Source organism: Streptomyces sp. NPDC003016 (assembly GCF_053591455.1).
This window is the reverse complement of the sequence record NZ_JBSFTV010000014.1, coordinates 1-57,671: the sequence shown is the minus strand read 5'-3', so window position 1 is coordinate 57,671 and position 57,671 is coordinate 1. Positions and strand designations below refer to the sequence as shown.

General features: G+C 70.9%; 46 protein-coding genes and 1 pseudogene (1 of these 47 running past the window's edge). 28 read left to right on the top strand and 19 right to left on the bottom strand.

The window, feature by feature from the left end; all coding sequences use genetic code 11:
* A protein-coding gene (locus tag ACWDZ4_RS14475; RefSeq protein ID WP_451508718.1) for an ABC transporter substrate-binding protein crosses the window boundary here: on the bottom strand, positions 1 to 1,113 show its 5' portion. The gene continues 432 nt to the left of window position 1, outside the view; 1,113 of the gene's 1,545 nt are visible here — the first part of the coding sequence; the start codon lies at positions 1,111 to 1,113; its stop codon lies beyond the left edge, outside the window.
* A 227-nt stretch (positions 1,114 to 1,340) separates the two neighbouring features.
* On the opposite strand from ACWDZ4_RS14475, the gene ACWDZ4_RS14470 reads away from it, so the two are divergent.
* The 6 genes from ACWDZ4_RS14470 to ACWDZ4_RS14445 are packed head-to-tail and all read left to right on the top strand — an operon-like array spanning position 1,341 to position 8,111.
* Entirely contained in the window at positions 1,341 to 2,336 is a 996-nt protein-coding gene (locus tag ACWDZ4_RS14470; protein ID WP_451508717.1) for a TauD/TfdA family dioxygenase, read from the top strand.
* A gap of 30 nt (positions 2,337 to 2,366) precedes the next feature.
* Entirely contained in the window at positions 2,367 to 3,371 is a 1,005-nt protein-coding gene (locus ACWDZ4_RS14465) for an ornithine cyclodeaminase family protein (RefSeq protein WP_451508716.1), read from the top strand.
* Positions 3,362 to 4,732, top strand: coding sequence for a Y4yA family PLP-dependent enzyme (locus ACWDZ4_RS14460; RefSeq protein WP_451508715.1), 1,371 nt, complete (start codon positions 3,362 to 3,364; stop codon positions 4,730 to 4,732). Before ACWDZ4_RS14465 ends, ACWDZ4_RS14460 begins: the two co-directional genes overlap by 10 nt.
* 14 nt (positions 4,733 to 4,746) lie before the next feature.
* Positions 4,747 to 5,775: a cysteine synthase family protein gene (locus ACWDZ4_RS14455; RefSeq protein ID WP_451508714.1), complete on the top strand. Its 1,029-nt coding sequence runs from the start codon at positions 4,747 to 4,749 to the stop codon at positions 5,773 to 5,775.
* Between the two features lie 5 nt (positions 5,776 to 5,780).
* Positions 5,781 to 7,202, top strand: a complete 1,422-nt coding sequence (locus ACWDZ4_RS14450) for an MATE family efflux transporter (protein ID WP_451508713.1) — start codon at positions 5,781 to 5,783, stop codon at positions 7,200 to 7,202.
* A gap of 60 nt (positions 7,203 to 7,262) precedes the next feature.
* Entirely contained in the window at positions 7,263 to 8,111 is an 849-nt protein-coding gene (locus tag ACWDZ4_RS14445; RefSeq protein WP_451508712.1) for a polysaccharide deacetylase family protein, read from the top strand.
* Here ACWDZ4_RS14445 and ACWDZ4_RS14440 read toward each other — a convergent pair.
* The 3 genes from ACWDZ4_RS14440 to ACWDZ4_RS14430 all read right to left on the bottom strand — a co-directional run bounded on the left by ACWDZ4_RS14440 (position 8,098) and on the right by ACWDZ4_RS14430 (position 9,611).
* Positions 8,098 to 8,658, bottom strand: a complete 561-nt coding sequence (locus ACWDZ4_RS14440) for a GNAT family N-acetyltransferase (RefSeq protein WP_451508711.1) — start codon at positions 8,656 to 8,658, stop codon at positions 8,098 to 8,100. The genes ACWDZ4_RS14445 and ACWDZ4_RS14440 overlap by 14 nt on opposite strands.
* 43 nt (positions 8,659 to 8,701) lie before the next feature.
* A complete protein-coding gene (locus ACWDZ4_RS14435; RefSeq protein WP_451508710.1) occupies positions 8,702 to 8,839 on the bottom strand; it encodes a hypothetical protein in 138 nt (45 codons plus the stop codon).
* 94 nt (positions 8,840 to 8,933) lie between these two features.
* Positions 8,934 to 9,611, bottom strand: coding sequence for an AIM24 family protein (locus tag ACWDZ4_RS14430; protein WP_451508709.1), 678 nt, complete (start codon positions 9,609 to 9,611; stop codon positions 8,934 to 8,936).
* Positions 9,612 to 9,697: 86 nt separating this feature from the next.
* On the opposite strand from ACWDZ4_RS14430, the gene ACWDZ4_RS14425 reads away from it, so the two are divergent.
* The 5 genes from ACWDZ4_RS14425 to ACWDZ4_RS14405 all read left to right on the top strand — a co-directional run bounded on the left by ACWDZ4_RS14425 (position 9,698) and on the right by ACWDZ4_RS14405 (position 15,683).
* Entirely contained in the window at positions 9,698 to 10,486 is a 789-nt protein-coding gene (locus ACWDZ4_RS14425) for a peptidyl-tRNA hydrolase (RefSeq protein WP_451508708.1), read from the top strand.
* A 145-nt stretch (positions 10,487 to 10,631) separates the two neighbouring features.
* Positions 10,632 to 11,417: a DUF4142 domain-containing protein gene (locus tag ACWDZ4_RS14420; RefSeq protein WP_451508812.1), complete on the top strand. Its 786-nt coding sequence runs from the start codon at positions 10,632 to 10,634 to the stop codon at positions 11,415 to 11,417.
* 90 nt (positions 11,418 to 11,507) lie between these two features.
* Positions 11,508 to 12,881: a DUF692 domain-containing protein gene (locus tag ACWDZ4_RS14415; RefSeq protein WP_451508707.1), complete on the top strand. Its 1,374-nt coding sequence runs from the start codon at positions 11,508 to 11,510 to the stop codon at positions 12,879 to 12,881.
* 7 nt (positions 12,882 to 12,888) lie between these two features.
* The gene (locus ACWDZ4_RS14410) at positions 12,889 to 13,920 is read left to right on the top strand and encodes a TIGR04222 domain-containing membrane protein (protein ID WP_451508706.1); all 1,032 of its coding nucleotides are present in this window, start codon (positions 12,889 to 12,891) and stop codon (positions 13,918 to 13,920) included.
* Between the two features lie 158 nt (positions 13,921 to 14,078).
* Positions 14,079 to 15,683, top strand: coding sequence for an alpha/beta hydrolase (locus ACWDZ4_RS14405; protein WP_451508705.1), 1,605 nt, complete (start codon positions 14,079 to 14,081; stop codon positions 15,681 to 15,683).
* A gap of 30 nt (positions 15,684 to 15,713) precedes the next feature.
* Here the strand turns inward: ACWDZ4_RS14405 and hemQ are convergent, their stop codons facing one another.
* Together hemQ and hemG are read right to left on the bottom strand one after the other, a co-directional pair.
* Positions 15,714 to 16,445, bottom strand: a complete 732-nt coding sequence (gene hemQ, locus ACWDZ4_RS14400; protein ID WP_451508704.1) for a hydrogen peroxide-dependent heme synthase — start codon at positions 16,443 to 16,445, stop codon at positions 15,714 to 15,716.
* Positions 16,446 to 16,449: 4 nt separating this feature from the next.
* Positions 16,450 to 17,880, bottom strand: a complete 1,431-nt coding sequence (gene hemG, locus ACWDZ4_RS14395; protein WP_451508703.1) for a protoporphyrinogen oxidase — start codon at positions 17,878 to 17,880, stop codon at positions 16,450 to 16,452.
* Between the two features lie 129 nt (positions 17,881 to 18,009).
* Between hemG and ACWDZ4_RS14390 the strand changes: the two genes are divergently transcribed.
* Together ACWDZ4_RS14390 and ACWDZ4_RS14385 are read left to right on the top strand one after the other, a co-directional pair.
* Positions 18,010 to 19,047: a DUF4349 domain-containing protein gene (locus ACWDZ4_RS14390; RefSeq protein WP_451508702.1), complete on the top strand. Its 1,038-nt coding sequence runs from the start codon at positions 18,010 to 18,012 to the stop codon at positions 19,045 to 19,047.
* Between the two features lie 56 nt (positions 19,048 to 19,103).
* Entirely contained in the window at positions 19,104 to 20,486 is a 1,383-nt protein-coding gene (locus ACWDZ4_RS14385) for an FAD-dependent oxidoreductase (RefSeq protein WP_451508701.1), read from the top strand.
* 208 nt (positions 20,487 to 20,694) lie between these two features.
* On the opposite strand, the gene hemE is transcribed toward ACWDZ4_RS14385, so the two are convergent.
* Positions 20,695 to 21,768, bottom strand: a complete 1,074-nt coding sequence (gene hemE / locus ACWDZ4_RS14380) for a uroporphyrinogen decarboxylase (RefSeq protein WP_451508700.1) — start codon at positions 21,766 to 21,768, stop codon at positions 20,695 to 20,697.
* A 90-nt stretch (positions 21,769 to 21,858) separates the two neighbouring features.
* Here hemE and ACWDZ4_RS14375 point away from each other — a divergent pair, with 90 nt between their 5' ends.
* The 5 genes from ACWDZ4_RS14375 (at position 21,859) to ACWDZ4_RS14355 (ending at position 28,454) form a co-directional block, all read left to right on the top strand.
* On the top strand, positions 21,859 to 22,530 hold the full coding sequence (locus tag ACWDZ4_RS14375; RefSeq protein ID WP_451508699.1) for a DUF3000 domain-containing protein: 672 nt from the start codon (positions 21,859 to 21,861) through the stop codon (positions 22,528 to 22,530).
* 230 nt (positions 22,531 to 22,760) lie between these two features.
* A complete protein-coding gene (locus tag ACWDZ4_RS14370) occupies positions 22,761 to 23,423 on the top strand; it encodes a LuxR C-terminal-related transcriptional regulator (protein WP_450259832.1) in 663 nt (220 codons plus the stop codon).
* A 191-nt stretch (positions 23,424 to 23,614) separates the two neighbouring features.
* Positions 23,615 to 24,895: an HRDC domain-containing protein gene (locus ACWDZ4_RS14365; RefSeq protein WP_451508698.1), complete on the top strand. Its 1,281-nt coding sequence runs from the start codon at positions 23,615 to 23,617 to the stop codon at positions 24,893 to 24,895.
* 197 nt (positions 24,896 to 25,092) lie between these two features.
* Positions 25,093 to 26,319: a thiolase family protein gene (locus ACWDZ4_RS14360; RefSeq protein ID WP_451508697.1), complete on the top strand. Its 1,227-nt coding sequence runs from the start codon at positions 25,093 to 25,095 to the stop codon at positions 26,317 to 26,319.
* Positions 26,316 to 28,454, top strand: a complete 2,139-nt coding sequence (locus ACWDZ4_RS14355; protein WP_451508696.1) for a 3-hydroxyacyl-CoA dehydrogenase NAD-binding domain-containing protein — start codon at positions 26,316 to 26,318, stop codon at positions 28,452 to 28,454. Before ACWDZ4_RS14360 ends, ACWDZ4_RS14355 begins: the two co-directional genes overlap by 4 nt.
* Positions 28,455 to 28,529: 75 nt before the next feature.
* Here the strand turns inward: ACWDZ4_RS14355 and ACWDZ4_RS14350 are convergent, their stop codons facing one another.
* The gene (locus ACWDZ4_RS14350; RefSeq protein ID WP_451508695.1) at positions 28,530 to 29,621 is read right to left on the bottom strand and encodes a hypothetical protein; all 1,092 of its coding nucleotides are present in this window, start codon (positions 29,619 to 29,621) and stop codon (positions 28,530 to 28,532) included.
* Positions 29,622 to 29,736: 115 nt separating this feature from the next.
* Between ACWDZ4_RS14350 and ACWDZ4_RS14345 the strand changes: the two genes are divergently transcribed.
* On the top strand, positions 29,737 to 30,135 hold the full coding sequence (locus tag ACWDZ4_RS14345) for an NTP pyrophosphohydrolase (protein WP_451508694.1): 399 nt from the start codon (positions 29,737 to 29,739) through the stop codon (positions 30,133 to 30,135).
* A 204-nt stretch (positions 30,136 to 30,339) separates the two neighbouring features.
* Here the strand turns inward: ACWDZ4_RS14345 and ACWDZ4_RS14340 are convergent, their stop codons facing one another.
* The 6 genes from ACWDZ4_RS14340 to ACWDZ4_RS14315 all read right to left on the bottom strand — a co-directional run bounded on the left by ACWDZ4_RS14340 (position 30,340) and on the right by ACWDZ4_RS14315 (position 38,900).
* Positions 30,340 to 31,818: an amino acid permease gene (locus ACWDZ4_RS14340; RefSeq protein WP_451508811.1), complete on the bottom strand. Its 1,479-nt coding sequence runs from the start codon at positions 31,816 to 31,818 to the stop codon at positions 30,340 to 30,342.
* 282 nt (positions 31,819 to 32,100) lie between these two features.
* Positions 32,101 to 34,014 (bottom strand): 1-deoxy-D-xylulose-5-phosphate synthase, encoded by a 1,914-nt coding sequence (dxs, locus tag ACWDZ4_RS14335; protein ID WP_451508693.1) that lies wholly within the window; start codon positions 34,012 to 34,014, stop codon positions 32,101 to 32,103.
* Positions 34,015 to 34,200: 186 nt separating this feature from the next.
* Positions 34,201 to 35,496 carry a sugar ABC transporter permease gene (locus tag ACWDZ4_RS14330; RefSeq protein ID WP_451508692.1) on the bottom strand — a complete coding sequence of 432 codons (1,296 nt, stop codon included), beginning with the start codon at positions 35,494 to 35,496 and terminating at the stop codon, positions 34,201 to 34,203.
* Complete coding sequence (locus tag ACWDZ4_RS14325; protein WP_451508691.1) at positions 35,493 to 36,281, bottom strand: ATP-binding cassette domain-containing protein; 789 nt, start codon at positions 36,279 to 36,281, stop codon at positions 35,493 to 35,495. Before ACWDZ4_RS14325 ends, ACWDZ4_RS14330 begins: the two co-directional genes overlap by 4 nt.
* A gap of 176 nt (positions 36,282 to 36,457) precedes the next feature.
* Positions 36,458 to 37,579 (bottom strand): sugar ABC transporter substrate-binding protein, encoded by a 1,122-nt coding sequence (locus ACWDZ4_RS14320; RefSeq protein ID WP_451508690.1) that lies wholly within the window; start codon positions 37,577 to 37,579, stop codon positions 36,458 to 36,460.
* A 121-nt stretch (positions 37,580 to 37,700) separates the two neighbouring features.
* Complete coding sequence (locus ACWDZ4_RS14315; RefSeq protein ID WP_451508689.1) at positions 37,701 to 38,900, bottom strand: ROK family transcriptional regulator; 1,200 nt, start codon at positions 38,898 to 38,900, stop codon at positions 37,701 to 37,703.
* A 449-nt stretch (positions 38,901 to 39,349) separates the two neighbouring features.
* Here ACWDZ4_RS14315 and ACWDZ4_RS14310 point away from each other — a divergent pair, with 449 nt between their 5' ends.
* The gene (locus tag ACWDZ4_RS14310) at positions 39,350 to 39,652 is read left to right on the top strand and encodes a hypothetical protein (protein ID WP_451508688.1); all 303 of its coding nucleotides are present in this window, start codon (positions 39,350 to 39,352) and stop codon (positions 39,650 to 39,652) included.
* Positions 39,653 to 39,738: 86 nt separating this feature from the next.
* On the opposite strand, the gene ACWDZ4_RS14305 is transcribed toward ACWDZ4_RS14310, so the two are convergent.
* Genes ACWDZ4_RS14305 through ngcE form a run of 3 tightly spaced genes read right to left on the bottom strand, consistent with a single transcriptional unit; the run spans position 39,739 to position 43,079 of the window.
* A complete protein-coding gene (locus tag ACWDZ4_RS14305) occupies positions 39,739 to 40,665 on the bottom strand; it encodes a carbohydrate ABC transporter permease (protein ID WP_451508687.1) in 927 nt (308 codons plus the stop codon).
* Positions 40,665 to 41,585 carry a carbohydrate ABC transporter permease gene (locus ACWDZ4_RS14300; RefSeq protein ID WP_451508686.1) on the bottom strand — a complete coding sequence of 307 codons (921 nt, stop codon included), beginning with the start codon at positions 41,583 to 41,585 and terminating at the stop codon, positions 40,665 to 40,667. The genes ACWDZ4_RS14305 and ACWDZ4_RS14300 overlap by 1 nt, the downstream gene beginning before the upstream one ends.
* 48 nt (positions 41,586 to 41,633) lie before the next feature.
* Positions 41,634 to 43,079: an N-acetylglucosamine/diacetylchitobiose ABC transporter substrate-binding protein gene (gene ngcE / locus ACWDZ4_RS14295; protein WP_451508685.1), complete on the bottom strand. Its 1,446-nt coding sequence runs from the start codon at positions 43,077 to 43,079 to the stop codon at positions 41,634 to 41,636.
* 465 nt (positions 43,080 to 43,544) lie between these two features.
* Here ngcE and ACWDZ4_RS14290 point away from each other — a divergent pair, with 465 nt between their 5' ends.
* From ACWDZ4_RS14290 to ACWDZ4_RS14275, 4 genes and pseudogenes are all read left to right on the top strand, one after another.
* Positions 43,545 to 47,381 carry a GH92 family glycosyl hydrolase gene (locus ACWDZ4_RS14290; RefSeq protein WP_451508684.1) on the top strand — a complete coding sequence of 1,279 codons (3,837 nt, stop codon included), beginning with the start codon at positions 43,545 to 43,547 and terminating at the stop codon, positions 47,379 to 47,381.
* Positions 47,382 to 47,513: 132 nt separating this feature from the next.
* Positions 47,514 to 47,627: pseudogene (locus ACWDZ4_RS14285) on the top strand (helix-turn-helix domain-containing protein); the annotation flags it as partial.
* 71 nt (positions 47,628 to 47,698) lie between these two features.
* Positions 47,699 to 48,355: a DUF5753 domain-containing protein gene (locus ACWDZ4_RS14280; RefSeq protein WP_451508683.1), complete on the top strand. Its 657-nt coding sequence runs from the start codon at positions 47,699 to 47,701 to the stop codon at positions 48,353 to 48,355.
* Entirely contained in the window at positions 48,339 to 48,551 is a 213-nt protein-coding gene (locus ACWDZ4_RS14275; protein WP_451508682.1) for a DUF397 domain-containing protein, read from the top strand. The genes ACWDZ4_RS14280 and ACWDZ4_RS14275 overlap by 17 nt, the downstream gene beginning before the upstream one ends.
* A gap of 70 nt (positions 48,552 to 48,621) precedes the next feature.
* Here ACWDZ4_RS14275 and ACWDZ4_RS14270 read toward each other — a convergent pair whose 3' ends face one another.
* Positions 48,622 to 51,468: an aconitate hydratase gene (locus ACWDZ4_RS14270; protein ID WP_451508681.1), complete on the bottom strand. Its 2,847-nt coding sequence runs from the start codon at positions 51,466 to 51,468 to the stop codon at positions 48,622 to 48,624.
* Positions 51,469 to 52,498: 1,030 nt separating this feature from the next.
* On the opposite strand from ACWDZ4_RS14270, the gene ACWDZ4_RS14265 reads away from it, so the two are divergent.
* The 3 genes from ACWDZ4_RS14265 to ACWDZ4_RS14255 all read left to right on the top strand — a co-directional run bounded on the left by ACWDZ4_RS14265 (position 52,499) and on the right by ACWDZ4_RS14255 (position 55,491).
* The gene (locus ACWDZ4_RS14265) at positions 52,499 to 53,224 is read left to right on the top strand and encodes an FAD-binding oxidoreductase (protein ID WP_451508680.1); all 726 of its coding nucleotides are present in this window, start codon (positions 52,499 to 52,501) and stop codon (positions 53,222 to 53,224) included.
* Positions 53,225 to 53,593: 369 nt separating this feature from the next.
* Positions 53,594 to 53,947: a hypothetical protein gene (locus ACWDZ4_RS14260; protein ID WP_451508679.1), complete on the top strand. Its 354-nt coding sequence runs from the start codon at positions 53,594 to 53,596 to the stop codon at positions 53,945 to 53,947.
* Between the two features lie 14 nt (positions 53,948 to 53,961).
* A complete protein-coding gene (locus ACWDZ4_RS14255) occupies positions 53,962 to 55,491 on the top strand; it encodes a helix-turn-helix domain-containing protein (RefSeq protein WP_451508678.1) in 1,530 nt (509 codons plus the stop codon).
* Positions 55,492 to 56,073: 582 nt separating this feature from the next.
* Here ACWDZ4_RS14255 and ACWDZ4_RS14250 read toward each other — a convergent pair.
* Positions 56,074 to 56,265 (bottom strand): hypothetical protein, encoded by a 192-nt coding sequence (locus ACWDZ4_RS14250; protein ID WP_451508677.1) that lies wholly within the window; start codon positions 56,263 to 56,265, stop codon positions 56,074 to 56,076.
* Between the two features lie 190 nt (positions 56,266 to 56,455).
* On the opposite strand from ACWDZ4_RS14250, the gene ACWDZ4_RS14245 reads away from it, so the two are divergent.
* Positions 56,456 to 57,583, top strand: a complete 1,128-nt coding sequence (locus tag ACWDZ4_RS14245; protein ID WP_451508676.1) for a hypothetical protein — start codon at positions 56,456 to 56,458, stop codon at positions 57,581 to 57,583.
* Positions 57,584 to 57,671 lie beyond the last annotated feature (88 nt).

Below are 57,671 nucleotides of genomic sequence, written 5' to 3'. Positions count from 1 at the left end.
GAGCCCGGAGATGTCCTCGGTGGTCAGCAGTTCGTACGTCCTGGAGGTGTCGAAGCCGGCCTCCTTCAGCAGCTTCCTGGCCCTGGCCAGGTCGCGCCCGCGCTGCGGGATGTCCTTGGCGTAGGCGGGGTCGCCGGTGCCGAGGATGTCGTTGCCGGCCTTGCCGTAGCCGGACAGCACCTGCTTGACCATCGCGTCGCGGTCCACGGCCAGCTTCAGCGCCTCGCGCACCCTGGGGTCGGCGAAGGGGCCGGACTTCGTGCGCATGACGACGGGCATCGCCATGTCGTCGGGGCGGCGGACGACCTGGATGTCCTCGCGCTTCTCGGCCGTACGGGCGGCGACCGCGCCGACGTTGGAGGCGACGTCGATCTGTCCGGCGAGCAGGGCGTTGGACATGGCCTGCGGGGACTCGAAGATCTTGACCTCGACGGCGTCGAGGAGGACTTCGCCGCCGTGCCAGTCGTCGTTGCGTACGAGCCGGGCGTTGCCGGAGCGGAACCACTCCAGCTTGAACGGGCCGGTGCCCGGGGCCTTCCCGATGTCCTTGTCCTTCGTGCCCTTCGGGAGGACGAAGGTGGTCAGGCGCATGAGCAGGGGCAGTTCGGCGTTGGCGTAGTCCGAGACCAGCACGACGGTGCGGTCGCCCTCGGCCCTGATGCTCGCGGCCTCGATGCCGGGCAGCCGGGAGGCGCCGGAGGGGGTGGCGCGCAGCCGGCGCAGCGACCAGACGACGTCCTCGGCGGTGACCGGGGTGCCGTCGTGGAACGTGGCGCCCTCGGCGAGGGTGAAGCGCCAGGTCTTCAGGTCGTCCGACGCCTTCCAGCCGGTGGCCAGGCGCGGGGCGGTGTTGCTCTTGGCACCGGGGGCGGTCAGCGTGTCGTGGACGAGTGCGATGACGAGGTAGTCGCTCTCGTTGGCCTGGGTTCCGTGCGGATCACGCGTGATGGCGCCGGCCCGGCCGAGGGCGCCGATTCTGAGCGTGCCGCCCTTCCTGGGCTTGGCGTCCGCACCGGCGGATTCGGCCGAAGTACCGCCGTTCCCGGAGCAGGCGGCGAGGAACGCCGTCGTCACTGCCGCTCCGCCGGCCCACAGCACTTGACGCCTGTTCATTTCCACGTACGTCCTCGATCCGCTGAGCCCTGGACAATCTTTTAGGTTTGCCTACCCTAATTACTTATGTCGCCGCAACCCCACTCGGCCCCCGAACTGCCTTGCTTATTACTGGACTTGATCGACGGACGCCTTTCGGTCGTGACTTGAAAGAAAGGTATGCCTTACCTAAGTTGGCTGGTACGTTCGACCCGCCCCTGCCACCCCATGGAACGGATGCCCTTGTCATGAGCACGGCAGCCGCACCTGTCCGTCAGCTCGATGCCCACACGGTGGGCGACCTCCGTCGGGCCGCGGAGAAGACCCTCGCCGCATTCGGCACCTCCGCCGCCTCCCGGCCCCTGCTGGAGCGAGTGGCCCAGCAGGCCGACGAGTTCAGCGACACCCTGCGCCACCACTGCCGCCCCGTCGACACCGCCGACGGGCTGTTCGTCCTGCGCGGTCTCGAAGTCGACGACGAGGCCATCGGCCCCACGCCCGCCGACTGGGCGGGCGCCGGGCGGAGCGGAGCCGTGCACGACATCGAACTGCTGCTGCTCGCCGCCGTCATGGGCCGCCCGATCGCCTGGGAGGGCCAGCAGGAGGGCAGGTTCGTCCACAACATCGTGCCCTCCACCGGCCACGAGACCGAACAGACCGGCGCCAGCAGCACCGTGCTCCTCAGCCCGCACACCGAGGACGCCTTCCACCCCGGCCGCGCCCACCTGCTGATGCTCGGCTGCATGCGCAACCACGACAGCATCGCCACCACCGCCGCGAGCATCCGCAAAGTCCGTCTGACGGACGAGGACATCGCCGTCCTGACGCGCCCGGCGCTGCCGATCCTCCCCGACGACGCCTACGCCGAAGCCCAGGGGTACGCCGCCGAGGCGCCCCCTCCCGTTCCGGCCCTGTACGCGTGCGAAGAAGGGCTGACGCTGCGCTTCGACCCGGCGTACACGCCGCTGGAGAACGCCGACGCCGCGTACCGGGCGGCGTACGGCCGGCTGGAGGACGAACTGGCCCGCGTCTCGGTCGCGGTCAGCCTCGCGCCCGGTGAGGTCCTCGTCGTCGACAACGACCTGGTGGTGCACGGCCGGGTGCCGTTCGTACCGCGCTACGACGGCACCGACCGGTGGCTCAAGCGCGCCTCCGTCCGCGTCCCCGGGCGGCGCACCCGCCCCCCGGCGGAAGCCCGCGAACACGGTTACGGACAGACCGCCCTCGAGGCGCACGCCGCCTGAACACCCGCCCACGGACCGGAGGGACCCACCATGACCGGCACACCGGCCGCCCCCGACGACAAGCACCTGCGGATCCTCTCCACCAGTGACCTGGCCGGGATCGACATATCCCTGGCCGACGTGGTCGACACGGTGGAGAGCGCCTACCGCACCCTGCACGCCGGAGCGTCCGACAACCCGCGCAAGCTGACCGTCAAGCCGCGCGACGGACACTCGGTGGCGTACGCGATGCTCGGCCGGGACGGCTCCCGCGACGTCGTCGCGATCAAGACCTCGTACAAGCACGGCCTCGACAAGGACCGCGGCGCGCAGCACTACTACACGGCGCTCACCCTGTACGACGACGTCACCGGCCTTCCGCTGGCGATGATGGACTGCTCCCGCATCGGCTCGCTGCGCACCCCCGCCGTCTCCGCGCTGCTGGCGCGCGAACTCGCCGCCCCCGGCGCCCGCAGCGCCCTCGTCATCGGTACGGGCACCCAGGGCCGCCTCGCGCTCCCCTTCCTGCTCACCACGCTCCCGGACCTGGACCGCCTGATGCTGTCCGGCACCCATCCCGACGGCATCGCCGCCGTACGCGAGCAGGTGCGGGCCCACTTCCCGGACCGGGACGTGGAGACCGTCACCGACCTGCGGTCCGCCGCCGGTGAAGCGGACGTCGTGGTCGCCACCGCCGGGCCCCACACGCCCGCCGCCGTCGAGGCCGGGTGGCTGAGGCCCGGCGCGCTGTCCGTGCTCGTCGGCCACGGCCTCGCGCCCTCGGCCCTGCACGGGGCCGACCGGGTCGTCGCCACGAGCGAGGCGCAGATGAACATCACCGGCACGGACATGGCCGACGCCGACGGCAGACTCCCGGCCGTCGACGCCGAGTTCCCGCCCGTGATCGCGGGGGCGGCGGTCGGCCGCCGCTCCCCCGGCGAGCGGATCTTCGCGTACAACAGCGGTCTCGTCGTCACCGACATCGCCCTCGGCCACCGCTTCGCCCAGCTCGCCATCGCCCAGGGGCTGGGCACCGAGGTGGCGCTGTGGCAGTGAGCGCCGCCGGCTGGCCCACGCTGCCCGCCCGGCCCGACCCGGCCACCGCCGCGGTCCTCGACAGCGGGCTGCTGGAGGAACTCTCGTACGCCCTCGGGGGCCCGTTCCACTTCCTGCTGCCCGAGGCCTTCGACGCCAATCTCCGGGAGCTGCGGGCGGCTCTGGACGAGGCGGGCGTGGACGGGTCCGTGTACTACGCGAAGAAGGCCAACAAGGCCGCCCTGTGGGTCGAGCGCTGCTCCCTCGACGGCGCGGGCGTGGACGTCGCGTCGGCGGGCGAGCTGCGGGAGGCCCTCGGGCACGGCGTACGCGGCGAGAACATCGTCGTCACGGGACCGGCGAAGGACCCCGGCCTGCTGCGGCTCGCGACGCAGCACGGCGCCCTGGTCTCCGTCGACGCGCTCGACGAACTCGACGCGCTCGTCGCCACGGCGCTGAGCGGCACCCGGCGCCCCGCCAGGCTGCTGCTGCGCTGCCTGCCGCCGGACCAGCGGCAGAGCCGCTTCGGCATGAACGACGCCGAGCTGGCCACCGCGACGGAAGTGTGCCTGCGGGCGGGTGACGCCGTACGCATGGAGGGCTACAGCTTCCACCTGTCGGGATACGCGATCCAGCCGCGCGCCGACCTCGCGGCGCACCTCGTCGGCCTGTGCCTCAAGGCCCGTGTCCAGGGCCTGGAGGCCTGCCGCGTCAGCATCGGCGGCGGCCTGCCGGTGAGTTACACCGACGCGGACAGCTGGCACACCTTCCTCAGCGAGCAGGGCAGCGGGCACTACCACGCGGGCAAGTCGTTCGACAGCGGTGACTTCTACCCCTATTACGCGCCGGCCGCCGGAGCCGACGCGTTGCGCGCCCTCCTGGCGGCCCGCCCCGAGGGGTACGGGGGGAGTCTCGCCGGGCTGCTCAAGGAGGCGGGGGTCGAGCTGCTGACGGAGCCCGGACGCGCCCTGCTGGACCGGGCGGGCGCGACGGTGTTCCGCGTCCAGGGCGTCAAGGAACGGGACGGCCACCGGCTGCTGACCGTCGACGGCAGCAGTCTGAGCCTGTCGGAGCAGTGGTTCAACAGCGAGTACCTGCCCGATCCGCATCTGATCTCGCTCCGCACGGACGCTCCTTCCGGTACGTGGCCGGCCTGCGTCGGGGCCGCGACCTGCCTGGAGTCGGACATGGTCAGCTGGCGGAAGATCCCCTTCCGTTGTCGGCCCGGCATCGGTGACCTGCTGGTCTACCCCAACACCGCCGGCTACCAGATGGACTCCAACGAGTCGCCCTTCCACGATCTGCCCATCCCGCCGAAGGTCGTCGTCGACCACACCGAACGCCCGCGACCGCGCTGGCGGCTGGACCGTCACTTCACCTGACAGGAGCATGTGAAATGTCCGGAGCACTTCAGCGCCCCGCCGTGGTCTCCCGCGTGTCCGACCTCATCGGCCGCACTCCTCTGCTGGAGCTGGCCACCACCGAGACCGGCAGCCGCCTGCTGCTCAAACTGGAGATGTTCAATCCCACGGGCACGGCGAAGATCCGGATGGCGCGCCAGATGATCACCGACGCCGAGGAGCGCGGTGAACTGCGCCCCGGCGGCCGGATCGTCGAGTCCACCTCGGGCAACACCGGCCTCGGGCTCGCCGTCGTCGCCGCCGAACGCGGCTACACCTTCACCGCCGTCGTCGACAGCCACGCCTGCACCGACAAACTGCGCGCGATGAGGGCGCTGGGCACGGAGCTCGTGTACGTCGACGAGGACGGCACCGGAGAGCTCGCCACGGCGGCCCGCGAGGAACTCGCCGAAGAGCTGGCCCGGGGCCGGGACAACACCGTCTTCACCGAGCAGCACAACAACCCCAGCAACGGCGTCGGTTACCACCCCGTCGCCCACGAACTCCACGAGGCCCTCGACGGCCGGCTCGACGTCCTCATCGGCGCGGTCGGCACCGGCGGAGCCCTGTGCGGCACCGCCCGCGAGCTGCGCCGGCTCGTCCCCCGCTTCTCGACCGTGGGCGTCGAACCGAAGGGGTCGATCGCGTTCGGCGGCCCCGCCCACGACTACTACCAGTCGGGCACGGGAACCCCCGAAGGGGCCGAGATAGGCGCCCTGGTCGACTTCGGCCTGATCGACGAGGGCGTGAAGGTCGGGGACGTCGAAGCGTTCGCGGCCTGCCGCGCCGTCGCGCGTACGGGCCTGCTGATCGGCGGGTCGGCGGGAGGCGTCGTGCACGAAGCCCTGACCCGGCTGCCCGCTCTCCCGCCCCGTACCACTATGGTCGCGCTGGTCAACGACGGCGGGGAGAAGTACATGGACAGCGTCTACGACGACGACTGGATGCGGGAGCGGGGCCTGCTCGACCCCGCCGCCGAGCGGGAGATCGAAGAGCTCCTCACCAAACTCCGCCGGAACCGATGACCCTGATGCCGACCACTCTCCTGCGCGACAGCCGCGCCCTCGCCGCCCTCGCCGTCCCGCTCGTCCTCACCCAGCTCGCGCAGGTCGCGCTCACCACCACCGACACCGTGATGATGGGCATGCTCGGCACGCGGGAACTGGCGGCGGGCGGCCTCGCCCTCGTCATCTTCAACCAGCTGCGCACCATGGGCGTGGGCCTGGTCACCTCTGTCGGCAACCAGGTCGCCGCGGCGGCGGCCCGCGCCGAGCAGGCCGCCGCGGACGCGGAGTCCCAGGGCGTACCGGACGGCCGGGTGGAGGAGCGGCGCGAGGACGTGCGCGCCGTCGTGCGCGCGAGCATGGCCGTGGCGACGCTGGCCGGTGTCGTCGGCGCCGTACTCATGATCCTCGTCGGCCAGGTGCTCGTACGGCTCGGCCAGGACGCCGCCGTCGTCGAGCTGACCCGGACCATGCTGCTCGCCCTGGCGCCCGGCCTGCTGCCGTGCCTGTGGTTCCAGGCCGTCCGCCAGTTCACGGTCGGCATGCGCCGGCCGCAGGCGCTGCTCCAGATCACCATCGCGTCGATCGCCGTCAACGCGGGCCTCAACTGGGTCCTGATCCACGGCACTTGGGGCCTGCCGCAGCTCGGTCTCACCGGCATCGGCGTCGCCACGTCCGCCGTCCACCTCCTGTCCTTCGTCGCCCTGTACGTCTCGGCGAAGCGGGACCGCGAGCTGGCGCCCCTGCTCACGCTGAACGTGGCCGAGGCCGATCCGGCCGTGGTCAGGCACCTCGTCGGCCTCGGGGTGCCGATCGCGGCGACGTACGGCTCGGAGGCCGGGTTCTTCTCCGTCACCGCGCTGATGGCCGGGGCCTTCGGGCCCGCCGCCCTCGCCGCGCACACGGCCGTCAACCAGCTCGTCTACATCGTCTTCCAAGTGGCCGTGGGCCTCTCGCACGCCGCGTCGATCCACGTCAGCCGCGAGCTCGCCCTCGGCCGCACCGACGACGCGCGCCGCATCAAGAACACCGCGCTCGCCTGCGCGGCGGCCGTCATGGCGGTCGTCGGCGCCGTCTATCTCACCGTGCCCGGACTCGTCCTGCGCCCCTTCCTGGACTCCGGCTCGGACCAGGCGCTGACCATCGCCACCCAGCTGCTCGTCGTCACGGCCTTCCTCCAGTTCTTCGACTGCGCGCAGAACATCGGGGTCGGGCTGCTGCGCGGCCTCGACGACACCAGGAGCGGTTTCCGCATCACCCTGATCGGCTACTGGGCGGTCGGCCTCCCCGCGGCCTGGCTCCTGGCCCGGCCGCTGGGGCTCGACACGCTCGGCATCTGGCTCGGGCTGCTCACGGGTCTGGCCACCACCGCCGTACTGCTGCTGCGCCGGTACTCCAGCTCTCTCGCCGCCCGGTCCGACACCCGTTCGGCAGCAGCGCCCGCGTAGCAGCCGGAAACCTGACTGATAATCGTATATTTTCCGTCAGTGATCATTTTTGTACGGAGATTGGCTACAGCGGTCGTACTCGGCGCGACTCTCGCCGGGTGCGGCAGCGGCATCAGCGGGACACAGGGCGCGCTCGCCACCCGGCCGCCCTCGGCCTCCGCTTCCGCCCCCGGGCGGCCCGCCTCCGCCCCGTCACCGGAGCGGGCCGCGCCGCCCACCCTCGCGGCGGGCCCCGGCGGTCTCACCCCCGTCTTCGAACGCGCCCTCGACACCCGTACCAGAACCGTCGCGCTGACCTTCGACGCCGACATGACGGCGGACCAGGGCCCACGGGCGGCGGACGGCGAGCGCTTCGACAACCCCGCCCTGATCGCCTCGCTGCGCAGGCTCAAGGTGCCGGCGACGGTCTTCATGACGGGGCGCTGGGCGGAGGAGTACCCGGACCAGGCACGCTCCATCGGGCGGGACCCGCTCTTCGAGATCGCCAACCACTCGTACAGCCACCACGCCTTCACCTCCCCCTGCTACGGCCTGCCGACGGTCTCCGCGCGGCAGATGTCCACCGACGTGGAGCGCGCCTTCACCGCGTTCCGCAAGGCGGGAGCGCGCAACGTCGTCCCGTACTTCCGTTTCCCCGGCGGCTGTTACGACGACGGGGCCCTGCGCGCACTGGCCCCGGCGAAGGTGACGGCGGTCCAGTGGGACGTGGTGAGCGGCGACGCGTTCGCGCGCGACGGGGAAGCGGTGGCCGAGCAGGTCCTGGCGGGAGTGCGGCCGGGCTCGGTGGTGGTGATGCACTGCACGCGCAGCGCGGCGCCGGTGACCGAGCAGGCGGTCCTGCGGATCGTGCCGGAGCTGCGCGGGCGCGGCTACCGCTTCGTGAAGGTGTCCGAGCTCATGAAGCGCTGAGGGAGAGGGAGCCGAGGGAACGGACCGGTACTTCGTACAGCGTCTCCATGCCGTCCTCCTCGTCCCACAGTTCGCCGGCCTCCGTGAAGCCGAAGCCGGCGATGGTGGCCAGGGACGCCACGTTGTCGGGCCGGACCGACGCCCGGACCGTGGTCACGCCCGGCTCGGCGGCGGCCCGGCGCAGCAGTTCGGTGAGGGTGGCCCTGGCGTATCCCCGGCGGCGGAAGGCGGGGTCGACGGCGTAGCCGACCTCGACCATGCCCCGGTCGTCGGGCGGTCCGTGGAATCCGCCGTGCCCGACGACGGCGCCGCCGGGCCCGCACACCGCGAGCCGCCCGCACCAGTGCGCCCGCGCGGGGTCGCCGGCCATCTGCCCGAGGCGGTAGCGCCACAGCCACAACGCGCTGTCGGTCAGGAAGAAGCCGGTCAGGGCGACCCCGGCCTCGGCACTCGCGCCGGCCAGGTCACCGTCCAGCAGGGCGGTCATGACCGCCCCGTTCAATTCCACGAAGCTGATCTGCTGGTGCTGCTGGTCTCGATCGGTCACCGTGCGGATGATCCCGAACGCCCGGCGGGCTGTCCACCGGTTTTCACCCCGAGCAGGCCGTGCGCTGCGCTTCCTGCCACTCGCAGACGGGGCAGTACACGACGCCCTCGACCGACTCCGGGTACTCGGTCGGCTTCCGGCACAGCACACATTCGGCGTACGGCGGGGTCTTCTCGTCCACGCGTACGAGCCTACTCGGCCGCGCGGGAGCCAGGGGCCGCCGATACCGTACCGGCGGCCCGCCCCGACGGGTCTCCCGACGGGTCCCGGCGCCGTCAGCCGGACGCCGGCTTCTCGGGCTTGAGCTCGCTCGGCCGGACGATGACGAAGCCGTCGCCCTGGAGCATCAGCTGGACCGCCTCGCCCGAGCCGCCCCGGATCATGGAGCCGACCGACTGCGAGCGGTGCAGCGACGTGTTGAGCTGGGCGCTCCAGCCCACCACCGCGTCGGTGTCGACGTACACCGGCTGCTGCTGGGTCACGGGGATCACGATGGGGCTGCCCTCGCAGATCACGGCGAGCTTGCCGTGTCCGGTGAAGACGCTGTTGAAGAGGCCGCCACCGGTCATGCCGGCGCCCTTCACCGTCTTGATCTCGTACGAGAGGGACGCGTCGAAGCACAGCACGTTGCGGCCGTTGACGGTGAGCGCGTCGCCCTGCTCGATGTCGACGATGAAGCAGTTCTGCGCCTCGTGCGCGAACCACGCCTCGCCCTGGCCGCGCACGGCCATCAGCGCCAGGCCCTCGCCGGTCACCGCGCGCTTGAGCATGCCGCCGATGCCCTGGCCCTTGCGCTCGAACTGGAGGTTGCCGCGGAAGGCGATCATCGAACCCTGCCGGGCGTGCATCTCGCCGTTGACGGCGTACTTCACCGACTTGGCGTTCTGGAGGGTCATTCCGGGGACCGTGGCCTGCTGCGCCATGTTCTCTGTGGCAAAAAGATCGCTCTTCATGCCGAGCATCCTCGCCCGGAGCCGTTGGTTCCGCCAAGCTGCCCGGGGAGGAGGCGTCCCCCGGTCCGACTGGCAGACTGGGCCGGGTGAGCGACAACGGCATCCCCGAGACCCCCGGCACTCCCCTGCGGCACGAGCGGACGGCGCGCGACGAGGCCCCGCAGTTCGTGCTGCCCCTCGTCGTCCACATCGAGAAGACCGACCCGCCGGCCCGTACGGACGCCCTGGAGACCGCGGCCCGCGCGGTGCTGGTGATGCTCTCCGACGAGCGGTCGCTGGGCGAGGGCGAATGGGCCGAGGTCATGCGGCTCTGGCAGGATGCCCGGATCCGCAAGGTGGTGCGGCGGGCGCGCGGCGCGGAGTGGCGCAAGGCGTCCGCGCTGCCGGGCATCACGGTCACGGGAAGCGCAGGGACCGCAGAGGCCGCAGAGGCCGCAGAGGCCGCAGAGGCCGCGGGGAACACGGCGGAGGTGCGGGTCTTCCCGCCCGTGCCGCTGGACGGCTGGCCCAAGGAGCTGGCGAAGCTCCAGGTCTCGGGGACGGACCTGGAGGATCCCGAGCCGCCCGCCCCGGCCCCTGCCGACGGCGCGGTGCTGTGGCTGAGTCCGGATCTGGACATGTCGGCGGGCAAGGCGATGGCGCAGGCCGGCCACGGGGCCCAGCTCGCCTGGTGGGAGCTGTCCGAGGTGGAGCGGAAGGCGTGGCAGGCCGCCGGTTTCCCGCTCGCGGTACGTACGTCCGAGGCCGGGCGGTGGCGGGAGCTCACCACCGGCGGGCTGCCGGTCGTGCGGGACGCGGGGTTCACGGAGATCGCGCCCGGCTCCTGCACGGTGGTCGCGGACCATCCGGCGCTGCGCCGGGCGCCGCGTCCCTGAACCGGGCCTCTCCCGTGCGCCGTTGGTCGCCGTTGAACGCGTCGGATGCGTCACACGTACCCACGGATACCTGCAAGCAGGTTGTCCGGCCGTCCGGCAGACGGTTGGTTCGACGGTGTCACGCATCGGCCCGGGAGACATCTTGTTGCGACGCATCAACGGAACAGCGCTCGTCATCGCGGCACTTGTCGCCACCATCGGCGCGCTCGCCTTCCCCGTCTGGTCCTACGCGGACCGCTCGGGCACCGGTCAGGCCAACCTGAACGCCTCCACGGTCGCGACCCAGTGGGGCCCGCTCTCCGCCACCGACCGGGATCTGCTGGTGAAGGTGCGGCTGGCGGGCCTGTGGGAGCTGCCCGCCGGACAGCAGGCGATCGAACGTGCCCCGAGCGAGGCGATGAAGGAGGCAGGCGACCACCTGGTCGTCGGCCACACCGACCTCGACAGGCGGGCCCGTACGGTGGCCGCGCAGCTCGGCGTACCGCTGCCCAACCAGCCCACCGAGCAGCAGCAGGGCTGGCTCAGGGAGCTGTCGGCGGCGAGCGGGCGGGAGTACGAGCGCAAGTTCGCCAACATCCTGCGGAACGCGCACGGCAAGGTCTTCTCCCTGATAGCCCAGGTCCGGCACACCACCCGCAACAGCCTCATCCGGCAGCTGGCGTCCGACTCCAACCAGACCGTCCTCGACCACATCACCATGCTGGAGGCCACCGGCCTGGTCGACTTCGACGCCCTGGCGAACGAGGCGGCGGGCACCGCCACCGCCAGTCCCTCGGGTCCCCCGCCGCCGGACGGCTCGGTCACGGTCCCCTCGGCCCCGCCGGCGGAGCCGACCGGTGACCGGACCTTCACCTCGCGGCCCTCCGCGCGACCGGAGGGCGAGATCGGCGGCCCGGCGGTCAATACGGACCGTCCCGAACCGTCGCCGTAACCTCAAATCAACCTCTGAACGTCCCCTCCCGTGGATTCGGCGCCGCCCGCCGGGGCCATCACCCCTGCACGAAACGGTGGAGGGGGAACCATGGAACGTCTCGGTACGGGGATCGGCTGGCGGCCGGAAATAGCTGACGCGGTGGAACGGCTGCCCGGGGTCGACTGGGTCGAGGCGGTCGCGGAGAACCTCTGCCCCGGCCACCTCCCCGACTCCCTCCTCCGGCTGCGCGCACGCGGCACGCGGATCATTCCGCACGGCGTCTCGCTGGGCCTGGGCGGCGCCGGCCGTCCGGACGAGGGCCGGCTGGCGGACCTGGCGGCGACGGCCGAGGCCCTGGGGTCCCCGCTGGTCACCGAGCACATCGCGTTCGTACGGGCGGGCGGCCCCCTCACGGCGAGCCCGCTTCTGGAGGCGGGGCACCTGCTGCCGGTGCCGCGCACCTGGGACGCGCTCGACGTGCTGTGCGAGAACGTCCGGATCGCGCAGGACCACCTGCCGGTGCCGCTGGCGCTGGAGAACATCGCGGCGCTGGTCAACTGGCCGGACGAAGACATGACGGAGGGTCAGTTCCTGGCGGAGCTGGTGGAACGGACCGGCGTCCGCCTCCTGATCGACGTGGCCAACCTGCACACCAACCACGTGAACCGGGGCGAGGACCCGTCGGCCGCGCTGGACGAGCTCCCGGTGGAGGCGATCGCGTACGTCCACGTGGCGGGCGGCGCCGAGAAGGACGGCGTCTGGCACGACACGCACGCCCATCCGGTGCCCCGGCCGGTCCTCGACATCCTGTCCGACCTCCGTTCGCGCACCGACCCTCCGGGCGTCCTCCTGGAACGCGACGACAACTTCCCGCCCCTGGAGGACCTGGCCGGGGAACTGACGAGGATCCGCACGGCCCTGGCGGCCCCGCGCCGCCTCGTGCCCGAACGCCGGGCTCCCGGCCCGCCGGCCGGAGGCCGCGCCGAAGCCCCGGCACGGCTCCGCCCCGCACGCGCCGCCGACGGCGGTCCGGACGGCGACGGCCCGGAGTGCGCCACCCTCCCCGTCCCCGCTCCCACCCGTACGCACGTCGCGCTCGCGCAGGCCGCGCTGCTCTCCGCGCTCGTCGCCGGGGCCCCGGCCCCCGCGGGGTTCGACGCCGCGCGCCTGCGGGTGCAGAGCCGCGCGCTCGCCGGCAAGCGGGCCGACGTCGTGGCCAAGGTCGCCCCGGAACTGCCGGAGATCCTCGGGCCCGGCTACCGTGCCGCGTTCCTCGCGTACGCCGCGTCCCGCCCCATGTCGTCCGGTTACCGCCGCGACGCGCTGGACTTCGCCGAGCACCTGCTGGCCACCGGCCGGCCCGGGGACGACGTCGCCCGCGGGCACCTGACCCGCTGGTGGCAGGACCGGGCGGCCCCGCGCCCGCCTCGCCGTACGACCCGACTCGTCCGTGCGGCGCGTGCCGCACTCCTCAGGAAGTGACACGCCCATGACCCTGGCCGTTCCGGCCCTGCTGATCACGCTCGCCGTGGTCGCGGCCTCCCTCACCCTGTCCCTCGGCGTCCGGTCCCTGCGCCGGTCCTCCGGCGGCGGCCCCGCCCACGTCCACGACCTCATGGAGGTCGCGTTCCTGAACGGCGGTCCCTCCGGGGCCGTGGACACCGCGCTCGCCACGATGCACTCCGACGGCCGCCTCGCGATCGGCGGCCCCGGCATCGCCTCGGCGCAAAGCACCCTCGCCCGCGACCCGGTGGAGCGGACCGTGTTCGCGGAGCTCGCCGCCGCGCCCAACGGCGCGCTGCACACCCTGCGCCACGCGGTGATGCGCAGCGCGGCGGTGCAGGAGATCGGTGACAGCCTCGCGTTCCGCGGCCTGATGGTGGAGCCGCAGGCGGCCCGTAAGTGGCGCTCCGGCAGCATCGCCCTGCTGGTGGCGTGCATCCTCGGGCTGCCCGTCTCCCTCGTGGTGACGGTGATGGTGTCGATCGTGGCGGAGTCCTTCGTCCCGTTCGTCTTCATGGTGCTGCCCGCCCTGGTCCTGGGAATCGTGTGCGGCGCGGTCAACGCGTCCCGGGCGGGGGCCAGGGTCACCCCGGCGGGCCGCGCGGCGGTCAGGGCGTACCGCGCCGCGCACGCGGACCGGTCCGACGTGGGCCACCTGGTCGCCCTGAACGGCCTGCGGGCGCTGCCCGACCACGCGCTGTGGGAGCAGCTGCGGACGGCGGCGCGGCTGACCCCCGGCATTCCCCGTGCCTCTTCCCGCAGGCCGTCGCCGGACCACGGCAACCACAGCACCGCCTACGCGCCGGTGGCCGTGGTCTGGTGCGCCGGTTCCAGCTCCGGCGCTTCGAGCTGCGGCTCCGGCCCGGGCGGTTCGGGCTCCGGGTACGACTCGGGGTCGGGAGGCTCCGGCGGATCGAGCTGCGGCAGCAGCGGCGGCGGCGGCTCCAGCTGCGGCAGCAGCGGCGGGTCCAGTTGCGGAGGCGGCGGCGGGTCCAGTTGCGGAGGCGGCGGGTCCTGACGGGCGAACGCCCCCGCTCTCCGCCACCGGCCGGCGGGTGCGCGCCGTCCTCACGGCGCGTCGGGGTCATCGGCCCCGACACCGCCCACCGGTGCTTTACTTCGCCAACCGCCCCGCGAAGTATCCCTTTTGTCATGTAACTGCACGAAGGGAACGCGATGAGAGCACTGGTGACGTACGGGGCCCTGGCATCCCTCGGCTCCCTGGCCCTGACCTCCCTCGTCGCCGCCCCGGCGGGCAGCGCCGAACCCCCCGTCCCCGCCGAGGTCCGCGGCACCGCGCTGGCCGCCCAGCGCGCGGCCGCCGCCGGCATCGCCTTCGGCGCGTGTCCCCGGGCCGAGGGCCTGCCCGCACCGGTCCAGTGCGGCACCTTCAAGGTCCCCCTCGACTACGCCGACCCCGGCGGCCGCCAGATCTCACTGACCGTCAGCCGTGCCCGCGCGACCGGAAAGCGTGCCGCACGCCAGGGCGCGCTCGTCTACAACCCCGGCGGCCCCGGCGCCTCCAGCATGTCCTTCCCGATGGCGGGCGTGATGCCCGAGTGGAAGCGGACCGGCGCGGCGTACGACCTCGTCGGCTACGCCCCGCGCGGCGTCGGCCGCTCGGCCCCGCTGTCCTGCCAGAACCCCGAGGACTTCGCCGAGGCGCCCAGCCAGGCCCCGACGCACCCCTCCCAGGCGTACAAGCAGCAGCGGATCGCCCGGGCCAAGGCGTACGCCGGCGGCTGCGCCCGCAGGGCGGGCAGCGCGCTGCGCCACTACACCTCGCTCAACAACGCCCGCGACCTGGACGTGCTGCGGGCGGCGCTGGGCGAGGAGAAGCTGACCTTCATGGGTGCCTCGTACGGCACCTACTTCGGCGCGCTCTACGCGACGCTCTTCCCCTCCCACGTACGCCGCATGGTCTTCGACTCGCCGGTCAACCCCGATCCCCACCAGATCTGGTACCGCAACAACCTCGACCAGTCGCTCGCCTTCGAGGGGCGCTGGAAGGACTTCCGCACCTGGGTCGCCAAGCACGACCGGACGTACCGTCTGGGCGCCACGCCCGAAGAGGTCCGGCTCAGCTACGAGAAGGCCCGCGCCCGGCTCTCGCGCGAACCGGCGGGCAAGACGGTGGGCCCCGGCGAGCTCCAGGCCGCGATGCTGAGCGCCGGTTACTACGACGACTACTGGGCGATGCGCGCCACAGCGCTCTCGGAGTACCTGAAGGGCAATCCGAAGCCGCTGATCGAGCAGGCGTCGCCCCGGCCCGAGTCGATGCAGGGCGAGGAGAACGGCAACGCCGTCTACACCGCCGTCGAGTGCAACGACGCGCCCTGGCCGACCGACTGGTCGGTGTGGAACCGCGACAACAGCCGGCTCGCGCTGCGCGCGCCCTTCGAGACGTGGGACAACGTGTGGATGAACCTGCCCTGCGCCTACTGGAGCGCGCCGCGGCAGCAGCCCCTGGACGTCGGTACGGGGCCGGGTGAGCTGCCCCCGACGCTGATCCTGGCCGCCGAGCGGGACGCGGCGACGCCGTACCCGGGCGCGCTGGAGCTTCAGCGGCGGCTGGCCGGCTCGGTGCTGGTCACGGAGCGGGACTCCGGCACGCACGGCATCGGCGGCGGCGAGAACGCGTGCGTCAACGGTCACCTGGAGACGTATCTCCTGACCGGTCGGACGCCGGTGCGGCGCGCACAGTGCGCGCCGCACCGGGAGCCGAACCCGGTGTCGCTGGACGAGCGGGCGGTGGCGAAGGAGCCGGTGCCCGCTGTCTGATCTTCCGGGTCAGGGGTGGCGGGCCGCCGCTCAGGCGAGGCCCGCCACCAGGTCTGCGACCGACTTGCGCCGGCCGGTGTAGAAGGGCACCTCTTCGCGCACGTGCATGCGGGCCTCGGAGGCGCGCAGGTGACGCATCAGGTCGACGATGCGGTAGAGCTCGTCGGCCTCGAAGGCCAGCAGCCACTCGTAGTCGCCGAGCGAGAACGAGGCGACCGTGTTGGCGCGCACGTCCGGGTAGCCGCGCGCCATCTTGCCGTGGTCGGCGAGCATGCGGCGACGGTCCTCGTCCGGCAGCAGGTACCAGTCGTACGAGCGCACGAAGGGGTAGACCGAGACGTAGTTGCGCGGCGTCTCGTCGGCCAGGAACGCCGGGATGTGCGACTTGTTGAACTCGGCGGGGCGGTGCAGCGCCATGTTCGACCAGACCGGCTCCAGCGCGCGGCCCAGCCTGGTGCGGCGGAAGAGGTTGTACGCCTCCTGGAGCTGGTCCGCGGTCTCCGCGTGCCACCAGATCATGACGTCCGCGTCGGCGCGCAGCCCCGACACGTCGTACGTGCCGCGCACGGTGACGTCCTTGGCGGCGAGCTGGTCGAACAGCTCCTGGACCTCGTCGGCGAAGCCGGCGCGGTCCTCGGGGAGCACGTCGCGCAGCTTGAAGACGGACCACAGGGTGTAGCGGATGACGTCGTTGAGGTCCTTGGCCTTCTTGCCGGCGTTCGGGCCTCGGGGGGATGTCACAGTCTCCGGAGCATCAGTCATGTCCCTATTCTCCCGTGCCGTGATCCGTGCCCCGCGCCGGGTCCGGGGTGAGCATGATCTCGTCGGCCGCGCGGGTGCCGCTCGCGATGCACGCGGGGATGCCCACACCGTCGTACGCCGCCCCGCAGACCCGCAGTCCCGGCAGCTTCGCGACCTCGCCGCGCACCCGCGCGACCCGGCCGAGGTGGCCGACGGGGTACTGCGGCAGACCGCCGGTCCACCGGGTCACCTCGGTGGCCACGGGGCGGACGGCGGCGAGGCCGGTCGCCGCACCCAGATCCCGCAGGGACACGTCGACGAGCTCGTCGTCCTCGCGGTGCAGGTGCTCCTCCTCGCCGTAGCGGCCGACGGAGGTGCGCAGGACGAACAGGTCGGGGGCCGAGGCGTCCACCCAGCCCCACTTGCGGGTCGAGAAGGTGGCCGCCTTGATGGTCCGCCCGTCCACGGGCGGCACCAGGAAGCCGGACCCCTCGGGCATCTCCTCCACGTCCCGGCGCCGGAACGCCATGGTGACCAGGGCCATCGACGCGTACTCGACGGCGGACAGCTCGGCGGCCGCGGCCGGCGACTCGGCGGCGAGCAGCGCGGCGGCGGACCAGGCGGGGGCCGCGAGGACGACGGCGCCGGCCGCGATCACCCGCTCCTCGGTACGCACCTGCCAGCCGCCGGCGTCACGCGTCAGCCCGAGCACGGGCGTGCGCAGGAGGATCTCGCCGCCCCGGGCGCGCACGGCGTCGGCGACGGCGCCGGGCAGCGTGCCGATGCCTCCCTCGATCCCCGTGAAGACGGGCCCGGTCCGCTGCGTCTCGCCCGCCCGCCGCTGGATCTCCCGTACGCCGTCGAGGAGCGAGTCGTACGTCCGCGCCGCCTCGAAGAGCTGCGGTACGGCGGCACGCATCGACGTCCGGTACACATCACCGGCGTACACGCCGCCGAGCAGCGGCTCCACCAGCCGGTCGACGACCTCCCGGCCGAGGCGGGCCGCGACGTACGCGCCGATGGCGATGTCGTCGCCGACCTCGGTGCGCGGCAGTTCGTGGTCGCGGCGCATCCGGGCGAGGGCGTCCTTCGAGAGGACGCCGCCGAGCACCGCCGGGTCGCTCGGGACACCCATCACGTGCCCCTTGGGCATGGGGGTGAGGGTGCCGCGGTTCCACAGCGAGGCGGTGGCGGTGGCGGGCGGCTGGAGCCGGTCGCCGAGTCCCACCGCACGGGCCAGGGCGACCGCCTCGGGGCGCCGGGCGAGCATCGACTCGGCGCCCAGGTCGACGGGCGCGCCCGCGATCTCGCCCGCCAGGAGCTTGCCGCCGAGCCGGTCCGTCGCCTCCAGCAGGGTCACGCACGCACCGGCGCCGACCAGCCGGTGGGCGGCGGCGAGCCCGGAGATTCCGCCGCCGATGACGACGACACGGCCCGTGCGAGATTCCACGTTCATGGGGTCCACTCTCTCAAACCCGGAACGAGTCCTGACCGTGACCGCTTCGGGACCGGGAAACGGCAACCCGCTCCCCCGCCCCGTACGTCGAACCGGCAACATCCACCACGACGTTCGGGGGGAACCGACATGCGTGCAGCACGTACGTCCGGGCACCGTTCTTCCAAGGTCCTCGCGGCCGCTCTGCTCACCGCTTCGCTGGCGCTCGGCGGATGCGGCGCCTCCGACAGCGGTGCGAACGGCAGCAGGAGCGCGGCCGACGCTCCGGCCGGGGGGCAGGCGGAGAGGGCGCCCGGCGACGGCGTCGCGGCCGACTCGGGAGCGAAGGGGCCCGCCCAGGAGACCGGGGCGAAGAAGCCGGCGCTCGCCAAGACCCACGTCATCCGCACCGCGACGCTCTCGGTCGAGGTCGCCGACGCCACGAAGGCGCTCGCCACGGCCCGTACGGCGGCCGAGAACGCCGGGGGCGTCGTCGGCGACGAGACCACCGAGCGGCTCGACGACGGCCATGTCCGGTCCCGCATCGTCCTGCGCGTCCCGCAGGAGGAGTACGGCGCCGTGCGGAAGCAGCTCGCCGGCACCGGCAAGCTGCTGAACCTCAAGGCCGAGGACAGGGACGTCACCGACCAGGTGGTGGACGTCGACAGCCGCATCAAGTCGATGCGCACCAGCGTCGCGCGCGTACGGGACATGATGGACCGGGCCACCAGGATCAGCGACGTGGTCATGCTCGAAGGGGAGCTGAACACCCGTCAGACCGAGTTGGAGGCCCTCCTCGCCCGGCAGGCGTCGCTCAAGGACCGTACGACCCTGGCGACCCTCACCCTCGAACTCTCCGAGCCCGAAGCCGGGGAGAAGGCCGGGGAGAACGACGACCCGGGGTTCACGGACGCGCTCGGGGGCGGCTGGGACGCCTTCGTCACCACCCTGAAGTGGGTCGCGATGGCGCTCGGCGCGGTGGCCCCGTTCGCCGCGGCGCTCGCCCTGGTGTACGTCGTGTGGCGGCTGCTGCGGGGCCGCCTGCCGCAACGGCGGACGGCCGTGCCCGCGACCGTCACCGGCACGGGGGCCACCGGGGCGCCGTTCCCGCCGGCCGGGACCGTCCCCGCCTCCTCCGCGCCCGCCGGGGAGCCGCGGGAAAAGAAGCGGGAGGAGCCGCAGGAGTAGCCCCCGCACGTAGCGTGTCCTTCCGGACGTGGACGTACGGACTGAGAGGACACGCCATGGCAGCGGCGGAGCGACTGGTGGTCATCGGCGGCGATGCGGCGGGCATGTCCGCCGCATCGCAGGCCCGCAGGCTCAAGGGCCGGGACGAACTGGAGATCGTCGCCTTCGAGCGCGGTCACTTCACGTCGTACTCGGCCTGCGGCATCCCGTACTGGGTCGGCGGAGCCGTCACGGAGCGGGACGAGCTGATCGCCCGTACGCCCGAGGAGCACCGCGCGCGCGACATCGACCTGCGGATCCGCACCGAGGTCACCGCGATCGACGTGGCGGCCGGCCGGGTCCGCTCGCGCGACCTCGCATCGGGCGAGGAGTCCTGGACCGGCTTCGACAAGCTGGTCGTCGCGACCGGCGCCCGGCCCGTCCGCCCGCCACTGCCGGGCATCGACGCCCCGGGCGTGCACGGCGTGCAGACCCTCGACGACGGCCAGGCCCTGATCGACTCCCTGGACCGGACCGGGGGGCGGCGCGCGGTGGTCGTCGGGGCGGGCTACATCGGCGTCGAGATGGCGGAGGCGCTGGTCGGCCGCGGGTACGAGGTGACCGTCCTGAACCGGGGCGAGCAGCCGATGTCCACCCTCGACCCGGACATGGGACGCCTCGTCCACGAGGCGATGAACGGCATGGGCATCACGACCGTCTCCGGCGCCGAGGTCACCAAGATCCTCACCGGCGACGACGGCCGCGTCAGGGCGGTCGCCACGGACGAGGACACCTACCCCGCGGACGTCGTCGTCCTCGGCCTCGGCGTCGAACCGGAGACCGGCCTGGCGCGTGAGGCGGGGCTGCCGGTCGGGTCGTACGGAGGGCTGGTCACCGACCTGTCGATGCGCGTGAGGGGCCACGACAACATCTGGGCGGGCGGCGACTGCGTCGAGGTGCTCGACCTCGTCTCGGGCCGCCAGCGCCACATCGCGCTCGGCACGCACGCGAACAAGCACGGCCAGGTGATCGGCTCGAACGTGGGCGGCGGCTACGCGACGTTCCCCGGTGTCGTCGGCACGGCGGTCAGCAAGGTCTGCGACCTGGAGATCGCGCGCACCGGTCTGCGCGAGAAGGACGCGCGCGCGGAGGGGCTTCAGTTCGTGACCGCGACGATCGAGTCCACGAGCCGCGCCGGGTACTACCCCGGCGCGTCGCCGATGACGGTGAAGATGACCGCGGAGCGTCGGACGGGGCGGCTGCTCGGCGTCCAGATCGTCGGCCGCGAGGGGGCGGGCAAGCGCGTCGACATCGCGGCGGTCGCACTCACCGCCGGCATGACGGTGGACCGGATGACTGCCCTGGACCTGGGCTACGCCCCGCCGTTCTCCCCGGTGTGGGACCCGGTGCTGGTGGCGGCCCGGAAGGCGGCCGCGGCGGTGCGGGCGGGGGGTGCGTAGGGAGCGGGCGCCTGCGGCGGGCTCCGAACCGGGGCGCTGCCCCGGGCCCGCTCCTCGAACGCCGGAGGGGCCGAAGTCGCCCAGGGGCACCGTCCAGCCCGTCCGGCGTCCGAGGACAGGCCCGGAGGGCGCCCGGGGGGCCGGGGGCTTGCCCCCGGTTCGGGAAGGGACGGGGAAGAGGCCCGCCGCAGACGTCCGCCCCTGGCCCCTAGCGCGCCGCCGTGCGCGTGTGGACGTACTCCGTCAGGCGGGTCAGCGCGTCGGGATCCGTCGTCGGCAGGACTCCGTGGCCCAGGTTGAAGATGTGGCCCTCCAGACCCGCCGCCGCGGCCAGCACCTCGTCCGTCTTCGCCATGACCGCGTCCGGCGTCGAGAAGAGGACCGCGGGGTCGAGGTTGCCCTGGAGCGCCTTGCCGGGGCCGACGCGGCGCGCGGCCTCGTCCATCGGGACCCGCCAGTCGACGCCGACGACATCCGCGCCGGCCTCGCCCATCAGGCCGAGCAGCTCGCCCGTGCCCACACCGAAGTGGATGCGCGGTACGCCGTACGACGCCACCGCGTCGAAGACCTTCGCCGAGGCGGGCCTCACGGAGCGCGTGTAGTCGGCGGGGGCGAGCGCCCCGACCCAGGAGTCGAAGAGCTGGACGGCGGACGCGCCCGCCTCGATCTGCACCTTCAGGAAGGCCCCGGTGATCTCCGCGAGCCGGTCGAGGAGGTCGGCCCACAGCTGCGGGTCGCCGTACATCAGGGCCTTGGTGTGCTCGTGGTTGCGCGAGGGGCCGCCCTCCACGAGGTAACTCGCGAGGGTGAAAGGCGCGCCCGCGAATCCGATGAGCGGAGTGGACCCGAGCTCACGCGTGAGCATCCCGATCGCCTCGGTGACGTACGTGACGTCCTCGGGCGTGAGGTCGCGCAGCCGCGCGAGATCGGCCCGCGTACGGATCGGCTCGGCGATCACCGGACCGACGCCGGGCTTGATGTCGAGGTCGATGCCGATGGCCTTGAGCGGCACCACGATGTCGCTGAAGAAGATGGCCGCGTCGACGCCGTGGCGGCGTACGGGCTGCAGCGTGATCTCGGTGACCAGCTCGGGCCGCATGCACGACTCCAGCATCGGGATGCCCTCGCGCACCTTCAGGTACTCCGGCAGCGAGCGTCCCGCCTGCCGCATGAACCAGACCGGCGTGTGCGGCACCGGCTCGCGCCTGCACGCCTTCAGGAAGGTCGAGTCGTACGTCTGGCTCTGCGGGCTGCCCGTGGGGCGGCGGTCGTTGGCACTCACCTCCAAATCTTCGCACGCGGGCCGAAGCGGTTGTCGCGGGGCGGGTGTCCTTCCCTGCGCGAGGCGCACGTTCCGCCTACTCTTCCCCGCATGGCTCCGGCTCAGGGACGACTTTCGGATGAGGATGAAGCTGACGGCAGGGGCGGCACGGGGGGCGACTCCGTTCCGCTCGCGTTCCGTCAGGCGGTCGACGCCCTGGGCTCGGCACGCCTGCGTCCCGAACTGGAGGTGGAACCGACCCGCCCGCCCCAGCGGCTCGCGCCGTACGCGTACGCGCTGGAGGCGGCGGTCGTCCACGGCGACGAGGATCTGGCGGACGGCCGGCTCGTGCTCCTGCACGACCCGGCGGGCCACGACGCCTGGCACGGAACGTTCCGGCTGGTGACGCTCGTACGGGCGGAACTGGAACCGGAGATGGCGTCCGATCCGCTGCTTCCCGAGGTGAGCTGGTCCTGGCTGACGGGCGCCCTGGAGGCACGCGGCCTGTCGTACGCGGAGGCGAGCGGCACCGTGACGCGGGCCGGCTCGTACTACTTCGGCGGCCTGGCCGAGCGCAGGCCCGCGACGCAGATCGAGATCAGGGCGTCGTGGACGCCGCGCGAGGGGCGCGGCGGGGTGCCCGACACGGCGGCGCACCTGGCGGCCTGGTGCGACCTGCTGGCGCAGATCGCGGGGCTGCCTCCGGCGGCCCCCCAGGGGCCGGGTTCCGTGGACGCCGGCGTGGTGTCGCTGCCGCAGCGGCGGGGTCCGCAGGTGCATTAGCAGGTGACACGGGGGCGCGCCGACAGGGCGCGCCCCTTTTGCGTGCGCCGTACGGGCGATTCTCCACCCGACCGATCACGCATCCGAATTGCCCGAATTGTTACTCACCAAATCGTGATCTTTCCCTAAAGGAGAGCGGCACTGCTGCCGAAGAGGTCAATGACCCTTCAGCACGGTTCCCCGGCTACTTCCCCGAGCCGGCGAGTTCCGCCACTCCCCCAGGAGGCCTGGTGTCCGTTCTCCTCGAGCAGCCCGCAAGCCTGGTCGCCTACCGCCCTAACAAGCCGACGGCCATGGTCGTCGTGGCCGACCCGCGCGTCCGCTCCACCGTCACCCGCCATCTGTGGGCCCTTGGAGTACGTGACGTCATCGAGGCGTCGTCCATCGCGGAGGCACGTCCCCGCGTCGGCAGCCCGCGCGACATCTGCGTTGCCGACGTCCATCTGCCCGACGGTTCCGGGCTGACCCTGCTGTCCGAAACCCGCGCCGCGGGCTGGCCCAACGGGCTCGCCCTCTCCGCCGCCGACGACATCGGTGCCGTACGCAACGCCCTCGCGGGCGGCGTCAAGGGCTATGTCGTCACCGGCACGCGCAACAACATCGGGCACCCCACCCGCCCCGGCGCCGCCCCCATCGGCGCCGTGGCCGCACGCATGCAGCGCCGCCCCCCGGGTGCCCCGAGCCACCCGGGCGGCTACCGCGAGCTCTCCGGCCGCGAGGTCGAGGTGCTCAGACTGGTCGCGGAAGGCCAGTCGAACAAGGCGATCGGTGTCTCGATGGGGCTCTCCGCCCTGACGGTCAAGAGCCACCTCGCCCGCATCGCGCGCAAGCTCGGCACGGGCGACCGTGCCGGGATGGTCGCGGTGGCACTGCGCACCGGCATCATCCACTGATCGATCCACCTCCCCCGTCACATCCCCCACGCGCTCACTGGCGGAACGTTCCGCCGGTGGGCGCCCCTCATTGCGGCGCCTGGGGAGGGCACCTTCGGGGGGCATCGCGCCGGGACTGGTTCTCGCAGGTCACCCGCACTTTCATGGACGAGTGCAGGTCAGCCGTTCGCTCGTGCAGATACCCTTTACACGTGACCGACGCCCAAGAGACCGCAGCAGAGCCAGACCTGCGAAACCCCGGGGGCGCCCCCCCGGTCGACGTCGAGACGGCGCCGATTCCCCTGTTGGAGCCTCGCGAAGGCATTCCGCCGGTGGTTGCCACCCAAGAGGCGCTCGACGAAGTCGTCGCGGCTTTCGCCCGCGGCACCGGACCCGTGGCCGTCGACGCCGAGCGGGCGTCCGGATACCGGTACGGGCAGCGGGCCTACCTCGTACAGCTGCGCCGCGAAGGCGCGGGCAGCGCGCTCGTCGACCCGGTCGGCTGTCCCGACCTCTCCGCCCTGGGGGAAGCCCTCGCCGGCAGCGAGTGGATCCTCCACGCCGCCACGCAGGACCTTCCGTGCCTGCGCGAAATAGGCATGGTGCCCACCCGGCTCTTCGACACGGAGCTGGCGGGCCGGCTCGCGGGGTTCCCGCGCGTGGGTCTGGGCGCGATGGTCGAGTCGGTCCTCGGATACGCCCTGGAGAAGGGCCACTCCGCGGTCGACTGGTCCACCCGCCCGCTGCCCGAGCCCTGGCTGCGCTACGCCGCGCTCGACGTGGAGCTGCTCGTCGACCTGCGGGACGCGCTGGAGAAGGAGCTCGACCGGCAGGGGAAGCTGGAGTGGGCCCGTCAGGAGTTCGACGCCATCGCGTCGGCCCCGCCCGCACCGCCCCGCAAGGACCCGTGGCGCCGTACGTCGGGGATGCACAAGGTGCGCCGCCGACGGCAGATGGCGATCGTGCGGGAGCTGTGGAACGCCCGGGACCGGATCGCCCAGCGCCGTGACGTGTCGCCCGGCAAGGTGCTCAGCGACACCGCGATCGTCGAGGCGGCGCTGGCCGTGCCGGCGACCGTGCAGGCCCTGTCCGCGCTGCCCGGCTTCGGCCACCGCATGGGACGCCGGCAGCTGGAGCAGTGGCAGGGGATCGTCGACCGCGCCAAGGCACTGCCCGATTCGGAGCTTCCGCAGCCGGGAGCCGCGGTGACGGGCCCGCCCCCGCCGCGCTCCTGGGCGGACAAGGACCCCACGGCGGCGGCCCGGCTGTCGGCCGCGCGGGCGGCGGTCTCGGCGCTCGCCGAGGAGCTGAAGATGCCTCAGGAGAACGTGATCACCCCGGACACGGTGCGACGGGTCTGCTGGGAGCCGCCGAAGGACGCGACGCAGGACGCGGTGGCGGCTTCGCTGGCGTCGTACGGCGCGCGTCAGTGGCAGATCGAGCTGGTGGCGCCGCTGCTGACCAAGGCGCTGGCCGCGACGGCGGCCGCCTGACCGCGGGCGCCGAGACCGCTCCGCGCGCAAGCCCCCGACCGCCTGCGGCCGGGGGCTTCCCCGTGTGACCTTCGCCGCTCCCGTCGTGGGGGGTGGGCAGCTTGGTTACCCGCAAGTAGCATGGCGGTACGCAACACGCCCACGCGGCGTGCCGTGTGTGCAGCAGTGCCACCCCGCACCCTGGAGGAGAGCCAATCGTGCCTCGTACCGTCAGGGATGTCGTCTTCGTCGACGGCGTCCGCACCCCGTTCGGCAAGGCGGGCCCGAAGGGCATTTACCACGAGACCCGCGCCGACGATCTCGTCGTGAAGGCGATCCGGGAGCTGCTGCGCCGCAACCCGGCCCTCGACCCCGCGAAGATCGACGAGGTCGCCATCGCCGCGACCACGCAGATCGGTGACCAGGGCCTCACGCTCGGCCGCACCGCCGGCATCCTCGCCGGTCTGCCGCAGTCCGTCCCCGGCTACTCCATCGACCGCATGTGCGCGGGCGCGCTGACCGCCGTGACGGCGACCGCCGGCTCGATCGCCTTCGGCGCGTACGACGCCGTGATCGCCGGTGGCGTCGAGCACATGGGCCGCCACCCGATGGGCGAGGGCGTCGACCCGAACCCGCGGTTCGTGAGCGAGAAGCTGGTCGACGAGTCCGCCCTCTTCATGGGCATGACCGCCGAGAACCTGCACGACCGCTACCCGGGCATCACCAAGCAGCGCGCCGACGAGTACGCCGTGCGCTCGCAGGAGAAGGCCGCCAAGGCGTACGCCGACGGCAGGATCCAGGCCGACCTGGTACCGGTCTCGGTCCGCCGCACGAACGCCGAGGCCGGTGAGACGGGCTGGGGCCTGGTCACCGCCGACGAGCCGATGCGCCCGGGCACGACCCTGGAGTCGCTGGCGAACCTGAAGACGCCGTTCCGCGTCCACGGCAACGTCACCGCCGGTAACGCGGCCGGTCTGAACGACGGCGCCACCGCCTCGATCATCGCCTCCGAGGACTTCGCCCGCGAGAACGGCCTGCCGGTCAAGATGCGCCTCGTCTCGTACGCCTTCGCCGGCGTCGAGCCCGAGGTCATGGGCTACGGCCCGATCCCGGCCACGGAGAAGGCCCTCGCCAAGGCGGGTCTGTCCATCGAGGACATCAACCTCTTCGAGATCAACGAGGCCTTCGCGGTCCAGGTCCTCGCGTTCCTGGAGCACTACGGCATCGCCGACGACGACGCGCGCGTCAACCAGTACGGCGGCGCCATCGCCTACGGTCACCCGCTGGCCTCCTCCGGCGTGCGTCTGATGACGCAGCTGGCCCGCCAGTTCGAGGAGCAGCCGGAGGTCCGCTACGGCCTCACCACGATGTGCGTCGGCTTCGGCATGGGCGCCACCGTCATCTGGGAGAACCCGAACCACAAGGACGCCGGAGGCAGCAAGTGACCACCACCGCTGAGCTTTTGAAGGGTGCGGCCGCGCTGTTCCCGGACGAGGTCGTCACCAGCGCCCACGTACGGCACTTCGAGCTGCCCGCGGGTGCGGGCCGGTTCGCGCTGATCACGCTGGACAACGGCTTCGACCACACCAAGCCGACCACCTTCGGCCCGCAGTCGCTGGCCAACCTCGACCTGGCCATCGACCAGGTCGAGAAGGAGGCGGCCGAGGGCACGATCGTCGGCGTCGGCCTCACCGGCAAGCCGTTCATCTTCGCCGTCGGCGCCGACCTCAAGGGCGTCGAGCTGCTGAAGCGCCACGAGGACGCGCTGGCGATCGGCAAGGGCGGCCACGACGTCTTCCGCCGTCTGTCCGGACTCGCTGTCCCGACCTTCGCGTACTACAACGGCGCGGCGATGGGCGGCGGCGTCGAGGCCGGTCTGCACTGCACCTACCGCACGGTCTCGGCCGCGCTCCCCGCGTTCTCGCTGCCGGAGGTCTTCCTCGGCCTGGTGCCCGGCTGGGGCGGCTGCGCGCTGCTGCCGAACCTGATCGGCGCCGACCGGGCGGTCTCGGTCATCATCGAGAACTCGCTCAACCAGAACAAGCAGCTCAAGGGCGCCCAGGTCTACGAGCTCGGGATCGCCGACGCGATCTTCGAGGGCGCGGACTTCCTGGAGCAGTCGCTGATCTGGACCGCGTCCGTGCTGCGCGGCGAGCTCCAGGTCGTACGGCCGGAGATCGACCGCGGCGAGGCCTGGGACCAGGCCGTCGCGCGCGGCAGGGCCATCGCGGACTCCAAGGTGCACGGCGCGGCCCCGGCGGCGTACCGCGCCCTGGAGATCATCGAGGCGGCCAAGGACGGCGACCTGCGGAAGGGCTTCGACGCCGAGGACACCGCGCTCGCCGACCTGATCATGGGCGGCGAACTGCGCTCCGGCATCTACGCCTTCAACCTGGTGCAGAAGCGCGCCAAGCGGCCGGCCGGCGCTCCGGACAAGTCGCTGGCCCGCCCGGTCACCAAGGTCGGTGTCGTCGGCGCCGGCCTGATGGCCTCGCAGCTCGCCCTGCTGTTCCTGCGCCGCCTGGAGGTGCCGGTCGTCCTGACCGACATCGACCAGGAGCGCGTCGACAAGGGTGTGGGCTACGTCCACGCCGAGATCGAGAAGCTGCTCGGCAAGGGCCGCATCAACCAGGACAGGGCCAACCGTCTCAAGGGCCTGGTCTCCGGTGTGCTCGACAAGGCCGAGGGCTTCGCGGACGCGGACTTCGTCATCGAGGCCGTGTTCGAGGAGATGTCGGTCAAGCAGAAGGTGTTCGCGGAGGTGGAGGCCGTGGCCCCCGCCCACGCGATCCTGGCGACCAACACCTCGTCGCTGTCCGTCTCCGAGATGGCGTCGAAGCTGCGGCACCCCGAGCGTGTGGTCGGCTTCCACTTCTTCAACCCGGTCGCGATCCTCCCCCTCCTGGAGATCGTGCGCGGCGAGAAGACGGACGACGCGTCGCTGGCCACCGCCTTCGGCGTGGCGAAGAAGCTGAAGAAGACCGCGGTCCTCACCAAGGACGCCCCGGCGTTCGTCGTGAACCGCATCCTGACCCGCTTCATGGGCGAGATCCAGAACGTCATCGACGAGGGCACCCCGGTCGAGACGGCCGAGAAGGCCATCGAGCCGCTCGGTCTGCCGATGTCCCCGCTGGTGCTCCTCGAGCTGGTCGGCCCGGCCATCGGTCTGCACGTCTCGGAGACCCTGAACCGCGCCTTCCCGGAGCGCTTCACGGTGTCCCCGAACCTGGCGGCGGTCGTCAAGGCCGGCAAGCGCGGCTTCTACGTCTACTCCGCCGAGAACGGGTTCAAGCCCGAGCTGGACCCCGAGGTCGCCGCTCTCCTCAAGCAGGGCGACACCGTCCTGACGGAGGAGCAGGTCCGCACCCGCGTCATGGAGGCCGTGGCGCAGGAGATCGGGCTGATGCTGGAGGAGGGTGTCGTCGCCGAGGCGCAGGACATCGACCTCTGCCTGATCACGGGGGCCGGCTGGCCCTTCCACCTGGGCGGCATCACGCCGTACCTGGACCGCGAGGGCTACGCGGAGCGCGTGAACGGCAGGAAGTTCCTGCCGCAGGGCGTGGCGAGCGTCCCGGCGTAACACCGTCCGCCGTACGCGCCTGTGCCCGGCCCGCCAAGAGGCGTGCCGGGCACAGGCGTTGAGGGACGGGTGAGGTCAGACGCGGGTCCAGGCCGCCAGGGCCAGGCCCTCCTCCGGCTTCTGACGGGCCACGTGCAGCGCGCCGTCCCGGCCGATCGCCGCGAGGACGACGCGGCCCGCGCCGTCGACCGCCAGCGCCGGCGCGCCCACGCATTCCCCGCCCGTGGCGGTCCACCACACCCCGTCGCCCTCGGCCTGCGTCAGGCACGCCGCGAGCACGGGCCGGCCGTCGCTGCCGCGGTGGGCCAGGACCGTGCAGTCGTGGCCGCCGATCTCGGCGCGCAGGGCGGCGGGCGGGCTGTCCGCGGGGCTGCCGGACAGGGCGGTGGAGTCCTCGCCGGGGCGGTGGGCGGTGATGCCCTGGGAGTCGGGGTCGTTCCAGTAGTACGTGACGCGGTCGTCGGTGGTCTCCAGACCGGTGACCGTACGGACCACCGGGGACAGTGGGACGTCCTCGGCCCGTGTCAGCCCGCCCCCGGGCTTCTCCTGCGTCCAGCGCAGCACCCCGGCCTCCGCCGGGACGAGGACCTCCACCGTGCCGGACGCCGTGGCCACCGCGACCGGACCGTCGTGGGCCTTGCTGCCGCGCAGGTCCTTCCAGCCTTCCCACGTGCCGTTCGCGGCCTGACGGCGCATCTGGAGGCCGCGCCCGGCGTTGCGTACGAAGACGTGGACCGAGCCGGCCGTGTTGACGGCGGCGGCCGGGATGCCGATCCTGAGACCGCGTCCGGCCGCCTGGTACGGGTTGCCGAGGGAGTGCCAGGCGGTCAGCGGGCGGCCGGTCTGATACTGGATGGCGTGCACGATGTCCACCGCCCCGGCCTTCTGGCGCCGGCCGACGAAGTGCACATAGCCGTCGGGTCCCTGGGCGAGGACGATGTCCTCGATGCCGGGCGCCGGGAAGAACCGCGGGCCCTCCCACCCGGGGCCGCCCGGAGCCGTCTCCGTCCAGCGCAGCAGCCCGCCGTCGGTGGGGGCGTAGGCGGTGAGCCGGCCGTCCCTGCCGCGCAGAAGCCACCGGCTCGTCCCCGGCCCGGTCGCGAGCGGGGGACGGCCGGACGGGGAGGAGGAAATCGGCTCGGCCTTACGCGCGCTCCGCGGCCTCATGGCGTCACGCCAACCTTCTGTGCATCGGCTCTTCGGTTCTCCGTGGTATCGAACAAGCATAGCGTTTTGCCTGATGACGCTGGTTCGTCCAGCATGCTCGTGCTAAGAGAACGGTATGAGAACCCTGGTCGTCGTGGACGCTGCCAATGTCGTCGGATCCGTCCCCGACGGCTGGTGGCGCGACCGCCACGGGGCCGCCGAGCGCCTGCGCGACCGCCTCCGGGTGTACGCCGACGAGGGCCTCCCGGGCCACCCCGGCCCGCTCTCCGTGGTCCTCGTGGTCGAGGGCGCCGCCCGTGGCGTCACCTCCGTGCCCGGCGTACGGGTCGAGGCGGCGCCCGGCAGCGGCGACGACCGGATCGTCGAGGTGGTCGCGGAGGAGACGGGCAAGGGGGCGGCCGTCCTCGTCGTCACCGCCGACCGGGAGCTCAGGCAGCGCGTGGAGGCGCATGGCGCACGGTGCGCGGGGCCGCGCACCGTGCGGCCCCGGCCGGGCGGCTCGGACGGGCCGTAGGGAGCGGCGGCCGGATGTCTTGCGCGAGAAGGCGGTCCGTTCCGGCGTGGTCACGCGCGGGAGCGAGGCCGTCGGCCGCGTGCGCACGCGCGCCGGGCCGTCCGGCTCCGCGGCCCCCGCCGGAGCGGGGCGTACGGAGCCGGAGCGGGCCGGGGACAGAACCGCGTCCGCCGGAGGCAGCGGCCCCGTACCCGGTGCCCGTACCTAGTACTTGGCGCCGTCGCCGAGGCGGCCGAGGCGGCTGTGGCCGCGGCCGTACGCGAAGTACAGCACGTAGCCCAGCGCCATCCAGATGGCGAACCGCAGCCAGGTCTCGGCCGGCAGATTGAGCATCAGCCAGAGGGAGGCGGCCACCGAGAGGATCGGGACGAGCGGCACCAGCGGCGTACGGAAGGCGCGGGGCAGGTCGGGCCGGGTCCGGCGCAGGACGATCACGCCGAGGGCGACGACGACGAACGCGAAGAGCGTGCCGATGTTCACCAGCGTCGCGAGCTCTTCGAGGCTGGTGAACCCCGCGATGATCGCGATGAGCACACCGAGCAGGATGGTCGGGCGGTACGGGGTGCGGAACTTCGGGTGCGTGACGGAGAAGAAGCGCGGGAGCAGCCCGTCGCGGCTCATCGCGAAGAACACCCGGGTCTGGCCGAGCAGCAGGATCATGCAGACCGTGGTGAGGCCGACCGCGGCGCCGAAGCTGATGACACCGGCGTAGAAGGGGTGCCCGGTGGCCTTGAACGCGTCGGCGAGCGGGGCGCTCACCGACAGTTCGCCGTAGTGCTGCATGCCGGTGACCACGAGCGACACGGCGACGTACAGCACGGTGCAGATGAGGAGCGAGCCGAGGATGCCGCGCGGCATGTCGCGCTGCGGGAGCTTGGTCTCCTCGGCGGCGGTGGCCACGACGTCGAAGCCGATGAAGGCGAAGAAGACGACCGAGGCGGCGGTGAAGATGCCCATGACGCCGAAGTTGGTGGGCGCGTAACCGAAGATCAGCTGGACCAGGGGGGCGTCCATGCCCGATCCGGCGGGCTGCTGCACGGGGTCGGGGACGAAGGGCGAGTAGTTGTCGGCCTTGATGAAGAACGAGCCCGCGACGATCACGATCAGCACCACGGTCACCTTGATGGCGACCACCAGCGCGGTGACCCGTGCGGAGAGCTTCACGCCGACCACCAGGATGACCGTGAGCAGCAGGACCAGGACGAACGCCAGCAGGTCGAAGCCGAACCCGTCCGCCGCTTCGGGCCCGGAGAGCACTTCGGGCATGCTCCAGCCGATGTTGTCCATCAGCGAGCGGACGTAGCCCGACCAGCCGACGGCCACCACCGCCGTGCCCAGGGCGAATTCGAGGACCAGGTCCCAGCCGATGGTCCAGGCGACCAGCTCGCCGAGTGAGGCGTACGAGAAGGTGTACGCGGAACCGGCCACCGGGACGGTGGAGGCGAACTCGGCGTAACAGAGTGCGGCGAGCGCGCAGACGATGCCGGCGGCGACGAAGGCGAGGGCGGTCGCGGGGCCCGCCGTCTCCTTGGCCACCTTGCCCGTGAGGACGAAGATGCCGGTGCCGATGATGACACCGACTCCGAAGACCGTCAGGTCCAGCGCGGAGAGGGACTTCTTGAGCTCGTGCTCCGGCTCCTCCGTGTCGCGGATCGACTGTTCGACCGTCTTGGTGCGGAACATGCCGCCTTTGACCGGCCCTGGGTCGTGCTGCGTACTCACCGGCGTACCTCCGACTGTCGGCTGTCGCCCAACCTTGAAGTGAGCGAGTTTCAGTCATGATCGTGAGTGAACCGGTCACTTCCCACGAGGACCGCCGCCCTCTTTCACCCGATGGGAGGCACGGACCGGTATGCGTACCGGTCCTGCGAGTTGACCCTTTCGGCCGACCGAAACGCGAGAGGCCCGCCCCGAGCTTCTGCTCGGGGCGGGCCTCCTGTCCGTACGGGACGCGTCCGGGACGCGTCAGTCGCGCGCGGCCTCGGCCGGCGCGGCCTCCAGACGGCCGTCCAGCCTGGCCACCAGACCCGTCACCTGGCGGGCGATGTCCGGGGCCGTCAGACCGATCTCGGCCATGACCTCCTTGCGGGAGGCGTGGTCGAGGAAGCGCGGCGGGATGCCGAAGTCGCGCAGCGGTACGTCGACGCCCGCGTCCCGCAGCGCCTGGGCGATCGCGGAGCCGACACCGCCGGCGCGGCTGTTGTCCTCGACGGTGACGACGACGCGGTGCTGCTCGGCGAGCGGCGCGAGCGCCTCGTCGACCGGCTTGACCCAGCGCGGGTCGACGACGGTCGTGGTGATGCCCTGCCGGTCGAGGAGGTCGGCGATCTCCAGGCACATCGGCGCGAGCGCGCCCACGGAGACGAGCAGGACGTCCGCGGCGCCTTCGACGGGCCTGCGCAGGATGTCCATGGCGCCGGCCTTGCCCACGGCCTTGACCGCGGGGCCGACCGCGCCCTTGGAGAAGCGGACGACGGTGGGCGCGTCGTCGACCTCGACGGCCTCGCGCAGCTGGGCGCGGACCTGGTCCGCGTCGCGCGGGGCGGCGATCCGCAGTGTCGGGACGCACTGGAGGATCGACATGTCCCACATGCCGTTGTGCGAGGCGCCGTCGGTGCCGGTGACGCCCGCCCGGTCCAGGACGAAGGTGACGCCGCACTGGTGCAGGGCGACGTCCATCAGGACCTGGTCGAAGGCCCGGTTGAGGAAGGTCGCGTACACGGCGAAGACGGGGTGCAGGCCGCCGGTGGCCAGGCCCGCCGCGGAGACCGCGCCGTGCTGCTCGGCGATCCCGACGTCGTACACCCGGCCCGGGAACGCCTTCGCGAACCTGTCGAGGCCGACCGGCTGGAGCATCGCGGCGGTGATCGCGACGATGTCCTCGCGCTCCTTGCCGAGCTTGACCATCTCCTCGCCGAACACCGAGGTCCAGTCGACGCCCGAGGAGGCGATCGGCAGGCCCGTGTCGGGGTGGATCTTGCCGACGGCGTGGAAGCGGTCCGCCTCGTCGGCGAGGGCCGGCTGGTAGCCGCGGCCCTTCTCGGTGAGGCAGTGCACGATGACGGGGCCGCCGAAGCGCTTGGCGCGCTGGAGCGCGGACTCCAGGGCCTCGATGTCGTGGCCGTCGATCGGGCCGACGTACTTCAGACCGAGGTCCTCGAACATGCCCTGCGGGGCGATGAAGTCCTTGAGGCCCTTCTTCGCGCCGTGCAGGGTCTCGTAGAGCGGGCGGCCGACGACCGGCGTGCGCTCCAGGATGTCCTTGCCGCGGGCGAGGAAGCGCTCGTAGCCGTCGGTGGTGCGCAGGGTCGCGAGGTGGTTCGCGAGGCCGCCGATGGTCGGGGCGTACGAACGTTCGTTGTCGTTGACGACGATCACGAGCGGGCGGTCCTTGGCGACGGCGATGTTGTTCAGCGCCTCCCAGGCCATGCCGCCGGTGAGCGCGCCGTCACCGATGACGGCGACGACGCGGTCGTCCTTCTTCAGGACCTCGTTGGCCTTGGCGAGACCGTCGGCCCAGCCCAGGACGGTCGAGGCGTGCGAGTTCTCGATCACGTCGTGCTCGGACTCGGCGCGCGAGGGGTAGCCGGACAGGCCGCCCTTCATCTTCAGCTTCGAGAAGTCCTGGCGGCCGGTGAGCAGCTTGTGGACGTAACTCTGGTGTCCGGTGTCGAAGAGGATCTTGTCCTTCGGCGACTCGAAGACACGGTGGAGAGCGATCGTCAGCTCGACCACACCGAGGTTGGGCCCCAGGTGTCCGCCGGTCTTCGAGACCTCGTCGACGAGAAATGTCCGGATCTCGGCGGCCAGCCGGTCCAGCTGCTCCGGGGTGAGCCGGTCCAGATCGCGCGGTCCCGTGATGCGGGTCAGCAGCGCCACCCGTGCCTCCTTGCAGTTGAACTGTCTGCTTGCCGGTCTGTCGAGTCTAATGTTCCGCCCGCGACTGTAGTCATCGGGCGGCGGGTTCCGCGCCACGCGTCGGCCGGGGCCCGAGCCGGGGCCGGGCGTACGCGCAGGCGTGCCCGGCACCGGGGTCCGGTGCCGGGCACGCCTGAGGTGAAGCGGTCAGGCGCGGCCCGCCGTCTTCTGGGTCTTGCGGGTGACGGAGTCGATCACGACGGTCGCCAGCAGGACACCACCGGTGATCATGTACTGGATCGGGGTGGCGATGCCCTCGAGGGCCAGGCCGTACTGGATCGAGGTGATCACCATGACGCCGAGGAGCGCGTTCCAGGTGCGGCCGCGGCCGCCGAAGAGGCTGGTGCCGCCGATGACGGCCGCCGCGATGACGTTCATCAGCAGGTCGCCGGCGCCGGCGCTCTGGTTGGCCGCGGCGATCTTGGAGGCCCAGAACAGGCCGCCGACGGCCGCGAACGTACCGGCGATGGCGAAGACCGAGATCCGGACCGCCGTGACGTTGATGCCGGCCCGCCGGGACGCCTCGACGCTGCCGCCCAGTGCGAAGACCTTGCGGCCGTAGGTGGTGCGGCGGAGTACGAAGTCGGACGCCACCAGCACCAGGAGGAAGAACAGCACCGCGAGCGGCAGGCCCTTGTACTGGTTGAAGGTGGCCGCGGCGGCGAAGGCCAGGACGGCGAGCAGCGCCGTGCGCAGGACGATCTCGCTGAGCGGCCGGGACGGGACGCCCGCGGCCTCGCGGCGGCGGCTGTCGGTGAAGGAGGAGAGGAAGAAGGCGGCGACGGCGACCACGGCGAGGCCGTAGGCGGCGGCGACGTCCGAGAAGTAGTACGTCGTGAGCCGGCCGACCAGGCCCTCGGAGTCCAGGTTGATCGTGCCGTTGCTGCCGAGCAGCTGGAGCATGAAGCCCTGCCAGAACAGCAGGCCGGACAGGGTGACGGCGAAGGCGGGGGCGCCGATCCGGGCGAAGAAGAAGCCGTGGATCGCGCCGATGAGGGCGCCGCCGACGATCGCGGCGACGATCGCGAGCCATTCGTTGATGCCGTTGGTGACGCTGAGTACGGCGACGATGGCGCCCGAGACGCCGCTGACCGAGCCGACGGAGAGGTCGATCTCGCCGAGCAGCAGCACGAAGATGATGCCGACGGCCATCATGCCGGTGGCGACCATGGAGACGGCGATGTTGCTGAGGTTGCCCGCGGACAGGAAGTTCGAGTTCAGGCCCTGGAAGATCGCCCAGATGACGATCAGGCCGATGACGACGGGTATGGAGCCCAGGTCGCCGGCGCGCATCTTGCGCTTGAACTCGGAGAGGTAGCCGGCGAAGCCCTGCTCGCGCACGAGCAGGCGCGGGTCGACGGCCGTGACGGCGGCGGGGGCGGGCGCCGGCGCGTCGACCGGTGCTGACTCCTCGACGGGCGTGGAGGTCTTGTCGGTGCTCACTTCTGGACCTCCGCGTTGCGCGCCGCACGGCGGGTCACGGCGTTCTCCGTGGCACCGGTGATGGCTGAAATGATCTCTTCCTGCGAGGTGGACGCGACGTCGAAGACGCCGTTGTTGCGACCCAGCCTCAGGACCGCCACCTTGTCCGCGACGGCCTTGACGTCCGCCATGTTGTGGCTGATGAGGATGACCGCGTGGCCACGGTCGCGCAGCCGCTCGACGAGGTCGAGGACCTGCGCGGTCTGCTCGACACCGAGGGCCGCGGTCGGCTCGTCGAGGATGACGAGCCTGGGCTCGCCGAGCATGGAGCGGGCGATGGCCACGGTCTGGCGCTGACCGCCGGAGAGCGAGGCGATCGGGATGCGCACGCTCGGGATGCGGATGGACAGCGTGGTGAGGAGCTCGCGGGCGCGGCGCTCCATCTCGACCTCGTCGAGGACGCCGCGCCTGCGGAGCTCCCGGCCGAGGTAGAGGTTGCCCACGACGTCGATGTTGTCGCACAGCGCGAGGTCCTGGTAGACGGTCGCGATGCCGAGGCTCTGGGCGTCGTGGGGCTTGTTGATCTGTACGGCGCTGCCTTCCCACTCGATGACACCGTCATCGATGGGGTGCACGCCGGCGATCGTCTTGACCAGCGTGGACTTTCCGGCGCCGTTGTCGCCCACCAGGGCGACCACTTCACCGGCGTGGACCTCAAGCTCTACGTCGGTGAGCGCCTGGACGGCACCGAACCGCTTGGAGACCCCTCGCAACGCCAGCACGGGCGTAGCGGACACGTGAACCATCTCCTTCGCCGCCTGACCGGCGGGGATGCCGCGCCGGGGGAAAGCGGCGCGGAGGTCGAGCAGGAAAGTGGGGGGTGCGGGGTGTTCCGTCCGGTGCCCGGCCCGAGCTGCGGGGCTGTGGAGGGCGGGGCACCGGACAGGCTTCAGCCGCGGGGAAATCCCGTGGGAGCGGGGACTTACTTCAGCCCGAGCTTGTCGCAGGCGGCCTTGTACTTGGGGGTGCAGATCTCGGCGACCGTGTAGACGCCGTCCTTGAGGACGGTGTCCTTGATGTTGTCCTTGGTCAGCGAGACGACCGGCACGAGCACGGTCGGGACGTCCTTGGCGGTGGCGTTGGCCACGGTGTCCTTGGCGATGGAGTCGAGCTTCTCGCCCTTGGCGAGCGCGACGGCCATCTCGGCGGCGGCGGCCGCCTCCGGGGCGTACGGCTTGTAGACGCTCATGAACTGCTCACCGGCGACGATGCGCTGCACACCGGCGAGTTCGGCGTCCTGGCCGGTGACCGGCGGGAGCTTGGCGAGGCCGGCGCCCTTGAGGGCGGTGATGATGCCGCCCGCCATGCCGTCGTTGGCGGAGTAGACGCCATCGATCTTGTCCTTGCCGAGGGCGGAGAGCGCGCCTTCCATGTTGGCGTTGGCGTTCTCCGGCTTCCACTCCTTGGTGTCGTACGACTTGCCGATCTTGACCTTGCCCTCGAGCTCGGCCAGCGCGCCCTTCTTGAAGAGCTTGGCGTTCGGGTCGGTGATGGCACCGTTCATCATGACGATCTGGGCGTCCTCGGCCTTGTCGCCCAGCGCCTCGATCAGGGCCTTGCCCTGGACGTGGCCGACCTCTTCGTTGTCGAAGGAGGTGTACGCGTCGATCGGGCCCTCGGCGAGGCGGTCGAAGGCGACGACCGGGATGCCCTGGTCCTTGGCCTTCTTCACGCCGTTGGCGACCGCCTTGGCGTCCACCGCGTCCAGGATCAGCACGTCGACCTTGTTGGTGATCATCGTGTCGATCTGCTGCGTCTGGACGGTGGCGTCCTGCTTGGCGTTGGCGTAGACGACCTCGCCCTTGCCACCGGTCAGCTCGCTGACCTTCTTCTCGATCAGCGGCTTGTCGAACTTCTCGTAACGAGCGGTCTGATTCTCCGGAAGCAGCAGACCTATCTTGAGGGCGTCGGTCTTCTTGCCCTCCGGCTCCTTGGCTCCCCCCGAGGCGTTCCCGGACTCCTTGGCGCTGCCACAGGCGGCGAGGGAAACAGCCATCGCGGTGGCGGCCACGGCCACGGCGGCACGACGCATCTGTGTGTTCACTTCAGAAACCTCCCTGACGAGGCCGCGTCGTTGCGGCCGAGGTGGCTGGAAGTCAACTCCGCCCCGATGACAGCGTCAAGGAGTAAATCCTTAACGAGATGACAACGGTGCCATTCGTTATCTAAGTGAAGGCAGGGGCACTCGCAGGCAGGGCGCTGTCCAGAAGGGACGAATCGCCCATTTCATTGAGTACGAGCGCGAGCGCGCCCAGGACCTCGGACCGTCCGCCGAGCGCCCCCGGAAGCACCGAGAGCTGCCTGGCCGCACTCGGGATCGCGTACCGCGAGACCGAGTCGCGGATCGGCCCGAGCACCAGCTCACCGGCTTCCGCGAGGTCCCCGCCCAGGACCACCCGGCTGGGATTGAGCAGGTTGCAGAGGTTGGCGACCCCGCTGCCGATGTGGCGGCCGACGTCCCCGATCACCCGGCGGCAGCCCGGATCGCCCTCGCGCGCGAGCCGGACCACGCGCTCCATGGTCAGGTCGGCGCCGTGGCTGGACTGCAGCAGCGGCAGGACGTACCGGGCGGCCGTGAAGGTCTCCAGGCAGCCGCGGTTGCCGCAGCGGCAGACCGGGCCCGACTCGTCGAGCGTGATGTGCCCGATCTCGCCGGCCGTGCCGCCGGGCCCCCGGTAGATCTGGCCACTGATCACCAGACCGGCGCCGACACCGCTCGCGACCTTGATGTACGCCAGGTCCTTGACCCCGCGCCCGCTCCCCCAGACCAGCTCGCCGAGCGCGCCGAGGTTGGCGTCGTTGTCGACGTACACGGGCACGCCGAGGCGCCCGGCCAGCTCCTTGCTCGGGTTGATGCCCTTCCAGCCCGGCAGGATGGACGTCGAGCCGAGCGTGCCGGACTCCACGTCGATCGGGCCCGGTACGCCCAGGCCGACGCCGATCACCTTGTCCTGGCTGAGACCGCTCGCCGCGATCAGCCGCTTGACCAGCTGTTCCGCCCGGTCGAAGCCCTCGGCGGCCGAACCGTCGACGTCCAGCGGCTCGGCTTCCTCGGCGAGCACCTGGTGGGCGAGGTTGCCGACGGCGACGCGCAGGTGCGTATGGCCGAAATCGACGCCGATGACGATGCCGGCGTCGCCGCTGAGCGAGACGCTGCGCGCCCGGCGGCCGCCCGCGGAGGTCGGGGTGACCTCGACGGTCCCGCCGTCCTTCAGCTCGCGGACGATATTGGACACCGTGGCTGCGGAGAGCCCTGTGCTCCTGGCGATCTCTGCCTGGGTGAGCGAACCCGCCATGCGCACGGCGCGTACGACCCGTTCCAGATTGGCCCGGTGCAGTGACGTCTGCGACCCCGGAGTCTCCATTGACTCTCCTCTTTCTCCAACATGTGAACTCTAAGATGAGCCTTTCGGGTTGCCCCCCGTCAAGACCTGAGGGCCACGGGGCTCGGCCGGCCGCCGTGCCGCGCGCCGCCGGGGCGGGACGGGGCCGCGGGACCGGGTCGTCGGAGCTGAGGGGCGGAACGGAGTGGCGGACCGGGTGGGCGAATTCCTCTGCTCCCCTGCCGCCGAGTGGTCCGATCCACAGGATCGGTAACGCACCGAAGTGCCCCGTGTCATTCCAGTAACCGCATGAATGGACAAGGGGACTGACGTGAAGACCTGGCATTCGGGCTCGATCTGAAAAAGCTCTGCACGGTGGCCGCATCCACCGTTCCGCTCTCCGCCGCACTCGTCGCGGGACCGCGACACCGGCTGCGGCGCACACGCTGACCGAGGCGGCCCGTGCGGGCTGCGCATGGCCGTCGGGGACCATGTCCACCCTGGACTCGAGGACCATCCTCAACCCGGCGGGTGCCGAGAACGGCACGGTCTACCTGCTGTGGAGCGGGACGTACGGCGAGAACTGCGTGGTCACCCCGACGACGGCCGGGCACGGCATCAGCCAGTCCATGTCGGCCCGGCTCGGCGTCCAGGGCGTCGGCAGCTACACGGACTCGGGCACCTGCTCGCACTTCGCCGCGGTCTCCAGGAACGCCGCCGGGAAGTGCGTCAATTCCAGCGGTTCGATTTCAGGCAGTTCCGCCGGCCGGGACAGCTACGGAAATTGCGGCTGAGCAGCTGAGGTATCCGCCGAAAACGAATGCCCCGGCAGAAACCTGCCGGGGCATTCGCCGTGCCGGGAGAACCGGACCGGCCCGTATTACTTGAGCGCTCCCGCGGTCAGGCCCGAGACGACCTGGCGCTGGAAGATGATGTACGCCGCCAGGACCGGCAGCATCGCGATCACCAGACCGGCGAAGAGGCCGGAGTAGTCGCCCTTGTACCCCTGGCTGGTGGAGAGCTCGACCAGGCCCTGGGCGAGCACGCGCTTGTCCGGGTCGGTGTTGAGCACCGTCGGCAGCATGTACTGGTTCCACTGCCCCAGGAAGTTGAAGATGCCGACACTGATCAGGCCCGGCCTGGCCATCGGCAGCATGACCTGGAAGAACGTCCGGGTGTGCGAGGCCCCGTCGATGATCGCCGCTTCCGCGATGGACGTCGGCAGCGTACGGAAGAACGAGGTCAGGAAGAACACGGTGAACGGCAGCGAGTACGCGATGTAGACCAGGATCAGGCCGTGCATCGTGTTCAGCAGCCCCATGTTGTCCAGGACGTAGAACAGCGGCACCAGCGCCAGCATGACCGGGAAGCTCATGCCGCCGACGAACAGGAAGTAGATGAAGCGGTTGCCGGGGAACTCGAAGCGCGCGAGCACATAGGCGGCCATCGAACCGAGCACCAGGGTGCCGACGAGCGACCCTCCCACCACCACGACGGTGTTGAGGAAGTACTCACTCATGTGCGCCTGGGTCCAGGCCCTCCCCCAGCTGTCGAAGTCCAGGGAGTCGGGGAGCGACCACGGAGTGTTGAAGATGTCCGCGTCGCTCTTGAAGGAGGACATCACGGCCCACAGCAGGGGCAGGATGACCATGAAGGCCCAGAGGACCAGCATCCCGTGCGAGAAGGCGTTGAGGACCTTGCCCTCGCCGCTCTTCGCCGGGGCCGCGCCGGCGGGCCGGCCGGTGGTGCGCCGCTCCGGCACGCTCGCGTCGTCGAGGCCGGTGGGAGGGGTGTCAGTGGTCTTCATCAGAACTCCAGCCGCTCGCGCCGGCCCAGCCGCATCACGACGGCCGCGAAGGCCAGCGTCACGAGGAGCAGGGCGACACCGATCGTGGTCGCGTAGCCCGCCTGTCCGTCGCGGAACGCCGTCTGGTAGACGTACAGCGGCAGGACGGTCGTCGAGTAGTCGGGCCCGCCGGGGCCGACGCTCATGATGTGCACGATGGCGAAGCCTTCGGCGCCCAGCGCCAGGATGCCCATGTAGACCCAGCCGGACTGCACCGTGTCCCAGAGCAGCGGCAGCGTGATCCTGAAGAAGGTCGTGATCCGGCTGGCGCCGTCCAGCAGCGCCGCCTCGTAGAAGTCCTTCGGGATGGAGGCCATGCCGGCGGAGAACAGCACCACGAAGAAGCCGGTCGTGCACCAGACGAGGACCGCCATGATGCACCACAGGGCCAGTTGCGGATCGCCCAGCCAGTCCGGGACGTCCTGGAAGCCGAGCCCCTTGAGCGACTCGTTGATCATGCCCTGGGCCGGGTCGAAGGCGAACTGGAACAGGATGGCCACGATCGCGATCGAGAGCACCTGCGGGAAGAAATAGGCGATTTTGTAGAACGCCGAACCGCGGACGCCCGCGATGGCGGCGCCCTTGCGGCGCCGCCCGCCGACATTGAGCATGAAGGCGAAGAAGAGCGCGAGGCCCAGCGTCACCAGCGGCAGCACGATCGCGAGCAGGACGCTGTGCTGCAGGGATTTCCAGAAGATGTCGTCGTCGAGCATCTTGCTGTAGTTGTCGAAGCCGACCATTTCGAAGTCCGGGCTCAGGCCGGTCCAGTCCGTGAACGAGTAGTAGACGGACTGGATGAACGGCCAGATGACGAAGACGACGTACAACGTCATGGGAACCGCCAGGAACCCGGCTATGAACCGGTACTTACCGTGTTGCATCGTTGCCGACTCCGACCTTCCTGCGATGCCGCTGCTGGTGACGCGTTGTCACTGGTGCTTGAAGTGCTTGATGGACTGGTCCTTGGCGGCCTTGTCGGCGAAGCCCTGGATCTTCTTGATGGTCTCGGCCGGAGTCGCGCGGCCCGCCATCATCTCGCCGATTCCGGCGACGCCGATCTGCTCCTTCTGCAGCTTCACGTACCAGTCCTGGAGACGCGGGTTGACCACGTTCTCGCCGGCCTTGTCCAGCGCGGCGACGCCCGACTTGAGGCCGTCCGACAGCTCGATGCCGTCCGTACCGCCGTTGAAGGCGGACAGCGACTTCGTGCTGGTCGTGAAGGACTTCGAGGATGCCTCGCTGAGCATGATGCGCAGCTGCTCCATGCCGCCCTCGGGGTTCTTCGCGTTGGCCGGGACGATGAAGGGCTCACCGCCGGAGGCCCAGATGGTGCCGAAGGGCAGCTTGTCCGAGGAGTCGAGGCCGGACGGCGCGCCCACGGACAGCTTGAAGTCCTTGGGGATGATCGCCGCTTCCTCGTTCTCCACCCAGGAGCCGTTCGGGATGAACAGCGCCTTGCCGCGGGCCCAGGCGCCCTGCGAACCGCGGTGGTCGAGGCCGGGGGTGCCCTTGAGGATGTAACCCTTCTTGAAGAGCTCGTAGTACGCCTCGAAGGCCGCCTTGACCGCGGGGTGCTCCCAGGCCTTCGGCTCCAGGTTGTCGATCGCGTCGAGCACCCCGGCGCCACCGATCTTGGCGATGAAGGGGTACAGCGAGAACGGCACGTAGTACGGGTGCTTGCCCGGGTACGTCCAGCCCGCGATGCCCTTCTTCTTCGCCTTGGCGCAGAGGGCGAGCATGTCGTCCCAGTTCTCCGGGTACGTCGAGTCCAGCTTCTCCAGCGCGGTCTGCGAGTACCAGACGCCGTAGACGGTGTACGCGTAGTACATGATCCAGACCGGGTCGCCGTCGAACTGGCCCATCTCGACGATGCCGGGCCGCAGCGTGTCGCGGACCTTCTTGTCCGGGTCGTCGACGGAAGCGGCGTCCAGCAGCGGGGTGAGGTCGGTGAGCTGCTTCTTGCCGACCAGGACGCCCATGTCCATCTGCTGGGCGCCCGAGTTGTCGATCAGGTCCGGCGGGGTGCCGCCGTTGAAGCGGGGCTGGAGAACCGACTGGATCTTCTGCGTCTTGGAGAACTTGACCGTCGCCTTGGGATAGGTCTTCTCATAGACGGCCTTGGCGTCCTCGGCGTACTTCGTTCCGAATCCACCGTCGAAAATGACGATTTCGAGCGGCGCGCTCTCATTGACACCCAGCGGGTTCTTCCCGGTCTTCTTGCCCTTTTCGACCTTCTCGTCGCTGCCGCTGTCGCCGCTCGCGCAGGCGGACAGGAAGCTCATCGTCGGAACGGTGACCAGACCGAGTGCGGCAGACCGCTTGATCAGATCGCGACGGCCAAGGCCCTCATTGTTGTGGGCGGAGGTGGATCCCATGCTCAAGTCCTCGCCTTCTCCAGGACTCAGGCGGTGTACCGGTCGCCCGTACTTATTTCGCCTAGGCGAAGGGCCCCGCCACCGCAGTCAAATGACGCTGGGTCGTGCTGAGTTGCAGAAGGTACGGACATAGCGTTCGGCAACCGCCGCAGCAGTTTCCCCCACCGGTCCCCGCCCCCCTGGTCCGCGGCCGTGAAACGGCGTTGCAGACGCCGACAGGTATAGTCCACTTCACGTCAACTGGGCAAGATCGAAAGCAAGGTTGGGCGGCAGTCTTTCCCTAGTTGAGACCTCACGGATATGTGGAACGCGCACGCAGTCGCCCGCGTGGCTCCGCGGACGCGACGCACCTCCTTCACCTCCCCCTTCACTTGCAACACCCTTGACACCATCGGCGACTTGGCTCCCTACTGGGTCTCATGCACTGCCCATGACAACGTTGTCCAAGGGGAGGAAAAGTCCGGGATGCAGTACACACCTCGGTACGCACCACACCATGCGGCGGCCGCCGTCACAGCGATCGCCCTGCTGCTGGTGGCCACGGCCCCTTCCGCGGCCGTCGCCCGGCCCGCCCGGCCCCCGGAGCCGGAGCGCGTGTTCCGTTCCTCCTTCGAGGCCGACGAGCCCCAGCCGGACTGGCGCAACACCGTAGAAACCGGACCCGGCGGCGAGAAGCGCTCCTCGGGGGTCGACGGCGGATACAGTGCCGGGATTCCGGGCAATGTGACCGACCGCGTCGTCGAGCTGCGCGCCAGTGGCGAGAACACCGGCGGCGGAGAGGTCAAGGAGAACCTCGTCGACGTCCAGTCCGCCACCAAGTGGCTGGCCTTCGAGCCGACCGCCTGGATCGAGTTCGATCTGGATGAACCGGCCAAGCTCGTGGCATACGCCCTCACTTCGGCCAACGATCACGCGGAGCGCGACCCGAAGGACTGGACGCTCAAGGGGTCCGCCGACGGCAAGGAGTGGAAGGTCCTGGACACCCGCGAGGGACAGACCTTCGCGAAGCGCTTCGAGACGAAGAGCTACGGCTTCGAGAACACGACGGCGTACGCGCACTACCGCCTCGACATCACCCGCAACAACGGCGCCTCGGACGCCACCCAGCTCGCGGACGTTCAGTTCTCGAACGGTGACACCTCCACGCCCGCCCCGGACGACATGCGCAGCCAGGTCGACCGCGGGCCCTCGGGCTCCCCCACCGCCAAGGCGGGCGCGGGGTTCACGGGAAAGCGGGCGCTGCGGTACGCCGGCACGCACAAGCCGCAGGGCCGGGCATACGCGTACAACAAGGTCTTCGACGTCGACACGCGCGTCACGCGGGACACCGAGCTGTCCTACCGGGTCTTCCCCTCCCTCCCCGAGACCGACCTCGACTACCCGGCCACGAACGTGTCGGTGGACCTGGCCTTCACGGACGGCACCTATCTGAGCGACCTGCGCGCCGTCGACCAGCACGGCGCGGTCGTGTCCCCGCAGGGCCAGGGCGCCTCCAAGACGCTGTACGTCAACCAGTGGAACCACAAGACCTCGCGGATCGGCGCGGTCGCGGCCGGCAAGACGGTCGACCGGGTGCTGGTGGCGTACGACTCCCCGAAGGGGCCGGCGAAGTTCAGCGGCTGGGTCGACGACGTCACCCTCGCCCCCAAGGCGCCGGAGAAGCGTTTCGCCCATCTCTCCGACTACGTGTCGACCACCCGCGGCACCAACTCCAGCGGCGCCTTCTCGCGCGGCAACAACATTCCCGCCACCGCCGTCCCGCACGGGTTCAACTTCTGGACGCCGGTGACCAACGCCGCCTCCACGAGCTGGCTCTACGACTACGCCCGGGGCAACAACAGCGACAACCTCCCCACCCTCCAGGCGTTCAGCGCGAGCCACGAGCCGAGCCCGTGGATGGGCGACCGGCAGACGTTCCAGCTGATGCCGTCCGTCGCGGCGGGCACCCCGGACGCCGACCGCAAGGCGCGGGCCCTGCCCTTCCGCCATGAGAAGGAGACGGCCAAGCCGCACGAGTACGAGGTCACCTTCGAGAACGGCCTCAAGGCCGAGATGACCCCGACCGACCACGCGGCGATGATGCGGTTCACCTATCCCGGTGACGACGCGAGCGTCGTCTTCGACAACGTGTCGAACGACGGCGGCCTCAGCCTCGACCCGGCGACCCGCTCCTTCACCGGCTTCTCGGACGTCAAGAGCGGCCTGTCCACCGGCGCCACCAGGCTCTTCGTGTACGGCGTCTTCGACGCCCCGGTCACCGGGAGCGGCAAGCTCGGCGGCGGCGGGGGCGATGACGTCACCGGCTACCTGCGCTTCGAGCCGGGCGCCGACCGCCGGGTGGCGCTGCGGCTGGCGACTTCGCTCATCAGTGTGGACCAGGCGAAGAAGAACCTCGCCGACGAGATCCCGGCGGGCACCCGCTTCGAGCGCGTCAAGGACCGGGCGCGGAAAGCCTGGGACGACATCCTCGGCCGCGTCGAGGTCGAGGGCGCGAGCCGCGACCAACTGACGACCCTCTACTCCAGCCTCTACCGGCTGTACCTCTATCCGAACTCCGGTTTCGAGAACACCGGCACCCGGGCCCGCCCCAGGCAGCAGTACGCGAGCCCCTTCTCGAAGCAGACCGGGCCCGACACGCCCACCCACACCGGCGCGAAGATCGTCGACGGTGAGGTGTACGTCAACAACGGCTTCTGGGACACCTACCGGACGACCTGGCCGGCGTACTCCTTCCTCACCCCGCAGAAGGCCGGCAGGCTCGTCGAGGGCTTCGTCCAGCAGTACAAGGACGGCGGCTGGATTTCGCGCTGGTCGTCGCCCGGATACGCCGACCTCATGACCGGCACCAGCTCCGACGTGGCGTTCGCCGACGCGTACGTCAAGGGCGTGGACTTCGACGCGGAGGCGGCGTACGAGGCGGCGCTCAAGAACGCCACCGTCGTGCCGCCCTTCTCCGGTGTGGGCCGCAAGGGCATGAAGACCTCGCCCTTCCTGGGGTACGCCTCCACCGAGACCCACGAAGGGCTCTCCTGGTCCCTTGAGGGCTATCTCAACGACTACGGCCTCGCGAAGATGGGCGAGGCGCTGCACAAGAAGACGAAGAAGGCGCGCTACAAGGAGGAGTCGGCGTACTTCCTCAACCGCGCCCGCAACTACGTCAAGCTCTTCGACGACAGGGCCGGCTTCTTCCAGGGCCGCGACCTCAAGGGCGACTGGCGGGTCCCGTCCGAGAAGTACGACCCGCGCATCTGGGGTTACGACTACACCGAGACCAACGGCTGGGGCTACGCCTTCACCGCGCCCCAGGACTCGCGCGGCCTGGCCAACCTCTACGGCGGCCGCGCCGGCCTCGGCGACAAGCTCGACCGCTACTTCTCCACCCCGGAGACGGCGGCCCCCGAGTTCACCGGCTCGTACGGCGGTGTCATCCACGAGATGACGGAGGCGCGCGACGTACGGATGGGCATGTACGGGCACAGCAACCAGGTGGCCCACCACGCGACGTACATGTACAACGCCGCCTCGCAGCCCTGGAAGACACAGGAGAAGGTCCGCGAAGTCCTCTCCCGCCTCTACACCGGCAGCGAGATCGGCCAGGGCTACCACGGCGACGAGGACAACGGCGAGCAGTCCGCCTGGTACCTCTTCTCCTCGCTCGGCTTCTATCCGCTGGTCATGGGCAGTGGCGAGTACGCGATCGGCTCGCCGCTCTTCACCAAGACGACCGTGCACCTGGAGAACGGCCGCGACCTGGTGGTCAGGGCGCCGAAGAACAGCGCGAAGAACATCTACGTCCAGGGCCTGAAGGTCGACGGCAAGCCCTGGAAGTCCACCGCGCTGCCGCACAGCGTGCTCGCGCGCGGCGGGACGCTGGAGTTCGACATGGGCCCCGAGCCGTCGTCGTGGGGCACGGGCAGGAAGGCCGCGCCCGTCTCCATCACCGAGGACGACAAGGTGCCGTCGCCGCGCGGGGACGCGATCACGGGCTCCGGTCCGCTGTTCGACAACTCGTCGGTCACGGACGCGCAGTTCGAGAGCCTCGACCTGCCGGTGAAGCCGGACACCCGCGCCCTCCAGTACACCCTCACCTCCTCGGAGCGGGCCAAGGCCCCTCGGGGCTGGGTGCTCCAGGGCTCGCGGGACGGCGAGACGTGGAGAGACCTCGACAGGCGTACGGGAGAGTCCTTCGCGTGGGACCACCAGACCCGCGTCTTCACCGTCGCCCGCCCGCACGGGTACGAGAAGTACCGGCTGGTGCCGGACGGACCGGCGACCCTGGCCGAGGTGGAACTGCTGGGGTGACCCAGGCGAGGGGGGAGGACCGGTCCGGCGGCCGGTCCTCCCTGCCACGCATGTGGCGGTCGTTGTAATCGTTCGTGTGCGTAGTGTCACTGCGGACGGCTGCGCTCGGTGTGCGCGGAAGGAGCGTTGCCCATGCCTCAGCCCAAGGACCTCGATCCGTACACCGACCCGAGGTCGTTCTACGGCTCGGAACTGCGCCGCCTGCGTGAAGCCGGTGGGCACTCGCAGGAGCAGCTCGGAGAGCAGGTCTTCTGCTCCGGCGCGTACATCGGCCAGTTGGAGGGCGCGACGCGGCGGCCCAACTCGACCTGTCGAAGATGCTCGACGGTGTGCTGGGCAGTGGTGAGCACCTTCAGCGCCTGTGCCGCCTCGCACGCAAGTCGAAGGTCGCGAAGTACTTCGCCGACGCGGCGGACTTGCAGCAGCGGGCGACGGCGATCAGCGAGTACGGGTCGATGCTGGTTCCGGGACTGTTGCAGACGGAGGGCTACGCACGGGCCCTGACCCGTGGCGCCCACCCGTTCGCCGCGCAGTCGGTGATCGAGGGGCACGTCAGCACCAGAATGGAACGGGCCGAGCTGCTCGACTCGCCCACGGCGCCGGTGTTCTGGGTGATCACCCATGAGGCGCTGCGCGTGCCGGTCGGCGGTCCCGCCGTCATGCACGGGCAGCTCATGCACCTCCTCAAGGCGGCGCACGCACGGCCCCATGTCGTGCTCCAGGTCCTGCCCTTCAGCGCCGGACCGCATCCGTTCCTCGACACGAGCGTGTCCCTGATGGACTTCACCGACGAGCCGCCCGTCGTTTACACCGAAGGCGCGTATACCGGCCAGCTCGTCGAAGAACCCGCCCTGGTCGCCCAGTTCCGGTCGGCCTACGATCTGGCCAGGGCCGCCGCGCTGTCGCCGGAGGCGTCCCTGGCCCTGATCGAGTCGGCGGCGAAGGACTACACGACACATGATCACCACACCTGACCTGAGCACAGCCACGTGGCGCAAGTCCTCGTACAGCAACGGCGACGGGGGCAACTGCGTCGAGGTTGCCGACGACTGCCACGGCGGCGTCATACCCGTCCGCGACAGCAAGACCGCACCCGGGGGCCCCGCGCTCGTGTTCCGGGCCGCGGGCTGGGCGCCCTTCGTCACCGCCGTGAGGAACGGCGCGCTCTGACCGCACCGGAGTCGCAGAAGGGCCGCACCCCGTCGCTGGGATGCGGCCCTTCTGCGTCAGGCGGTGACGACTAGTTGCGGATCAGCGACCGCAGCACGTACTGCAGGATGCCGCCGTTGCGGTAGTAGTCGGCCTCGCCGGGCGTGTCGATGCGCAGCTTCGCGTCGAACTCGACGGTCTCGCCGCCGGCCTTGACGGCCTTGACCTTCAGGGTGTCCGGGATGCCGCCGTCGTTGAGGCCGGTGACGCCGGTGATCTCGAAGGTCTCCTCACCCGTCAGACCGAGGGACTCGGCCGAGGCGCCCTCCGGGTACTGGAGCGGCAGAACACCCATACCGATCAGGTTCGAGCGGTGGATGCGCTCGTACGACTCGGCGATGACGGCCTTGACGCCGAGCAGCGCGGTGCCCTTGGCCGCCCAGTCGCGGGACGAGCCCGAGCCGTACTCCTTGCCCGCCAGGATGACCAGCGGGACGCCGGCGGCCTGGTAGTTCTGCGAGGCGTCGTAGATGTACGACACCGGCGCGTCGGGCTGGGTGAAGTCGCGGGTGAAGCCGCCTTCCGTACCCGGCGCGATCTGGTTGCGCAGGCGGATGTTGGCGAACGTGCCGCGGATCATGACCTCGTGGTTGCCACGGCGCGAGCCGTAGGAGTTGAAGTCACGGCGCTCGACGCCGTGCTCCGTGAGGTACTTGCCGGCCGGGGTGTCGGCCTTGATGGCGCCGGCCGGGGAGATGTGGTCGGTGGTGACCGAGTCGCCCAGCTTGGCGAGGACGCGCGCGCCGGAGATGTCGGCGACCGGGGTCGTCTCCATCGTCATGCCCTCGAAGTACGGGGGCTTGCGCACGTACGTCGACTCGTTGTCCCACTCGAAGGTGTTGCCGGTGGGGATCTCCAGCGCCTGCCACTGCGCGTCGCCCGCGAAGACGTCGGCGTAGGACTTGTTGAACATGTCCTCGCCGATGGAGTTGGCGACGACGTCGTTGACCTCGGCCTCGGTGGGCCAGATGTCCGCGAGGTGGACCGGCTTGCCGTCCTGGTCGGTGCCCAGGGCGTCCTTGGTGATGTCCACCTTCATGGAGCCCGCGATGGCGTACGCGACGACCAGCGGCGGGGAGGCCAGGTAGTTCATCTTGACGTCGGGGTTGATGCGGCCCTCGAAGTTGCGGTTGCCCGAGAGGACCGACGTGACGGCCAGGTCGTTGTCGTTGACGGCCTTGGAGACCTCCTCGGGCAGCGGGCCCGAGTTGCCGATGCAGGTGGTGCAGCCGTAGCCGACGAGGTTGAAGCCGACCTTGTCGAGGTAGGGGGTCAGGCCCGCCTTGTCGAAGTAGTCGGTGACGACCTTCGAGCCCGGGGCGAGGGTGGTCTTGACCCACGGCTTGCGGGTCAGGCCCTTCTCGACCGCCTTCTTGGCCACCAGCGCGGCGGCGACCATGACGTACGGGTTCGAGGTGTTGGTGCAGGAGGTGATGGCCGCGACCGTCACGGCGCCGTGGTCCAGCTCGTACGTCGAACCGTCGGGGGCGGTGACCGTGACCGGGTTCGACGGGACCGCGTCGCCCGTGGCGTCGTCGTGCTGCGGGGCGCCGGCGCCGTTGTCGTCGTGGCCGTAGGCCGGGGCGTCGGAGGCCGGGAAGGACTCGGAGCTCGCCTCGTCGACCGGGGACGCGACACCGTGCGGCTTCTCCTGCTGCGGCACGCCCGCCTTGCGGTCGTCGCCGCCGGTGACGCCCGCCTCGACGTAGTTGAGTACGTCGATCTTGAACTGCTCGGCGGCGTTGGCGAGGACGATACGGTCCTGCGGACGCTTCGGGCCGGCGATCGACGGAACGACCGTCGACAGGTCGAGCTCCAGCTTCTCGGAGAAGTCGGGCTCGGCTGCCGGGTCGAGCCAGAGGCCCTGCTCCTTGGCGTACGCCTCGACGAGCGCGACCTGCTGCGCGTCGCGGCCGGTCAGGCGCAGGTACTTCAGCGTCTCGTCGTCGATCGGGAAGATCGCGGCGGTGGAGCCGAACTCCGGCGACATGTTGCCGATGGTGGCGCGGTTCGCCAGCGAGGTGGCGGCGACGCCCTCGCCGTAGAACTCGACGAACTTGCCGACGACGCCGTGCTTGCGGAGCATCTCGGTGATGGTCAGCACGAGGTCGGTGGCGGTGGTGCCGGCCGGCAGCTCGCCGGTCAGCTTGAAGCCGACGACGCGCGGGATGAGCATGGAGACCGGCTGGCCGAGCATCGCGGCCTCGGCCTCGATGCCGCCGACGCCCCAGCCCAGCACGCCGAGGCCGTTGACCATGGTGGTGTGCGAGTCGGTACCGACGAGGGTGTCGGGGTACGCCTGGCCGTTACGGACCATGACCGTGCGGGCCAGGTGCTCGATGTTGACCTGGTGGACGATGCCGGTGCCCGGGGGGACGACCTTGAACTCGTCGAAGGCGGTCTGGCCCCAGCGCAGGAACTGGTAGCGCTCCTTGTTGCGACCGTACTCCAGCTCGACGTTCTGCTGGAAGGCGTTGGCCGTACCGAACTTGTCGGCGATGACGGAGTGATCGATGACCAGCTCGGCCGGGGCCAGCGGGTTGATCTTCGCCGGGTCGCCGCCGAGCTCCTTGACGGCCTCGCGCATGGTGGCGAGGTCGACGACACAGGGCACGCCGGTGAAGTCCTGCATGATCACGCGGGCGGGCGTGAACTGGATCTCCTGGCTGGGCTGGGCCTGCGAGTCCCAACCGCCGATCGCCCGGATGTGGTCGGCGGTGATGTTCGCGCCGTCCTCGGTGCGGAGCAGGTTCTCCAGCAGCACCTTCAGGCTGTAAGGGAGGCGCGCGGAGCCCTCGACCTTGTCCAGCTTGAAGATCTCGTACGACTCGTCGCCCACGCGCAGCGTGCTGCGGGCGTCGAAGCTGTTCGCCGACACGACAGTCTCCTTCTTCAATGTGCGCGTTTCTACCGCATCCTGCCGCCACGACCCCCTGGCCATCCGCTAAGGTAAGACTTAGTTAGGTCACCCTTACCGGTCGGCGGCTCCGGTACGCCTTCGGCAGATATCTCGATGTCGAGATAACTCTAGTACATGGCCGTGGCCCGGTCATGTCCGGACCTGACCTCTCACAGCGAAAACGGGTGACCGCCGCGGTGGCGAGACAGGTGACAAGACCGGTCAGGAATCGAGAAGCGCCGGTCGCCGAGCCGCACCTGGCGTGACGTTCACGGCATCCACCGCATCCGCCACCCTCGACGTGGCCGACCCCGTGGCCGCCCACCGCTTCCACACCACCGCCTTCGGCCTGGACCCGCAGATACGCCTGCGGGCCTCCGGAGGTACCCACAACCGGTTTCCGTGGGTTCACCCTGGCGCTCACGGTGTCCCAGCCGGCCCCTGCCGAAGGACACCGGCCCCGCCACCCGGCAGATCGACGCGATCGCGCTCCTGCCGGGAGACGCGGACGGGTTCGCGTGGGGGGCCGCGTCGCCGGCGCCCGCGCCCCGAGGTGTCACCGCTGGAGAGTGGGGCGAACGAGCTGCGGGGGCACGGCCTCATGCGTGACGGCCGCTGGCTCGGCCGACGACCGCCGCAGCGGCTGTTTTCGCGCCCCTCCCCCGAGCAGTAGCGCCGCAGAACAGGTCCGGTCCTCGTCCAGGCGCTCGGCGAGCACCACGGGGCCGGCGGGCACCACGGGGTCGGCCGTCTCGCCGAAGCTGCCGGACTCGCCCTCGACCGGCCCGGCCCGGCCGGGCCCGTACCGAAGCCCCCCTTCCGCCGCTGAGGGCGTCCGGGGTGACCGGTGTGCCCGGCCCGATCCCGGAGGCCGCCCGGAGGCCGCCCGGCGCCGCGGTGGTCAGCGACCCGGCGCGCCGCACGACCGACGGCCGGGAAAACCTGACGGCAGGTGTCAGGTATGCGCAAAAGGGTCTCCACCGGACCGCGAGATGTGGAGGCACCCCCCATGACCACGAAGAATTTCCCGGACGCCGGCTTCAGGACGCTGCGCGAGGCCGTGCGCGGGCCCGTACTGCCGCCCGGCGACGAGGGGTACGACGACGAACTCGCCGGGTTCCGGACCGCCGGCCGGCACCGGCCCGCCCTGGTCGTCGGCGCGGAGGGGGCCGCCGACGTCCGGGCCGCCGTGGGATGCGCTGCGGCGCACGGGCCGCCGGTCGCCGTGCAGGCCACCGGGCACGGGCTTTCGGTGGCGGCGGACGGCGGGATGCCGATCAGTACGCGCCGGATGCGGGAGGTCCGTATCGACGCGCGGGCACGGACCGCCTGGTTCGGGGCGGGCGTGGTCCGGAAGCAGGTGGTCGGGGCCACCGCGCCCCACGGGCTGGCGCCGCTCGGCGGGTCGGCCGCCGGGGTCGGGCCGTGCTTTACACCCTGGGCGGCGGGACCGGGCTGCCGGCCCGGCAGTTCGGGTACGCCGCCGACCGGGTGCGGGGCGCGGAGATCGTCACCTCGGACGGCGGGTCGCGGTACGTCACCGCGCAGAGCGATCCCGAGCTGTTCTGGGCGCTGCGCGGGGCGGGGCTCAACTTTCGGGGTGGTGACCGGCCTGGAGGTGGACCTGGTGCCGGTCGAGCGGGTGCTCGGGGCGGACTGCACTTCGACGGCGCGCCGGTGGAGGACGTACTGCGGACGTACGCCGACTGGACCGCGGCCGCGCCGGAGGAGATGACGTCGTCGGTCGGGCTCATCGTGTACCCCGATCCGCCGCGGCTTCCCGTGGCACCGCGCGGGCGCTGTACCACGCACGTACGGACCGCCTTCGACGGCGACGCCGCGGAGGGCGAGCGGCTGGTGGCGCCGCTGCGCGCGATCGGGCCGCGGATCGTCGACGGCGTCAGGGAACTCCCGTACGGCGGAAGGGAGTCCATCCACAAGGACCCACCCTTCCCGCACGCGTACACCGGCGCCAACGCCATGCTCCGCGCACTCGACCCGGCCGCGCTCAGGGCCGTACGCGAACTGACGGGGCCCGACCGGCCCTTGATGACCGCCGTGGACCTGCGGCACCTGGGGGGGCGCGCTCGCGCGCGAGCCGGCCGTGGCGAGCGCGGTCGGCAACCGCGACGTGCGGTACATCCTGCGGGTCGTCACGATGCCGGACGGGCCGGACGCCATCGGGCAGGCCCGCCGGACGCAGGAGCGGGTGCCGGAGGCGCTCGCGCCGTGGACCACCGGCAGCTCGCTGCCGTTCCTGTACGGCGACGGGGAGCGGGCGGGCGAGGAGCAGACCCGGACCGGCCGCGCCCCGGACGCCTACCGGCGGCCGAGGGAACTGAAAGCACGCCTGGGCCCCGCCGACCTCTTCCACCTCAACCGCAGTATTTCGCCCGCCCCCGCCTCTTCGGCCACCACTTGCACACCCACCTCCCGGAATGCGTCATCTCATATCTGAGATAACCTGCCGCTATGGCAGACGACTACCTCGTACGCATCGGCAAGCTCATCCGTGACGCCCGTCAGCACCGGGGCTGGACACAGAGTCAGCTCGCCGAGGCGCTGGGCACCAGCCAGAGCGCCGTGAACCGCATCGAGCGCGGGAACCAGAACATCAGTCTTGAGATGATCGCGCGCATCGGTGAGGCTCTCGACAGTGAAATCGTCTCGTTGGGGTACGCGGGACCGATGCATCTACGTGTCGTCGGTGGACGGCGTCTCTCCGGCTCGATCGACGTGAAGACGAGCAAGAACGCATGCGTGGCGCTGCTTTGCGCCTCGCTGCTCAACAAGGGCCGTACCGTGCTCAGGCGCGTCGCGCGCATCGAGGAGGTGTACCGCCTGCTGGAGGTGCTCAACTCGATCGGCGTGCGCACCCGTTGGATCAACGACGGGAAGGACCTGGAGATCGTCCCGCCCGCCGAGCTGGACATGGACTCCATGGACGCCGAGGCGGCGCGCCGGACGCGGAGCATCATCATGTTCCTCGGCCCGCTGCTGCACCGCATGGACCGCTTCAAACTCCCGTACGCGGGCGGCTGCGACCTCGGCACCCGCACCATCGAGCCGCACATGATCGCGCTGCGCCGCTTCGGGCTGGACATCACCGCGACCGAGGGCATCTACCACGCGGTGGTGGAGCCTTCGGCCGGTCCCGGCCGCCCGATCGTGCTGACCGAGCGCGGCGACACGGTGACCGAGAACGCGCTGCTCGCCGCCGCCCGCCACGACGGCGTGAGCGTCATCCGCAACGCCTCGTCCAACTACATGGTCCAGGACCTGTGCTTCTTCCTGGAGGCCCTGGGCGTACGGGTCGACGGGGTCGGCACGACCACACTGACCGTGCACGGCGTACCGAACATCGACGTGGACGTCGACTACTCGCCCTCCGAGGACCCGGTCGAGGCGATGAGCCTGCTCGCGGCCGCCGTGGTGACGGGTTCCGAACTGACGATCCGCCGGGTCCCGATCGAGTTCCTGGAGATCGAGCTCGCGGTGCTGGAGGAGATGGGCCTCGACCACGACCGCACGGGCGAGTACGAGGCCGACAACGGGCGTACGCGGCTGGTGGACCTGACCGTACGGCCCTCCAAGCTGGAGGCGCCGATCGACAAGATCCACCCGATGCCGTTCCCCGGGCTGAACATCGACAACGTGCCGTTCTTCGCGGCGATCGCGGCGGTCGCCCAGGGCCAGACCCTGATCCACGACTGGGTGTACGACAATCGCGCGATCTACCTGACGGACCTCAACCGCCTCGGCGGCCGCCTCCAGCTCCTGGACCCGCACCGCGTGCTGGTCGAGGGCCCGACCCGGTGGCGCGCCGCCGAGATGATGTGCCCGCCGGCGCTGCGGCCCGCGGTGGTCGTCCTGCTGGCCATGATGGCGGCCGAAGGCACGTCCGTACTGCGCAACGTGTACGTCATCAACCGCGGATACGAAGACCTCGCCGAGCGCCTGAACTCGATCGGCGCGCAGATCGAGATCTTCCGCGACATCTGATCGGCGGGGTGTCGTGTCCCTTGGGGGCAAGGGGCACGACACCGCAATATGCCATCTGACCTGCGGATACCTACCTTCACAGCCCTCCACTGATCACTGTTGTTTTTCAGCACCTTGTGCAACGCACGTGCAAGATGATCTTGAATAGTTGACGATATGTCAGAGGAATCTGAGCGCCCGTCAGCCTTCACGGAGAGTTGTCGCCGAAGTGGCCTCGCAACGTCCGATGTCGGTCGTGTCACGCCGACTGGGTCTGGTTGACCATCGGCACCCACGTCGAAGACCCGGCAAACCACCCCGGTAGCCATCACGGTGCCGAGGCGGCGATCCGTGCCGATTTCGTAATGCCCTTCGGCCGTAGGACGGTCGCCGCTCCGACCGGCCGTGCCGAGCGCCAGGATTGCGTGGACGGGCGTCGGAGAAGGTCGCTCGCGTGGATCTGCGAGGTGGGCATGATGCCTTTGGCGCTATCGCAGCCGGCGTCTACGGCTGGCGCGGCGGCTGCCGGTCATCGACGTGTCTGGTCAGCGACCGCTCCGTGGTGTCGGAGCGGTCTTTGCCGTCATCCCATCGTCGCCTTGGTCACAGGGTCCGAAGGGCGAAAAGGTGGCAGTCCAGGATCTTGCGGGCCTCCGCCCGGCGGGAGCGGCGGGGGTGGACCAGGGCGACGCCGACGATGACGACGTACACGGTGATCCAGATGTACAGGGCCGTGATCAGCGCGCAGGGCAGGGGGCCGGTCGTCGGGAGCAGGCTGGTCAGTGTAGTGAGCATGGTCTCTCCTGGTTCGTTGCCGGGTGGTGTACTCCGGCGGTTCCCCAAGAAGACCAGGCGCGGTGCACCCAACCTTGGTGAAGGTGGGGGGTCTCTATGTCCAAAAGGCACGCCCCCTTCTGGCGGAGGTAGGTAGCTTCGCGGCATGTCTTCTTCTACGGGTGATCCGGGATCCGCTGATCAGCAGCTCATGAGCCACGCGCTTCGGCACGGCTTTGTGGTGTCGGCGAAGCAGCTTGCGTCGTGGCGGCGGGCGGGGCTATTGCCCAGGAACACGGCGCGGTGGCTGGGCCGGGGGCGCGGGAGCGCGTCGGTTCCGGATGACGAGGCGTTCGGCCTGGTCGTGGCGCTCGCCCGGCTGGCGCGGAGGGGCGCTCGACCCTCTCATCTGGCACTGGCCCTGTTCAGCGAGGGACACCCGGTGCCGGAGAAGACCGTACGGGAGGCCTTCGGAAAGGCTGTCCGGGGCCTGGGCGCCGGCCTCGGCGCGGAGGGTCCAGAAGCAGGGGAGGACGAGGAGGAATGGGCGGAGCGCGTCGCCGACGAGGTGGTCGCCTCCGGGCAGCGGTTCCGGCTTGTTCCCGCTCGGGCACGTCGGATCGACGAGGGCATCGCCCGGTGCATGCGCGACCGGGGGGTGGCCTGGCCGCCGCCGGAGCTGGCTGCGCTGGACCGCAACCCGGAACCTTCGAGGCCGTCCGACGGGGAAGCCACCGCTGCGGCGGTGACCACGGTGTTGCGCGGGGGTGCCGACATCACACCGCAGGGAATCGGTGACCTGCTGCGGGCCATACAGCCGGCGGGGTGGGGCAACCCGTGGGCGTCCCTGGCCGAGTACACGGTCGAGGACGTCCCGGATCTTGCCCAGGAGGTGTTCCTCCCCGACGGCGGGATGAGCACCCTCCCCGACGGCCCTGTTCGCGACACCCTGCTGCGTCTCGTGGAGGCAGCGGCCCTGGACGATCTGCGAGACGCCTGGGCGGCGAGCGGGGCGATCCGGGAATGGGCTCTCGACCTGTGCGCACGGGTCGAAGCGGAGCTGGAGGCCGACGAACTGGATGGCGCGGCCTTCGAATGGCTGATGAGCAGAACCTTTGCGTCGGGGATCGTACTGATGGCCGAGATGAGTGATCGCTACTGCTCCCCGGCGGATCGGGCGTCGACGTCCGTGGGCCTGTTGCTGATGCGGCAGGCATTCCGCGATCTGGATGAGAAGGTTCCTGGTTGCCAGTGGGAGCTACTCGACTTCCCCGGCGTGATCATGCCGCCTCCACTGCTGGCCTTCCTCCAGTCCGGCCTGACACCCTCCAGTTACTGAGATTGAACGTGTGGTGTCGTAGGGGGTGACGGCTGGCCGGTGGGTGCGGTATCACCGAAGGCATGCGGTATCCACAAGGGGGCGGGCT

Bases quoted from the DNA above. Each gene is read 5' to 3' on its own strand.
- ACWDZ4_RS14470 (WP_451508717.1), top strand. From the start codon at position 1,341: ATGAGCACGGCAGCCGCACCTGTCCGTCAGCTCGATGCCCACACGGTG.
- ACWDZ4_RS14465 (WP_451508716.1), top strand. From the start codon at position 2,367: ATGACCGGCACACCGGCCGCCCCCGACGACAAGCACCTGCGGATCCTC.
- ACWDZ4_RS14455 (WP_451508714.1), top strand. From the start codon at position 4,747: ATGTCCGGAGCACTTCAGCGCCCCGCCGTGGTCTCCCGCGTGTCCGAC.
- ACWDZ4_RS14450 (WP_451508713.1), top strand. From the start codon at position 5,781: ATGCCGACCACTCTCCTGCGCGACAGCCGCGCCCTCGCCGCCCTCGCC.
- ACWDZ4_RS14430 (WP_451508709.1), bottom strand. From the start codon at position 9,611: ATGAAGAGCGATCTTTTTGCCACAGAGAACATGGCGCAGCAGGCCACG.
- ACWDZ4_RS14415 (WP_451508707.1), top strand. From the start codon at position 11,508: ATGGAACGTCTCGGTACGGGGATCGGCTGGCGGCCGGAAATAGCTGAC.
- ACWDZ4_RS14410 (WP_451508706.1), top strand. From the start codon at position 12,889: ATGACCCTGGCCGTTCCGGCCCTGCTGATCACGCTCGCCGTGGTCGCG.
- ACWDZ4_RS14405 (WP_451508705.1), top strand. From the start codon at position 14,079: ATGAGAGCACTGGTGACGTACGGGGCCCTGGCATCCCTCGGCTCCCTG.
- hemQ (WP_451508704.1), bottom strand. From the start codon at position 16,445: ATGACTGATGCTCCGGAGACTGTGACATCCCCCCGAGGCCCGAACGCC.
- hemG (WP_451508703.1), bottom strand. From the start codon at position 17,880: ATGAACGTGGAATCTCGCACGGGCCGTGTCGTCGTCATCGGCGGCGGA.
- ACWDZ4_RS14390 (WP_451508702.1), top strand. From the start codon at position 18,010: ATGCGTGCAGCACGTACGTCCGGGCACCGTTCTTCCAAGGTCCTCGCG.
- ACWDZ4_RS14385 (WP_451508701.1), top strand. From the start codon at position 19,104: ATGGCAGCGGCGGAGCGACTGGTGGTCATCGGCGGCGATGCGGCGGGC.
- ACWDZ4_RS14375 (WP_451508699.1), top strand. From the start codon at position 21,859: ATGGCTCCGGCTCAGGGACGACTTTCGGATGAGGATGAAGCTGACGGC.
- ACWDZ4_RS14350 (WP_451508695.1), bottom strand. From the start codon at position 29,621: ATGAGGCCGCGGAGCGCGCGTAAGGCCGAGCCGATTTCCTCCTCCCCG.
- ACWDZ4_RS14345 (WP_451508694.1), top strand. From the start codon at position 29,737: ATGAGAACCCTGGTCGTCGTGGACGCTGCCAATGTCGTCGGATCCGTC.
- ACWDZ4_RS14340 (WP_451508811.1), bottom strand. From the start codon at position 31,818: ATGTTCCGCACCAAGACGGTCGAACAGTCGATCCGCGACACGGAGGAG.
- ACWDZ4_RS14325 (WP_451508691.1), bottom strand. From the start codon at position 36,281: ATGGTTCACGTGTCCGCTACGCCCGTGCTGGCGTTGCGAGGGGTCTCC.
- ACWDZ4_RS14315 (WP_451508689.1), bottom strand. From the start codon at position 38,900: ATGGAGACTCCGGGGTCGCAGACGTCACTGCACCGGGCCAATCTGGAA.
- ACWDZ4_RS14310 (WP_451508688.1), top strand. From the start codon at position 39,350: ATGTCCACCCTGGACTCGAGGACCATCCTCAACCCGGCGGGTGCCGAG.
- ACWDZ4_RS14305 (WP_451508687.1), bottom strand. From the start codon at position 40,665: ATGAAGACCACTGACACCCCTCCCACCGGCCTCGACGACGCGAGCGTG.
- ACWDZ4_RS14300 (WP_451508686.1), bottom strand. From the start codon at position 41,585: ATGCAACACGGTAAGTACCGGTTCATAGCCGGGTTCCTGGCGGTTCCC.
- ngcE (WP_451508685.1), bottom strand. From the start codon at position 43,079: ATGGGATCCACCTCCGCCCACAACAATGAGGGCCTTGGCCGTCGCGAT.
- ACWDZ4_RS14290 (WP_451508684.1), top strand. From the start codon at position 43,545: ATGCAGTACACACCTCGGTACGCACCACACCATGCGGCGGCCGCCGTC.
- ACWDZ4_RS14280 (WP_451508683.1), top strand. From the start codon at position 47,699: ATGCTCGACGGTGTGCTGGGCAGTGGTGAGCACCTTCAGCGCCTGTGC.
- ACWDZ4_RS14275 (WP_451508682.1), top strand. From the start codon at position 48,339: ATGATCACCACACCTGACCTGAGCACAGCCACGTGGCGCAAGTCCTCG.
- ACWDZ4_RS14265 (WP_451508680.1), top strand. From the start codon at position 52,499: ATGACCACGAAGAATTTCCCGGACGCCGGCTTCAGGACGCTGCGCGAG.
- ACWDZ4_RS14255 (WP_451508678.1), top strand. From the start codon at position 53,962: ATGGCAGACGACTACCTCGTACGCATCGGCAAGCTCATCCGTGACGCC.
- ACWDZ4_RS14250 (WP_451508677.1), bottom strand. From the start codon at position 56,265: ATGCTCACTACACTGACCAGCCTGCTCCCGACGACCGGCCCCCTGCCC.
- ACWDZ4_RS14245 (WP_451508676.1), top strand. From the start codon at position 56,456: ATGAGCCACGCGCTTCGGCACGGCTTTGTGGTGTCGGCGAAGCAGCTT.